The organism is Tolypothrix tenuis PCC 7101, from assembly GCF_963874875.1.
Classification (GTDB): Bacteria; Cyanobacteriota; Cyanobacteriia; order Cyanobacteriales; family Nostocaceae; genus Aulosira; species Aulosira tenue.
Window position 1 is genome coordinate 7,580,669 of the sequence record NZ_CAWNJS010000001.1, and the last position, 57,671, is coordinate 7,638,339.

Below are 57,671 nucleotides of genomic sequence, written 5' to 3' on the forward strand. Positions count from 1 at the left end.
CCATTCCACCCAGTTACCTTGCTTTTGCCGTAACTTTATTAGCAACTCCTGGGCGGTATCTGAATCAGCGTTGTCAGGACTTTGAGCGTTGGGTGGTAGGTCAGTCATACGTTAATAATTAATACCGGCTCGGCAAATCTTATTCTATAGGAAAAAAGCCGGAAAACCCTGTACTCAAATGCAGGTGTAAAAGATGGGGATGAGGAAGATGAGGGAGAACGAACTAAACAATAAATCCCATTACCCATTACCCATTACCCATTACCCATTACCCAATCCCCAATCCCTAGTTCCCTATTATTTAACGACATCCGCAATTCTTCGCAAGGCTGGGTAATGTATTATCAACTAGACTTGGTATGGAATATAACAAGAAAGTAAATATTTTAAGGCATTTATGGATAATCTCAGTTTGGAAACTAATACAGATCGTCGTCAATTAAGAACTTTAGATAGGCCGAAAAAACTCAAAATCCTGGTGGTTGATGATGAACCAGATAATCTAGATCTGCTGTATCGCACCTTCCGCCGGGATTTTCAAGTTCTCAAGGCGGATAGCGGGATGAACGCCTTACAAATGTTGGCAGCAGAGGGAGAGGTGGCGGTAATTATCTCTGACCAACGAATGCCAGAAATGAAGGGAACTGAGTTTCTCAGTAAGACTGTACCTCAGTTCCCAGATACAGTGAGGATTATCCTTACAGGTTTTACTGATATTGAGGATTTGGTTGAGGCAATTAATGCTGGGCAAGTCTACAAATATATTACTAAGCCTTGGGACCCTGGGGAATTGAAGGCGGTAGTCCAACGGGCAGCCGAAACCTACGATTTACTGAAGCAACGCACAGAGGAATTACGCTGTGCTAATGCTCAAATGGCACTGTTGACTGTTTTAGTAGAAGTAACACAAGCTGCTAATAGTTTAGAAGAAATACTGAAACCTATTGCTACTGCATTTAGTCAAAGTTTTGGCTCAGATGCCTGCATTCTGCAACTAATTGAAAATAATAATTTAATTGCAACTCAAGGGTCTTACAGTGAAGGCGGTAGTGTAGAAAACTGGCTAGCTCAAGACCCCTTAACTAGCGAGGCGATCGCTACTGGCAATATTCAAGTTTCACTAAATATACTTAAAGATCCAAAATTGTCTAGTGTTGCTCATTACCAAAATTATGGTGTCCAAGCACACTTAATTATTCCCATTAACTATCGCAACAAAGTTATGGGGGTATTATCGCTACAGTGGAAACAACCACACACTTTGCGAGATGATGAATTAAAGCTAATCAATTTATCAGCACAATTGGTAGCGATCGCTCTCACGAGCAGTTTCTATCATCAGACACAAATTTAGTTAAGTGTCAACAGTCTAGGGTCTAAACTTCAACTCTTGACTTTTGGCCCTTGACTACAGACGCGATGAATCGCGTCTCTCCCACTCTTGACACTTTGACTAATGACTCAGGAAATTCGCGTTATTTTTGATCGTATTGCTCCTATTTATGACCAACTAAATAATTGGTTAAGTTTGGGACAACACCGAATTTGGAAGGAAATGACCATCAAATGGAGCAACCCGCAGCCTGGAGATATTTGTTTAGATTTGTGTTGCGGGAGTGGGGATATCGCTTTTGGTTTAGCCAGGCGTGTAGGCGCTACAGGTCATGTATATGCAGTTGATTTTTCCCATAACCTGTTAGCAATGGCTCAAGAACGCACTCAAAGCCAGTATCCCCAACCTTCGATTACCTGGGTGGAAGCGGATGTCCTAGATTTACCCTTTGAGGACAACAAATTTGATGCCGCCACAATGGGCTATGGTTTAAGAAATGTTAAAGATATTCCCCGCAGCCTTAAAGAGTTGTACCGCGTTCTCAAACCGGGTGCAAAAGCTGCAATTTTAGATTTTCATCGCCCAGATAATCCGCAGCTGCGATCGTTCCAGCAATGGTATTTGGAGAATATTGTTGTCCCTATAGCGACCCAGTTAGGTGTTAAGGAAGAATACGCCTACATCAGTCCCAGCTTAGATCGCTTTCCTATTGGCAAAGAACAGGTAGAATTAGCTTATCAAGTTGGTTTTGCTGAAGTCACACACTACCCCATTGTGAACGGTATGATGGGAGTGCTGGTAGTCAGTAAACTTTAGATTTTATATTGCATATTTTGCCTTGAGGTCTACTGGGAAAAACACAGAGACTCTCAAATGCAAAAGTCAATATTTAATCTAAAAACCAATATCTAATACCCAAAATTGCTAATTCCAAAATCCTGTGGATTGGTCTCATTTGTGGCTTTATGTATCACCACCGATATTAGGTGGAATTATCGGCTATTTCACGAATGATATAGCCATCAAAATGTTATTTCGCCCCTACCGAGCAATTTATATCGGTAAGCAAAGATTGCCATTCACACCTGGCTTGATTCCTCGTAACCAGGAAAGGCTGGCTCTGAAGATTTCTAATACGATCATGGGGTCACTCTTGACACCAGAGGAGTTGCAAAATCTCGCTCGCCGTTTGTTGCAAACAGAACGGGTAGAAGGAGCAATTCTATGGTTGTTAAAACTAGCACTTGACCAAATAAATTCCGAGGATAAAAATCAAAAAAGTGCTAAAATTGTTGGCGGAATTTTGCGTGATTTATTAGGTGAATCCTTGCCACGCCTCCTCAAAGTTTTAGCGCGGCGGGAAGACTTTTTGGAAGTACAAATCAATCAGATTTTTGACCAAATACTGCTGGAATTTCAACTGAGTGAAGAACAGTCAACCAGGCTGGCTGATTGGCTTTTACAAGTAGTTGTGCCGCCAGATGTTTTGCGACAAACAATAGTTGATTTTTTAACCGATCGCACAATTCAAACTATTGACGAAACCTTTCGGGAAAAGACCAGCGGTACCTATTGGGTAGTAGCAAATTTGTTTGGTTTACGCAATACTCTTACTAGACTTAGAGCTTTTTGCTTAGATGAAAAAGAGGCTACTAATGATCGGTTGAAAGAATTAATTCAAGAATTGCAAATCCGCGATCGCATCAAAAAACTCTTGCAAAATTTATCGTTGCAAAACTTACCCATAGGGACAGTACGCCAACTGCGAAAAACTACCAGAGAAAGCGTTCGTCATTACTTGCAAACTAGCGGTAGCGATTTACTTCAAGGTTTAACTGACTCTGTAGATTGGGAGAATATCGCCTCTTTACTGCTCAATCGTCTGAGTACATCACCTGTAGTTAGTAGTTCTCTAGAAGTTGTCAGCCAAGAATTAGCTTTAATTTTGGAGCGCTATTTAGAGAAAGATTTGGAAGCAATTGTGGCGCAAGTAATTCCAATTTTATCTATCGATCAGGTAATTGTTGACCGCGTCAAATCAACTTCTCCTGCTGATTTAGAGGCTGCAATTGAAGGAATTGTTAAAAGTGAATTGCAAGCAATTGTAACTTTAGGTGGAGTCTTAGGTGTGATTGTGGGTTTAGGTCAAACGGTGTTTTTACTGTTTAATCAACAATAGTTGGTAATGGGTAATGGGTAATGGGTAATGGGTAATGGGTAATGGGTTATTTTTCAGGGCTGCTTTGTGCTTCGGGTAATACAACTAGAGTAAGCATCAAAGCTAGCGATTAAAGAAGCGTAACCGATAATCAATGACGCACAAGCCCCTGTTTTTTAAACATGGGGATAAGCGTCTACGCTATTTTAATTGCCGTCATCCAATTTTGGATTTTATACCAATTTAAAAAATTATAGCGACAGATTGTAGAGGCAAGGCACTGCCTTGTCCTCTAGAGTATTTTGAATTGGTATTAGATTTTATACCAATTCAAATAATGTTTGCGACAGATAAATTCCATGTAGGGGCACGGCATCCACAATCTTTCGGTATATTCAAATATCTTACAGGTGCCGTGCCCCCACCCATCTGTCTTTTTTCAAACCGATATTAGATTCTGGATGCGGAATAGCCTTTCTGAGTGATGAATAAATTCTTTATCAGGCTTCACCTGAATTTTTTAGCACTTGAGTGCTGAATACGAACTTGTAAAAATTTTGGTAATTCACCACTAGCCTATTCACTAACAGGAGAGTCGGATGAAAAAAGTAGCAGTGTTTGGCAATGCTGGAGGTGGTAAATCTACTCTCAGCAAGAAATTATCCCAAATCACGGGTTTACCGCTTCATGTCTTGGACAAAATTAAATATCAACCAGGCGGTGTTGAGCTTTCAGATGAAGATTATAAACGCGCCCACGAGCAAATTTTAGTTAGTGATCAATGGATTATTGACGGGTTTGGTTCTATGGAAACCCTTTGGCCGAGATTAGATGAGGCAGATAGCCTGGTTTTTATCGATTTACCTCTGTATCTACATTTCTGGTGGGTAACTAAACGACTAATCACAGGTTACTTTAACCCGCCAGACGGCTGGCCGAAAAATAGTCCCATATTTAAGAGTTCGCTGAATAGCTACCGCGTGCTTTTTTTATGCGACAAATATTTGACTCCTCGATATCGTGAGTATATCAAGCAGGTAAAAAACCAGAAAAATGTTTATCATCTTCAATCGACTCAAGATATTTTCCAATTTTTGGAATCAATTGAAAATGGGCATGGGGCATAGGGCATAGGGCATGGGGCAAATAAATTCTTTGTAGGGGCACGGCACCAGTCATTGGTGTCAACTTAACGTGAAACCCGCTTGGCGACAAGGTTCTGCCCTCACCCCCAGCCCCTCTCCCACCAGGAGAGGGGAGCAAGAGATTTAGTTCCCCTTCTCCTGCGGGAGAAGGGGTTAGGGGATGAGGGCTTGAGGTATTTGTACAACAGTTGCCGTATATAGCTTTTAGCTTAAGTTGACACATATGGGTACAAGTAAGATAATTTCACATACCACAAGATGGTGGATGCCGTGCCCCACCCATCTGTCGCGTTATTTTTGCGAAATGGTATTAACGATTTCAGCGCGAGACTGAAATTGCTTTTAGTGCTGTGTCTGCTAAAATCCGATGACCTGCGGTTGTAGGATGAATGCTATCCCAAAATAGAAACTTATCAGGATTGTTACAGCTAGCCTGGGTTGCTAGACAAGCACTAGTCACATTTGTGAAACCAAATTTTTCTGGATGCGAAATTGCTTCTCGATATAGGTGATTCACGTCGAGTTGAATGATTTTCTTACCAGAACCAGACTTTTGCTGCACCAAATTAATAGATTTAGTCAATTCCGCATTGTGGAGATTGGTTACTGTACTCAAGTTAGCAGCGTTGTAAGTGCTAGAAGTAGCGGGAATTTTACCTAAATCGGGTAAATTAGCCACTAGCAAAGTTTTCGCTCCCACTGTTAACAGCGAATCCAGCGCCGTAGATAAATTGGCGATCGCAGAATTAGTATTACTGCTACCGTAAAGATAATCGTTAGCACCCGCCCAAATTATATACAGCGCATTAGGATTTATTTTAGGCTGAGACTTGGTGTAATTGTTGACTTGTGCCAATACCCCAGGAACCCCATTCAGACTCCCGCTGATGGTAGTAGCACCACCACAAGCAAAATTAATATTTTTGCTATTTTGTAATCCTAATTTAGAACCAAGCTGTTCTACCCACACCGGGCCATTAGAATAACGTCCTTGAAAGTAAGGCGGGCTAGGGGGGTAAAGTCCCTGGGTTGCTTTGAATACATTGCCTGTATCTGAAAGGCTATCACCAAAAACGTAGAGTTCGTTAATTTGTTCGCTATGAAAATTTGGAGAACTCTTGGTAGAATCTGCAAGTATTACCATAATTAAAGTAAAAAGAGCCAAAGCTATTGCAAAAATCTTGTTTCTCACTTTGAAAGTTTCGCCTCACAAAATGGCAAAACCCTCTTCCTCATCAAAGAAAGAGAGATGTTATTTCAAAAGTCAAATTATGAAAATTGAGATGGATCATTTAGCTAAATTTCTCAATCTTCTTTTTTGCAGTTCTGTATGTTAAATACTGTTTTCTGCTCACGTTGTTAATGTAACGTTACATCACGCAACTTTTTGGGATGTTAACCGTACTTACCTTTGGGTAGTTGCACTACTATTTGCAGTTATGCAATTTATCTTTTGCCTATATAGTATTCAAAAACTAAGCTATCATCTAATAGATTTGTAGATAATTTTTATCAGAAAAACCTAACTAATCAGGATATGAGTTCGTGCATAAAAGCTGTAGAGTTTAGTTGAAATAGGACTTATATTCAAAATTCAAAATTAATCATCCAGACAGAACAAAATTTTGAGTCTGTGTATATGTTGCATTTTTTCAAATTATTATTAGATTTTCAGAATTAAAATCGGATTACGAGACAGTGAATAGTTCAGCAATAAAGATTAGAAAAAAAGGAGGTACGCTTGGTTGTACCTCCTTTATTATTAGGAGCTAATGTCTGATTTAAGGTGCGTTGAAGTTAAACCAATTGTTTAGCAGGTTTCACCCCATCTTAATCTGCTGAAAATCAAAAAGTACTCAAGCTAAAGATAGATAACTTTATAAGTTCTTATCTATTTTATTTGTAGTATCTGATACGCTTATTCGTTACATTATCAAGCATTGATCAAAAAAGAGCATTTTTGAGATAAATGAACTATAGAGCAATAGGTTTTGATTACCGAAATTAATTGCGTAGAGAGAGAACAGGGAACGGTGAAGAGGCAGAAGAAATAAAATTTGTATTTCTTAATAAGAGAATCACTTTACGTAGGATGGAATGTCACTTATACCATTTTGAAAAAAGAATTCGACAGATGGGTAGGGGCACGGCACCAATAAGATATTTGATATGCCAAAAGATTGCAGATGCCGTGCCCTTACAAAGATTTTATCTGTCGCAAACATTATTTGAATTGGTATTACTTTAGCGATAGCGTAACGTATCTTTGGCAAGGTTTTTCGTGCGTTAGCCTCCGGTATAACAAACCCTACCTCTACAATTTGTTGCGACAGATCAAAATGCGATCGCAAATTAATTAATAATTCGTAGTACCCTACGGGAAACGCAAAGCGCTACTTAATTAAATCGAGGCTGGGATTAGCATTTATCTGCATTGCAATTTAGGAAACAGGAAAAGTTTGAATTTCCCCTTTTACCTTTCCCCTTTCACCTTTTACCCAAGTTAAACATGAATTTGCGTTGCCTTAAGCATATGGTAAGTAATAATCAACTGAGTCAACGCTAAGGGATAACTTTGTAGTACCTCGCCAGTTGTACCAGCGATTTTGCCAAGTTCTGGGTTACTTTCGCGATCGCAAATATTTTTTAAATGTGGCATATCCGAACAGATAATCTGCTCTAATTTATTCACTTGTTCTAAAGTTGCGTGACCATCAACTTCCAGCACATCTACAGGTTTACTCATATCCCTGTCTAATCCCAAGCGAATTGCTGAGTCGGAACTACTATCAATTAAGTGCAGAAGTGAAGTAAAATCTGGATGCGGAATAGTGGGACGTAGTACCAACCTCACATTCAGATGTCCATTAGTTTCTTCTTTGGCATCTTCAGGAGGGTAGAAGCTAACAACTATATCAGACCATTGTCGTTGCGGACGGATAAATTGTTCTGAATCTGGTTCGCGCTTGTCTAATTCTGCTAGTACTTGTTCGGGAGTATAGCCGCGTTTTTGAGTATCTCGTTTAACTTTCCACTGGGCGCGTATCTCTTCGGGAGGTGCAAGATAAACTTTCACATCATAAGCATCACGGGCACCACGAGTAGAATAACCAAGTAATCCTTCAATAATGACGAATTTATTCGGTTTAATATACTGTGGTGGTTCAAAAGTCCCAGTTTTATGACTATAAACTGGTTTGAGAATTGACTGTCCCGTGCGAAGCAGCGATAAATGCTGCTGCATAATATCTAGATAGTTGCAATCTGGGTGGAGGGCGGTGATCCCAATTTCTGCACGTTGTTTGCGATCGTAACGGTGATAATCATCTGTGCAGATAATCGTGACATTTTCGGGCCCGAGTACCTGAGCAATCCCTCTAGTTAGTGTTGTTTTGCCAGCAGCACTGTCACCGACAATACCAAGAATAATTGGACGGCTCATCATACCCCCCCACAAAGAGTTTAGTAAGTCTGTTAATGATTAATTGATAATATTCCTAATTTTAAAGGGGATTTTGCTCAGTAACTTAAGTTACTGCTTCTATGCAACATCTCTACACAATATAGCAATTCAATTTTTGATTTTTGAATTTCCTGACATGAATAGGAAAAGGGGGAAAAGATGAATTTAGGGATTTCCAAGAAATAAATTATTCCATCTTGTGGGGCGGGCATCTTGCCCGCCATATAAACTGGGCGGACAAGATGTCCACCCCACAATAAATACTGGGATATTTTTTTATTTGGAAGTCCCTTAAACCTTTCCCCCTTCCCCTTTCCCCTTTTCCCTTATTTAAACCAAAGTATAAACTTTTGCTTCCCAGGGGAAGATACCTTCTCTACCCACCCATTCAGCAGGAACTATGCGTTCTTGAGTGATTTCTTTCCACTGCTTACCAGCTGGGGTTGCAGGCCAGTTAGGAACTCTGTACTCAGAACCCCAAGGAGTGCCATAGTCAGAGAAATTTGCTACCACAACTACTAAATTATCAGGTTGATTACCACGCTGCCAAACTAGAACTCGCTTGCCATCATTAAAATCGGTGTGAATAAATTGGGTATCATTCACAGGTAAAGCATCAGAAGTTTTGCGGAATTTGACTAACCGTGCCACATATTGGAAGATGCGTTGTCGCCAATCGTCTTTGACTCGGCTGAAGTTAACTGGGTCAATCTGTTTATGATTACCATGTTCATCGGTAAGCCCTAAATCTTGTTGGTCTGCAAATTCATCACCAGCGAGAATCATGGGAATTCCGACAGCAGTTAGTAAGCAGACAAAGGCTAGCTTAATACGTGGTTCTGTGCGGTTAATGCCATTACTTACTAAGTAATTGAAGAAACGTTCGTTACCATATCCGCCAACATCGTGGGAAGTGAGGTAATTTACCGCTTGAGAACCATCTGTAAAGCCTAAGTTGCGACAATCAATTAACTTGCGGACACTCCACTCAAAGCTAGATTCATCCCAAGCATTCTTACCTAAAATTACCTGGCGGATGATTTGCTTAAACTTTTCGTTCCACAATCCATCGAGACGATTTTGATGCACCAGAGATAAAGGTACACTTAACTCTTCTCCTACCACTAGGAAGCGAGACGCTCCTAACGTCGCTACCGCTTCGCTAACGCCTGTTCCTCCTCTTTTATCCCATAGGGTGCGAGCAAAGTCTTTGAATTCTTGCAAAAAGTCATAGTTGGCAATATTGTTCACGCTATCCAAGCGCAAACCATCAACTCGATAGTATTGTAACCAGTGAGCTATATGGGCTTTCAAATATTCACGGGCTGGAACTAACCATGATTTTTGCCCTGTAATGGGGTGATAGCCTTCTACCCAATAGTTGTATTTAAATAAATCACCACCAAAGCCATCTCTACCACCTTGTTCGGGATCGCCGCTAGCCCATTTGATGTAAAAATCTAGAAAACTCACATTATGGTAAGGATTATTGCGTGAGAATGCCATCACCACATCCACAAAAAATCGCAAACCATTCTGATGGCAAGTTTTAATCAAGTTAGCTAAATCTGTGGAAGCTGTAGGGGCTGATTGATGATCTGGTCGCCCTAAATCAAAATCTGCGGCAAAATAATTTGCTGTACCGTAACCCCACTCTAAATTATCATCGCTATCTTCTGGGGGTAGCAGTTCTAGGGCATTGACTCCCAGTTCTACCAAATGGGCACGATTATTTAAAGTACGTAATCTGGGAAATGTTGGGGGAGTTACATCTGGGCGTAACAGTGCTAGAACATCCCTAAATGTACCATTTCCAGCTTCAATCCCTCCATTTGCACCAATTCTTGTCCAACGTGTAGGTAATTCATAAATTACCAAACGATTATTAGTTGGTAGCTTATCTAAAGATGTATCACCTTCCCAATCGACTGTTTGACCGTCAGGATCGCAAGGAATCAGTGTGCCATTTTGATAAAGCACCACACTTGCAGGGTCAAAACTCGCAACTCCACCAGGTTCTGCTGGCGTAGGTGCAGATTTGCGGCGGTCTACAGTTGTAGCGGTGGGATCGGTGCAATAGAGGATTTGGTTCGCATTGGCGGGATCGTAAGGGTCTGTATTGCGGACTTTAAACCAGTAAAAATATACTTGTCCATCTTTTAGACCACACTCTTGTGGTGAAACTTCCCACAATTCAGGAAAATCAGGCGATTGATGAAGCGGAAATTCCCCGACTTTAATTATTTGACTGGGATTTTGGGGATTATTACTGCCAATGTAGAGAGTGGGCGTTGTTTCTCGATAATTGGCACGCCACAAGACAAAGTGAGTCTGTTTACGGCTCAATAGATCAATAATCATTGCAGAAACCTCTAATTAATAAAAGTTGGCTAAAGGATGAAATGTAAACTATGGGCTTAGAAGTGGCAAACTATTCATCCTTCCACTTTTTTTGGTCAGTTATGTATTGGTTACAACACAGTCTAATGTGATTTCAGATTTCTTTTATTTATTATGGGCATTGGTAATGGGTAATGGGTAATGGGTAATTGGTAATTGGGTATTTGTTATTCCCCTCATCTCCGAGTCCCCAATCCCCATTACCCCTTATCCCCAGAGGGGGCCCCGAGTTCCCCAGTCCCCAATCGCCAATCCCTATTACCCAACACCCAAACGCAAATACTCAATTTTGATACAAGCATCCATAATTACATTCAGCCCAGCATTTAAGGCAGTTTGGGCGGCTGCTTGATTCCAGATACCTTGTTGTGCCCACACAGTTGGGGCATTAATTGCAATTACCTCTTCTATAATTTCTGGCAAATACTCAGCACGCCGAAAGATATTTACTATATCTACACTCGCGGGAATTTCTCTCAGGGAAGGATAGCAAGGCTGTCCATCAATTTCTGTAATTAATGGATTGACGGGATAGACTGTGTAACCTGCACGCTTCAAAAACTGAGCAATTTGATAACTGATACGATTAGGTTTATCAGAATGACCAACGACTGCGATCGCTTTTGCCTGAATTAACACCTCACGCAGAGCATTATCATCATCTTTAAGGTTTGGCATAGTCCGTGAATAGTTAAGTACAAGGTAAATGGTAGAGGGGAATGCGTAATGGGTAGATGAGAAAAAAAATACCAAACACCAAATGACAAATGACCAATGACCAATGACAAATCAAACACAGGGACTCGAACCAAATCTTTATAATTATTTACTCTCTGTTTCTTTGCGAGAACCAGAAATATTAGCTCAGTTACGGCAAGAAACAGCCCAGCATCCAATGGCAAGAATGCAAATTGCACCTGAACAAGGGCAGTTTATGGCATTGTTGGTACAGCTAATAGGTGCCAAAAAAACTTTAGAGTTAGGTGTATTTACGGGATACAGTACGTTAGTAGTAGCTTTAGCATTACCAAGCGACGGAAAAATTGTAGCCTGTGATGTTAGTGAAGAGTTTACAGCGATCGCACGTCGTTATTGGCAGCAAGCTGGGGTGGCGGAGAAAATAGACCTGCACATTGCCCCAGCGTTAGATACTTTAGATAAGTTGTTACAAGCAGGTGAAGCCGAAACTTTTGATTTTGCGTTCATTGACGCAGATAAAAGCAACTATGATGCTTATTATGAGCGATCGCTACAATTAATCCGTCCCAGTGGCGTGATTGCGATCGATAATGTCCTCTGGTCAGGAAGAGTTGCAGATCCCCAAGTGCAGGACAATAGAACCAAAAAAATTCGCGCTTTTAATCAAAAGCTGCATCAAGACCAGCGAATCACTCTCAGTTTATTACCCATTGCCGATGGTTTGACCTTGGTACGGAAGAATGGGGATTAGGGATTGGGGACTGGGGACTGGGGATTAGGGACTGGGGACTGGGAGATGTGGAGACAAGGTGACAAGGGGAAATAACAAACACCAATTACCCATTACCCAATAATGCCCAATGCCCAATGCCCAATGCCCAATGCCCAATGCCCAATGCCCCATTCCCCTAAAAGTTGTCATTATTCATAATTTATGGTTACCCTTTAAAAGAAACTGTCGCCTTTTTTCTTGCTGACGTACTCTTTTTTCTTCGGTGAGGTCATCAAAACAGTAGGGGCAAGTAATACCTTCCTCGTACTTAGGTGAAGCCTTATCTGCTTCAGAAATTGGGCGACCACAACTTTCACACATATCATAAGTGCCTTCTTCCAGCCCGTGACGGACGGCGATGCGTTCGTCAAAGACGAAGCATTCTCCTTGCCATAAGCTTTCTTCGGTAGGAACTTCTTCTAAATATTTGAGAATGCCACCTTTGAGGTGATAGACTTCTGCAAAACCTTGGGACAGCATAAAGGATGAGGCTTTTTCGCAACGAATCCCGCCAGTACAAAACAAAGCCACTTTTTTATGTTTTTCGGGGTCGAGGTTCTGGCGTACATACTCAGGAAACTCTCGGAATATCTGAGTTTGAGGATTTTGCGCCCTGGTGAAAGTCCCAATATTCACCTCGTAATCGTTACGAGTATCAATCACGGTAACTTCCGGATCGGAAATTAGTTGATTCCATTCTTTCGGATCGACATAAATTCCCACCTTTTCATTAGGATCAACTTCTGGTAACCCTAAAGTCACAATTTCGGACTTTAACCGCACCTTCATGCGCTCAAATGGTGGCGTGGTAGCGTAGGATTCTTTATATTCAATGTCTGTTAAGCGCGGATCGGAACGCAGAAATTCTAAAACTGCGTCAATAGCTTGGCGTGAACCTGCAATGGTGCCGTTAATACCTTCTTCTGCTAATAGAATAGTTCCCTTGATACCTTGCTGCTGGCAGTAAGATAACAGAGATTCTCGCTTCTCGGCAAAATCCGGCAAACTCACGAATTTATAAAGTGCTACAACAACTTGAAGATTTTCTTGCTTCATCCCTTTAGAAATGAACCGGTTTCAGGTACAATAACAATGGCAGCTTTAAATAAGCTACCTAATTTAATTTTATGGGGGTTTAGCTCAGTTGGTAGAGCGCCTGCTTTGCAAGCAGGATGTCAGCGGTTCGAGTCCGCTAACCTCCATTCAGTAAATTTAAGCATATTAGTCGCCTAGGTTGCGACAACAGCCATAATTTGTCAAACATGGTCACTTTTGGCTGTAGAATATTCTGGCGTTATGGCTGCCAAGGGTCATGCTTCGTGTAAGAGTGTTTTCGCTTGTTTTAGCTCTACCGAGGCTGTATTTCGTGCCGCTTCATCTGCTTCGGTATGAGCGATCGCACCAAAATTTTAATTGTAATGCTCATAAAACTAATAGTCATGATTATATATGTCTTTAGTACCAGCTATGTAAATTAAAGTTTTACTTTAGATAGACGAGATAGCAAAATATTAAAGCTAACTTTGTAAGGAAATCGCAACAAAAACTTAAGCGATTTTAAAATACTTCTGAATAAAATTCAAGCTCAGAAGTTGAAGAAGTTTCTTTCAGAATTTTAGCCAATTAATTAGTGAAATAAAATCATCTTACAAGGAAGTTAAGGAGTATAAAATGAGCAGAAAAAATAGTTTCTTTTACACAGTTGCTACCCTCATGGGACTTGCCGGAAGCATGGCTTTTCTATCTCTCCCTGCATCTGCAAATGACAACTTATACGCTCAAACGGGAGGTGCTAGCGGTAGTTCTGGTACCGATATGCAAGGATATCCAGGCTATGGTAGGGGAGCGCAAAGTGGTCAAAACATGAATAATAACGGAACCCAAGGATACCCAAGCAACAATACTGGAACACAAAATGGACAATACCTGAACAACAATACAAATCAGGGATATCCTAACAATACTGGAACACAAAATGGCCAATATCTGAACAACACTAATCAGGGATATCCCAACAATACTGGAACACAAAGCGATCAAAATTATAACAATACCGGAACCCAAAACGATCAAAACTTGAACAATGGTTCAGGTGTTAACAATAACACAGGCAGTGGCAGTTCTGGCCAAGGTGTTCAGGCTCTTTGGTAAATTCTGACAATGTTCGGGTTTGAGCAAATTATAGATATAGAAATCAGATTGGATTTCTAAAAATATCTCAGCACGAAAAGCTTTGGCATGGATGCGTTACGCTATCGCTAACGCATCCTACTGGACTGTACTGAGAATGTTCGGATATTAGCAAATATAAATATATAGAAAATCCAGATTAATTAATCTGGATTTTCTATGGTTAGCTTTTTTGTTTTTAAATAATTGCTTGGAAATAGATTAAACAAAAAAATGTCAAATAAAACAAGGATACTAGCACTTTTAGTTTCTAGTTTTGGGCTATTATGTATTAGCCCAAAAGTTGCTTTATCTGCTGATGACAATCTTATCTCTAAACTTAGAGAATATTCAGTAATTCAAAGAGCTAATAATCAAACTCAACCTACTCACTTAGTAATTAGCGTGAGTCGCCGTCAAGTAAGTTTATATCGAGGAAAAGCCAAAATTAAAAGTTATCCCATCGCCGTCGGTCGTCAAGGTTGGGAAACTCCTACTGGCAATTTTCAAGTACGACAAATGTTCAGAGATCCTACTTGGATAAACCCTTTAACAGGTGAATCAATTGCTGGAGGCGATCCGGAAAATCCTCTAGGGCGTTATTGGATTGGATTTTGGACAGATGGGAAAAATTGGGTTGGTTTCCACGGTACTCCCAATCCTGAATCTGTTGGTAAAGCAACCTCACACGGTTGTATTCGGATGTATGGCAATGATGTTCAGCAGTTATTTAGTCAGGTGCGTGTAGGAACACCAGTTACGGTAATTAAATAATTCGTAATTCGTAATTCGTAATTCAATACAAAGAAGTGTTTAATTTACATAATCAGGGTGAGCAAGATGCCCACCCCACAGAATTTTTATGCACTGGAAATATGCAAATTAACTGAAATGTTTTGAATTTTGAATTGTTATTGTTGTTCTTCTTCGTAAAACCAAGCTTCTGCTAAAAGAGAGAAGCCAAGCAACCAAAGGAAGCAGAAAACTGACAATAAAATTATTCCGGTCATGGCTAATATTTCCCCCAACTTGATTCTAGTGGAGAGTTATCTTCAATGTAACGGCATTTTATTTGCTGACAAGGAATTTGCAACAAAGCTTGACAAATTCAGCGCTAGGGGTTATTGGTTATACCATTTCAAAATGCCAAACAGACATCGATTCCGCAATCATCCCCAATCCCTAGTCCCTAATCCCTAATGCTTTGGTGATGCGATCGCTCGTTACTTGCAAATGGGCTAACGTGGAAATATCAATGTTTTCGCCCAAGTCTTTGAGTCTGTTGTCAATTGCAGTTTGCAGTTGACGTAATTCGTACCAAGCTAGTGTGCGTCCGTCTTCTGATGTGTTGGTATTTCGCAACATCATTTCTAGCAATATATTGAGATATTCGCGTTGTAAGGAACGGCGCAGGCTAGAAATGGGTTTTGGTTCTGCGGGAGTGAAAACTTCTGTCCAAATACCTTGTTGTAGGGTTTCAAATAGTTCCGGGATGGAAAGGGCTTTTCCAGGCTGTGTTTTTAATTCTATATCTTGCAGGCGACTGAGGCGATCGCTATTGAGGAGCGATCGCAATACTCGACTTTGGAATTGTAAAATGCGATCGTGTAGGGGATAATCTAGGCGATCGTTCGGGATAGGATTTCCCCAATGTTGCCAGCGTGATGGTGCTAGCTGATTGAGTAATTGCGGTGAGAAGTTAAAAGCATCCTCAGCAAAGACATATTCTTGCAATTTCGCTAAAGCTTGACGTTGTTTTTCTAAAGAAACTGGTACAAACGCCCAGGAAGTTTCATCACCAGCATGAACACGGCGGAATGATTGCCCACCAATATATTGAGAAACTAAGGTGGCGTTACGAAAATAGTAGCCGAGGACGCGATTAAATAAGGCGCGCAGATTACTATAGCTTTCTCCTGGGGCGAGATAACGCTGATCCAGGCGTTCCCACATCACACGGGCGTTATCCATTTGCCATTGGGAATATATTAGTACGTCACTACTCATATCCCAGAGATTTGCTAGGGGGTTAATATCCCAGATATCTTCATCTGTGGCATAGGATAATTCTGGCTGTGGCGATGCTAAAGCAATCTTTTCTAAGAAGCTTTTTTCGGCTTCCGGTAGAATCGCATCAGTTGTGGCTTCTGGGTTGATTTTATAACCATACTCAATTGCCCATTCATCATAAGGGCCAATCACCCCAGGGAAATAATCACCTTGTTCTACACCCTGGGGTGCTATATTCACAGGTAAGTAATCCATCACCGAACCCGCTAAACCTTTGCTGTGGGTGATTTCGGTGTTATTTAATTCTTGGGGCGCTAACATGGTGCTGCCGTGAAAATTATGACGTAACCCCAGAGTATGCCCGACTTCATGGGCAATTAAAGAACGCAAATATTGCTGCACATATTCCTGCATGGCTGCGCTGGTTGGTGTTGTATCAGGTAACAATGACAACGCCAACGCCCCAATAGCGGCTTGATTTGTCGCTTCCCGTCCATAACAGAGTTCCGAATCTCGCTGAAAACCTGCGACATCACAACCATCTAATTTACTTTTGCTATTCCCTGACTCTGCATAGGCGCGATATTCTTGCTGAATAGAACGCACCATATTAGCATCGACAATAATATCTGCGTCCAGTATTTCCCCGGTAAATGGGTTAACACGTGTCGGCCCTTTAGCAAAACCCGCATCTAAAGAATTAAACCAGCGAATAGTGTTGTAACGCACATCTGCGGGATGCCAATCAGCATCATCTGGCATTTGTTGCACTTCAATAGCGTTTTGGAATCCGGCTTTGGCGAATGCTTGATTCCACATGAGAACACCTGCGCGGATTGCGTCACGATATTCTAGGGGTACAGCATTTTCAATCCAAAATACAATCGGCTTTTTCGGTGGCGATAAAGGTGCGTTGGGGTCTGATGGTTCTAGATGCCAACGATTGATATAACGGACAAATGGATCGTGACTATGATTGTGAGAAAAATCTTGGAATGCGGTAATAAAATATCCGACTCTATCATCAGCGATTCGGGGAATATAACCGTTATTTTCTGGTAGCTGGGAAAAACTATAATGTACTTTTAAAGAAAGTGCGCGACTATCAGGTAAAGTAACTAAATTTGCACCTTCTGGTGAGTAAAAACCGTAAATAGAATCAATCTCGAGATTTTCCGGGAAGCTGTTAATATCGCCAAAATAAGACTTGCTGGGTTCTAAGCGGTAATCAGCTTGTAAAGAATATTTCAATATAGGAGTTAAACCGGGGAAATCCTGCATGAGTAAGTCATCCAGGTTAATCAGAATATTTTTACTCCACGGATCAATAGTGTCAATTGGCAATGCATAAAGCACCGAATCGCTAAAAGAACGGGTAAGCGATCGCTGTTCTGGTTCACCTTCTTCTGTACGAAATTTCACATTCCGCACGACGAAGTGCAAATTGTTATTGACTCTTCTGAAATAGAAGAGAAAATCAGTTAGGGGTAATCCACTATAAATCCCACTTTCCCCTAATCCTGATTCTAATGTGACTGTCGCTAAGTAATTTCTATTAAGCTGTTCTGGCTTAATTTCCCAATAAGTTCTGCCGTCTTCATGGCTGCGATAAAGGGTAAACAATCCCTCTAATTTCTCTGTGGCTTTAACTATCTCACGAAATCGCCGCAAATCTTCTCTTCTACTATCACTAAAAATATTGTCCGCACTGGCAATATTTTCCATAGCTGTGATTGCATGGAATGGCGGTACATCATTATTTGCAAGTTGATTGGCGGCTGCGTAATTAGTTCCTAATAACCAGTTATAGAGTAAAAAGATACAGATTACTAATTTCCTAATCCAGTATTTCATCCTTGATTTTTCCAGATGCAGCGGTTCTGATATTGAGGAAAAAATGTGGATTTATGCGTCTTCTGTCAGTCTTGCCAATACTTCCCAAATCATTGCAACTACGTAAATCCACCGTGATTAGACAAACTATTGTTTGTCACAAAGTAAAACAACTCCACGAACCGAAAAGTAGTTTGTCTTTTTAACTTTGTACGAGTTATCCATTTATAAGATGAAACTGCTGAGATAGCAAGTATTTACTTCTTTAGATAGAGAACGATTCCAACCAAAGATATAGGTTTTTTCCAACATTATCTTGTATTTAAAAGCAAAAAATGCCCAAAAATTGTATTTAGAGCTACATTTAAGCGCATCAAAGGTTAGCGATCGCAGATGCAATTAAGCTCTACAAGAGTTATTTATTTAGCAATGCTGGTCTATTTCTCAGTATTTTCACTATTAAGCATCGCCGTCATGTTTCCAATTGATTAATCAAACTGTAGTGCCCAGAACCCCGACTTCTTGAAGAAGTCGGGGTTCTAAATTAAGTAAATGAAATCTAAAAATATTCATCACTTCCATCTCTAAAACTTATTATCTAAAGCTTCAATGATAAACATTGATATTAATCAATGGTAATTACACGCTCATCAACAATAAATGTTTCTGATGGCTTACTTTAGAAATAAACATTTTACTAATTCACTATTTTGTAGCAATTATATAAATAAGCACATTAACTAAAGAAAATATTTTTAGATAAATCACATGAACTTACTCACAAAAGCCCCACAAACACTTGCTTCTCCCGGACTTTTGACAATTGAAACTGTAGAAATTGCACCACAAACAACCGCTATTCGTTGTCTTGACTGGGATAGAGAACGCTTTGATGTTGAATTTGGCTTACGTAATGGTACAACCTATAATTCTTTTTTAATTCAAGATGAAAAAATTGCTTTAGTTGATACTTCTCATCGCAAATTTGAACAGTTATATCTAGAATTACTAACAGGAATCATTGAACCCACAAAAATAGATTACTTAATTGTCAGCCACACCGAACCAGATCATAGTGCTTTAGTTAAAGACATCTTACAACTAGCTCCCGATATCACTATTGTGGCGGCGAAGGTGGCAATTCAATTTTTGGAAAACATGATTCACCAGCCATTTAAATCTATCCAGGTGAAGAGTGGACAGCGTTTAGCATTAGGAAATAATCACGAATTAGAATTTATCTCTGCGCCTAACTTACATTGGCCTGACACAATTTTGACTTACGACCACAAAACAGGCATTCTCTACACCTGCGATGTATTTGGAATGCACTACTGCGACGATCACACTTATGATGAGAATTTTAATGTGATCGAAGATGATTTTAAATATTACTATGATTGTTTAATGGGGCCGAATGCCCGCTCTGTATTAGCAGCTTTAAAGCGGATTGAAAATTTAGCAATTGGTACAGTTGCAACCGGACACGGGCCTTTACTCAAAAACTATATTCCCGAATGGCTGGGACGGTATCAAAACTGGAGTTTAGAACAAGCAAAAACTGAGAAATTAGTGGCGCTATTTTATGCCGAAGATTACGGCTATAGCGAACATTTAGTAAGAACCATCGCGCATGGCTGCACGAGAACAGGTGTCGCAGTAGAATTAGTTGATATCAACAGCGCCGAACCGCAAGAAGTCCGGGAATTAGTAGGACAAGCGGCTGGGTTAATTATTAGTATGCCTGCTCAAAATGCAGTGAATGCTCAAGCGGCAATTAGCACAATTTTAGCGGCGGCTCATAATAAACAAAGCATTGGTTTATTAGAATCTGGTGGCGGCGAAGATGAACCAGTTTATCCCCTACGCAACAAATTTCAGGAATTAGGATTAACAGAAGCCTTCCCGCCAATTTTAGTTAAAGAAAATCCCACCGCTTCCCTAGAACAACTGTGTGATGAAGCAGGTACAGATATAGGGCAATGGTTAACCCGCGATCACACCATCAAACAAATCAAATCCATCAACACAAATTTAGAGAAAGCCTTAGGCAGAATTAGCAACGGACTCTACATTATTACTGCCAAAAAAGGAGAAGTTCAAAGTGCCATGTTGGCTTCTTGGGTAACCCAAGCCAGCTTAAATCCCTTAGGAGTAGCAATCGCAGTCTCCAAAGACCGCGCTATTGAATCATTAATGCACGTAGGCGATCGCTTTGTCTTAAATGTTTTAGAAGAAGGCAATTATCAAGGCTTAATGAAACATTTCCTCAAGCGCTTTCCCCCAGGTGCAGACCGATTTGCCGGAGTCAAAACCTATCCAGCCACCAACGGCTCCCCCATTTTAGCTGAAGCCTTAGCCTACATGGAATGCGAAATCACCAGCCGCATCGATTGTGGCGACCATTGGATTATTTACAGCACAGTCCAAACCGGACGAGTTGCCAAAGTCAACGCCCTCACCGCCGTCCACCACCGCAAAATCGGTAATCATTACTAAATTTGGGCATGGGGCATGGGGCATGATTTATTTTTCCCTGTTCCCTATTCGCAAATTTTTGCAGAAGTTTATGGCAAAAAATGCCACAAAACTTGTGAAGACACCATTTTTCACGATAAAAACGCAGACAAAGCTGTAAAAATTCGACCCAAACTTATAAATGCTCGACTTTTCACGAGAAAAAAGCAGACAAAGCTGTAAAAATTCGACCCAAACTTATAAATGCTCGACTTTTTACTAGAAAAAAGCAGACAAAGCTGTAAAAATTCGACTCAAACTTATAAATGCTCGACTTTTTATATGGAAGAAGGCAGAATTCTCTTCTGCCTTCTGCCCTCTGCCTTCTTCAATTTATCTTGTCCCCAATCCCCAATCCCCCCAATATGTATCAGCCTGTTGAAAAGAACTCAATCCCCGCTTATGAAATCAATCGGGGGCGCATTCTGCGAACCTTGGAATTTATCCAAGACATGATTGTGATTTCCTTGTGCATGGGTTTATTTAGCTTCATGGTGATTCAAGTGAGAGATATGTTTTTCTCCTTGCTCCCTCCATTAGATTTCCATGTAGTCACAGCCGATATTCTGTTTTTACTGATCTTAGTTGAGTTATTCCGGCTGCTCATAATTTACCTCCAAGAACAACGCATTTCGATTGGTGTAGCCGTCGAAGTTTCCATTGTCTCAGCGTTAAGAGAAGTGATTGTCAAAGGCGTACTAGAAATTAGTTCCAGCCAAGTTTTAGCCACTTGTGCATTCTTACTCGTTTTGGGAGTACTACTTTTCTTACGAGTTTGGCTACCCCCAACATTTGAAGGCATCGATCCAGAACAAGAAGTATCTAAACGCTATCAACGCCTCCATAAAACGGAATTAGCGAACAGTAACGGACGTTAAAAAGCAGAGGGAGCAGAGGAAGCAAGGGAGCAGAGGGGGAAAAATGCCCCGAGTTCCCCAATCCCCAATCCCCAATCCCCAATCCCCAGTCCCCAATCCCCAATCCCCAGTCCCCAATCCCCAATCCCCATTATGTCCACCGCCACCCTAACCCCCAACCGTTCTCGAGATGTTCAGTTAGCTGAAATTGGTACAAATACGCTGATATTGCGATCGCGTACTTGGGAACGTCTTAAATTTGAGGTTGAATATTCCCGCCAAAAGGGAACTACAGCAAATTCTTATTTGATTCAAGCTGATAAAAAGGTTTTAATTGACCCTCCTGGTGAGTCTTTTACGGAGATTTTCTTAGCACAACTAGCACAACAATTAGACTTGACCACTCTTGATTATATTGTTCTCGGTCATGTCAACCCTAACCGCCGAGCTACTTTAAAGGTTTTGCTCTCGCTAGCGCCGCAAGTTACGTTAATTTGTTCTCGTGCAGCTGCGAATGCGCTCAAAACCGCTTTTCCGGAATGGGAATCCCGGATTCAAGCTGTGCGTTCAGAAGATACTCTCGATTTAGGACAAGGACATCTTCTATCATTTATTAGTGTTCCTACTCCCCACTGGGTTGATGGACTTTGTACTTACGATTCCGCAACCAAAATTCTCTACACCGACAAGTTTTTTGGCGCTCATATTTGTGAGGATGCGTTATTTGATGAAGATTGGAAAGCTTTAGACGCAGAACGTCGCTACTATTTTGATTGTCTTCATGCTCCCCAAGCTAAACAAGTAGAAACCGCTTTAGATAAACTGGCAATTTTTGCTGCCAAATCTTACGCACCTGCACATGGCCCGGTTGTGCGTTACAGCCTCAGCCGTTTTACCTATGATTATCGTCAATGGTGTCAAGGTCAAAAGTCCCAAGAGTTAAGCGTGGCCTTACTTTACGCCTCTGCTTATGGAAATACAGCGATTTTGGCTCAGGCGATCGCTCAAGGTTTAATTGAAAATGGCATTAATGTCGAATCCATCAACTGTGAACTAGCAGATGCGGCGGAAATCACCCGCGTTGTTGAAGCTTGCGATGGCTTAATTATAGGTTCACCAACTTTAGGTGGTCATGCACCAACGCAAATTCAAACTGCTTTAGGAATAGTCCTAGCTTCGGGTGCGAAAACTAAGTTAGCTGGGGTTTTTGGTTCCTACGGTTGGAGTGGCGAGGCGATTGATTTAATCGAAAGTAAGCTCAAAGATGCCAATTATGGTTTAGGGTTTGAGACAATTCGCGTCCGCTTTAGCCCGACTCCCTATGTTTTACAGCAGTGTCAAGATGCGGGTGCAACCTTTGCCCAAAACTTGAAGAAAACTAAGAAACTGCGGACTTCTCGCCTCGTAGCCACAGAAGCACAAGTAGACCGCACCGAACAAGCAGTAGGCAGAATTATTGGTTCTTTGTGCGTCGTTACAACTCACGATGGAGACAATCACAAAGGTATTTTAACTTCTTGGGTATCCCAGGCAACTTTTAACCCACCAGGAATTATGATTGCGATCGCTCAAGAGCAGAATGCTGATTTAATGCGTCATCCTGGTGACAAATTTGTGCTGAACATCCTCAAAGAAGGTAGAAATGTCCGGCGCTATTTTTCTCGTCACAGCAGTTTAGGCGAAAATCCCTTTGCAAATCTTCCTACCCAAACTGCTGAAAATGGCTGCTTAATTTTGAATGAAGCTTTAGCCTATTTAGAATGTACAGTCCAAAATCAACTTGAATGCGGCGACAGATATTTAATTTATGCCGTAGTGAATAGTGGAGAAGTATTAGAAAACGATGGCTTCACTGCCATTCAACATCGGAAATCCGGCAGTCAATATTAACAGGACTTACGCAACTGGCACATTGATCCTCTGGCCTAGGAGTCAAGAGTCAAGAGTCAAAGGTCAAAAATTTAGACTTTTTGGACTCTTGACATTTGAACGCCAGTTCACTCAACGGAGGGAACCTCCGCACGTGACTGGCTCCCCTGGACAAACCTAAACGAAAAAATATGACACTTGCGTAAGTCCTAATTAAATAGCAGCGTTGCATAAATGTAGGATGAATTATCAATTTCCATAATTAATAATTCATTGCATAATTGGCGCAATCATCCATGATTCAGCAACGCCTCCATCAAGTATGGGAGATGAGGCATTTGGTATTTGGCGCTTGGTGTTTGGTATTTGTCATTTGTCCTCTGTCCTTATATCGGCCTTGTCTCCCTTTTCCTCCTTGTCAGCAAGGGGGAAATTAATTTATATTGATTCAAATCATGTTTATAACCGATAAGTAATTAAACTCTAATTTCTCCATTCTTTGCCCGCGATCGCATCTGTTTTACTACTAGCTTAATCCCACCAGAAATACCAAACTTTTCTGTTGAGCAACATAGCTGCTAAATTATTTAGCGTTTCTACCCCTTGGTCTACAATATCAGCACAATACATATACTGTTCTTGAGCTAGGCGAAATGCATCTTCGCGATTTTGGGGAGGATGATTAACGCACATCTCTACTACATCATGGGTAATGCCAACTACTTCTGCACCATATTTCTGCTGCCAGTATTTCATTAGTCCCATGTGTATTGTTGGTAGAGGGCAATCATTCCAATTACCAAATTTTAGAAAAGCCGGAACTTGCCAACTTAATTTAGTGGGAATCATTGCTAATACTATATTTGGATGTGGTAGACGAGTCAAAATATTATAGGGAATTGTATATCTTTCTGGTTGTTCAGAAATTAAATCGTCCCATTCACCAATTTCTGCTTGGGTCAGTGGATCTAAAGTATTCTGCATTTCTATGCTGTTACTATCATCTGCCCATAAAATTTCTCTTTCTTCCCTTTGATGTTTTGCTTTATTATTCAGCCACTCATCTACATTAAAAGTATCTGCTTGAGTGATGATTTCAGCAACAGTTAAGGATTGATAAATTGAGGAATCTTGGTTGGAGAATTTAAGTGTTTCTAGATGAGATTCAACTTCATCTCGATTTCCTAGCAACAAAGGATAATGTTCTGTCTCATTTACAAGCTGACGAAGTTGTTGCCAATACTTTATCGCTTCAGCACCAGCAAATGTCAAGCCATATATTTGCTGTGAGTCAACATTCCAGAGTAATTCTAGAGTATCGGATTTAATACTATTTTGAGCTAATATTGATTGTAACTGGCTTTGATTGATAACCATATATTGTGTATCAGCACCTTGTTTGATTTATGTAATGCTCAAATTCAAACGTTAGTATTTCAAGACGGAGATTAAAGCCAAAAATACTATCTATCAATTAATACCAGCTTGCAAAAATATTGCAATATACCTCATCATTTATTTGTAGTAAATATTATTTAAGAATTTAGATTATTCGCAATTATTTTTAATAAATTTCTAAAAATAAAAAAAAGAATGTAGCAGATTGTAGGGGCAAGGCACTGCCCACCTGTGTCAACTTAAGCTTAAAGCTATATAGGGCGGGCGTTGTACAAATACCTCGCGCCCTCATCCCCTAACCCCTTCTCCCGCAGGAGAAGGGGAACTAAATCTCTTGCTCCCTTCTCCCTGTGGGAGAGGGGCTGGGGGTGAGGGCGAAACCTTGCACAAGAGCGGGTTTCACGTTAAGTTGACACCAATGGGCACTGCCTTGCCATCTAGAATTGATATGTCGCAACCATTATTTGACTTGGTATTAGATGTGTATTAGCTTAACAATTCAAAGCCCAAAATTAAAAAGGTTTGATGCTAATTGATATCAGGATTGACTATAGCAAATTAGTCTAAACCTCCGGCTTATTATTAATAGCAATAAGGGCACAACAATGTTGTGCCCTACAAAGTGTGGTATCGCCAAGATAACTGCTAATACTTGTCGGTTAAGGGGAAAAGGGGCAAGAAAAAACCTTTAACCCTTACCCTTTCACCTTTTCCCCAAACCAAATTCCGAGTTTAAAATCCTTAACCGAGCAGTATTGAGATAACTGCTATCTTACAATTTTAGGCAGCGAGTTTTTCCTCAAGTGGTTTAAAGGTCTTTTTGGTTGCGCCACAAATTGGACAACGCCAATCATCAGGGATATCTTCAAAAGCTGTACCAGGCGCAATTCCGGAATCTGGATCGCCAGCAACAGGATCGTAAATCATGCTGCATTGTCTGCAAATCCATTTCCGAGTTTTTGGATCTTCACCTGCAACTCTGGTTGCTGCTTGTCCACCATTTAATACTTCTAAAGCTTCCGCGTAGCGATCTGCGTGGTAATTTTCGATGAATTTCAACAAACCAAAACGATGGGCTGCTTCACGAAATGTGGTAGCGTGTTCGCTAGATTCTTTTGCTTGTTTAAGAAATTCTTCTGCTGCAGGATTGTCGCGATCGCGTTGAGCAGCTGAGGCGAATTCTGGATACATTGTAGTGTATTCATAGGTTTCGCCTTCAATTGCTAAAGATAAACAACGAGAGATAATTTCTCGCTTTTGTTCATCAGTTAACACCGCTGGATCTTGAACAACTAGTTCTGGATGTAGCAAAACAAAATGTGCAAACGCGTGTTCTGTTTCTTGATCTGCTGTTTCTTTAAAAAGTTTCGCTATGTCTGTAAACCCAAGTTTACGCGCCACCTCAGCAAAAAACAGATACTTTCTATTTGCCATCGATTCGCCACCGAAGGCAGCTTCTAAGTTTTGAAGTGTAGTAAAGTTGGATAAATCCATAATTGTTAGGATGTTGCGGAATGACATTTCGTGGGTAAAACAGAAGCCAAAAGTCAGTGAATTAACTGATATACATAAGCGTTGTCAACGTTTTCATACAACGTTTTTTAGCTTATATTCACTCACCTATTTGGTTAGCTGCCATAGACATTATATTGGGTGTTTGCTGTTTGGCGTTTGGCATTAGTCATTTGTTAAGAGTCCTCAGGGAAGATGATTTTCTCCTTTCTCTTTAGCTAAGTAAATAATTGTTAGATTATGCAATTCCGCCATTGACGCGAATATTTTGCCCTGTAATCCATCTAGCTTCATCGCTAGCTAAAAAAGCTACTACATCAGCGATTTCTTGCACATCTCCCAATTTTCCTAAAGCGGCCATTTGGGCTAGACGGTTAATTTGTTCGTCACTTTTACCATCGCGGAACAGTTCTGTATCTGTGGGGCCTGGAGAAACGGCGTTGACTGTAATTTTCTTCGTACCGAGTTCTTTAGCTAATACTCGCGTGATTTGTTCTACAGCGCCTTTAGTGGCGACATAAGCGCTATAAGTTGGTAGCATCAGGGCTGTAGTTGAGGAGGAGAAGTTGATAATCCGTCCACCCTCTGTCAGCTTTTGGGCGGCTTGTTGACAAGCAAAAAATGTACCTTTGACGTTGACAGCAAAGATTTTATCAAAATCGGCTTCTGTGATTTCCGTTATGGGCTTGTAAACGATACTGCCAGCATTATTCACCAAAATATCAACCTTACCAAATTTGGCAATAGCTTGATCAAAGAGCCGCTCAATTTCAGCTACTTGGCTAATATCTGCTTGGATAGCGATGGCTTGTCCTCCTTGCTGAGTAATTTCAGCTACAACTTCTTCGGCTTTGGCGGTATTACCTGCATAGTTGACGACAACTGATGCACCGTTATTTGAGAGCTTGAGTGCGATCGCTTTTCCAATACCCCGCGATGCACCAGTGATAATTGCAACTTTTCCTGTTAAAGGTGGCATAATTCAATTCAAAATTAAGTAACTTTGACAGAATCTCAAGACTTTTCGGTTAAGGGGAAAAAGGGGAATGGGAAAAGGGAAAGAAACAACCTTTTACCCTTAACCTTTAACCTTTTTCCCAAAAGCTATTTTGAGTTCAAAACGCTTAACTGAGTAGTATTGGGCAGAATCTAGGTATTACATAGAGAAACTCTTTGCCCCCTGCTCTCCTTGTTTAGCCTCCGTGGTGAGTTGTGTAAGTTACTTTGTCATCCTGGGTAGAGTCTGGCAATTGTGGGTGCTGAGGATGGCGACGGAAGCGATCGCGAATTTTGCCAATGACGATGTATAAAATTGGCACTACGAACAAACTCAACAGAGTAGAAACAATCATCCCACCAGCCACAGCAGTACCAAGTGATTTTCGGCTGGCTGCACCCGCGCCTACAGGGTTGACTAACGGCCAAATCCCTAAAATAAAGGATAAGGAAGTCATCAAAATTGGTCGTAAGCGCTCTTGTGATGCTTGAATAGCTGCTTTGGTGAGCGAAAGACCCTGTTCTCGCAGCTGGTTGGCAAATTCTACAATCAAAATCGCGTTTTTACTGGCTAAACCAATCAGCATCACTAAACCAACTTGGCAGAATACATCGTTGGGTAGACCACGCATCGACTGCGCTAACAGTGCGCCTAAAATAGCTAGGGGTACTGCCAGCATAATAATCAACGGATCAACGTAGTTCTCATACTGAGCAGCCAATACTAGGAAGACAAACACCAAGCCCAAGATAAAAATGATTGGTGCTTGACCGCCAGATTCTTGTTCTTCAGCCGCGATTCCTGACCATTCGTAGCCCATACTCGCTGGTAGAACCTGCTTTGCTAGTTGTTCCATTGCTGTGGTTGCTTGTCCAGAACTATAACCTGGGGCGGCTGAACCGTTAATTTCAATCGAACGGAACAAGTTATAGTGGTTGATTGTTTGCGCGCCAGTAGTGGAAGTGACTTTGACTAAATTGCTCAAAGCAATCATCTGATTATTGTCAGAGCGAACGTACAACTTGCCAATATCTTCAGGATTGGAGCGAAATTGCGCGTCTGCTTGCACATAGACTCGATAAGTTCGTTGGAGTAAATTAAAGTCGTTGACATACCGCGAACCCAAGTAACTTTGCAAGGTATTAAAAACCTCATCTACGGGAACTTGCAAGGCTTTGGCTTTGTTGCGGTTGACTTCAATCAGCATTTGCGGCGTATTGGCGTTAAATGTGCTAAATACGGCTTGTAATCCTGGTGTCTGATTACCACGTTGAAGTAACTGACCCATGACTTCCAAGAGAGTATTTAAACCACTGTTCCCGGCTCTATCTTGTAGCTGGAATTGGAAGCCTCCAAAACTGCCTAAACCTTGAATAGATGGTGGGTTCACTGGAAAGATTCGGGCTTCTGGAATGGCGGATAAAACTCCTGCTAACTTACCAATGATTGCTGCTGCTGACTGTCCTGGTTCGTGACGTTCTTCCCAAGGTTTAAGGGTAGTGAAAATCGCCCCACTATTAGCAGAGTTACCGCTAAAACCAAAACCACCGATCGCAAATGTACCTGTAACTTCTGGTAATTTGAGAATTTCTTTTTCTACCTGAGCCATCACTTTACTTGTGTAGTTCAGGGAAACGCCTTCTGGCCCTTGAATGATGGTGATGAAATAGCCTTGGTCATCGTCGGGGATAAATGCTGTGGGTACGCGGGTGTAAAGCCAAGCTGTCAACCCCAAGGAAATAACAAATAAGAGGACAACGATCGCTTTTAACTTATTCAAACGAAATAGCGATCGCTCATAGCCTCGGCGCATCCAATCAATAAAGCGGTTAATCCGCTCAAAAACCCAACCTAACCAACCACGGGGTCTTTGTCCGCGACGCAGCAACAAAGCCGAAAGCGCAGGAGTTAGAGTTAAGGCTAAAAAGGTAGAAATCGCCATCGAAAAGGCGATTGTCAGCGCAAATTGTTTATATATCTGTCCTGTAGAGCCTGGGAAAAAGGCAACGGGGACAAATACAGCCATTAGCACTAAAGATGTGGCAATTACTGCCCCAAATAGCTCCCTCATGGATTCAGACGCGGCCTGACGAGGTGACATCCCCTCATCTTCGATTAAGCGAGAGATATTCTCCACAACAATGATTGCGTCATCCACCACCAAACCTGTGGCGAGGGTTAAACCAAACATGGTCAGGGTGTTGATAGAAAATCCAAACACTTTGATAAAGGCAAATGTCCCTACCAAAGTCAGAGGAATCACAATCACCGGAATCAAGGTAGTGCGCCAGTCTTGTAAGAACAGGAAAATTACCAAGACCACAAGTGCGATCGCTTCTACCAGTGTCTTAACCACCTCTGCCAAGGAAGCTTCCACAAATGATGTTGTATCAAAAGCTACTTGATATTTCATCCCTGGTGGAAAACTTTGTGCCAGTCGGACAATTTCTGTTTTGACGGCATGAGCCACATCTAGGGCATTACTGCCAGGAGTGGCAAATATCCCTATACCTACACCTTCGTTACCCCTAAATCTCAGAAAGGAGTTATAGTTTTCTGCTCCCAATTCCGCCCGACCCACATCTTTCAGTTTGATCAGCGTCCCATCCGTAGCAGTCTTGATCACGATATCGTCAAATTCCGTGACATCCGTTAATCTACCGATGGCTTGCAAATCAACTTGATACATTTGATCGGGCAATGTGGGCTGCTGACCAATTTGTCCTGCACCCACCTGTACGTTTTGCTCGTTGAGGGCATCAATCACATCTTGGGCGGTGAGGCTGCGACTAGCCAGACGGTTGGGGTCAAGCCACAACCGCATTGCATAACGCCGTTCCCCAAAAATCTGTGCCTCGCCTACACCATTGATTCTTTTGACGGCATCGACGATATACAAGTCAGCGTAATTACTTAAAAAGACATTGTCGAACTCTTGGTTATCCGAGTACAACCCGATCGCTAACAGGATATTGTTCGATTGTTTGGTGACAGTCACTCCAGTTTGCTGCACCACTTCTGGTAAAAATGGTTCCGCGAGCGAAACGCGATTTTGCACATCAACTGCGGCAATATCTTTATTTCGTGATGGATCAAATGTGACTGTAATCGTACTATTACCATTGTTACTACTGCTCGAAGTCATGTACTTCAAGCCTTCAACGCCATTAATTTGACGTTCTAATACCGTCGTCACGGTATTTTCCACAACTTCTGCACTAGCACCAACATAGTTTGCAGTCACAGTAATTTGAGTCGGACTAATTTCTGGATACTGTGCTGTAGGTAGCGTGGGAATGCTGATTGCGCCTACCAAAAGGATGATGATAGAGCAGACACTTGTAAATACAGGTCGCCTGATAAAAAAATCGACAAACATGAAATGGGGAATGGGGAATGGGTAATGGGTAATGGGTAATGGGTAATGGGGCATTGGGCATTGGGCATTGGGCATGGGGGCATTGGGCAATTACCCTGTCTGCGCCCCAGTCCCTAATCCCCAGTCCCTAATCCCCAGTCCCCAATCCCTACTCTGCAATCACAGGCACACCATCTCTCAAATTCAGCAACCCAGAGACGATAATTTGTTCTTCTGGCTGCAATCCTTCGAGAACTTGGTAATTATTACCTTGAATGTTGCCTAGCTTGATCCGCTTTTGCCGCGCGATTAATTGCGGTTTACCTTGGGGATCGTTTTCTGTTTGCGCTACATAAGCAAAGGTTTCTCCAGCTACGCGAGATACTGCTGTTGTGGGAATCAATACTCCTGGCTTTTGATTCCAAATCACTTTTGCCCTGACTAATTGATCTGCCCGCAATTTACCTTGCGAGTTGTTCAATAAAGCTTTAACTTGTATGGCTTGTGTGCCATTACCCACATTGGGAGAAATAAAGAATATTTTGCTGTTACCTATGGGTTGTCCTTGAGCATCCATGACTTCCACAGGTAAGCCTTGACGTAATTGTGCCCCTCGCTCTAGAGGAATGGAAATATTGACTTCTAGTGGTTGATTTTGGGTAATAGTAGCTAATTGCGTGGAATTATTCACGAAATCTCCCACTTTCACAGGAATATTACCAACGGTGCCAGCGAAGGGTGCCGTAATTTTGTAGTATTGCAGCTCAACTACTTGTTGCTTAGTATTAGCCTCAGCTTGCTGTAAAGCTTTTTCTGCCTGGGATATAGTAGCTTGCTGTGCTTGAATTTTAGAATCTATGGCGTTGAGTTGGGCTTTAGAAGTCGCTAGGCGATTGGCGTACTGATCTCTGACTTGTCGGGAGACAGCGCCTTCCGCAGCCAGGGTGACATACCTGTTGTAATCTTGCTGGTTTAATTGGACATCAGCAACATTCGATAGGCGATCGGCTTGTAAGGATTTCAGTGTAGCCAAAGCATTTTGTAATTGCGCTCTCGCTCCTTGAGCCCCTGCATTTAACCCACTAACTGCTGCTTGTTGCTGTCTGGGATCTACCTGGATAATGGGCGTACCTTCAGCTACCCTATCTCCCGATCGCACAAATATCTGAGTAACTTGTCCTTGGATTCTTGGTTGTAGGCTGACTGAACGCCGGGACTCTAGGTTGGCAATAAAATCGGAACTGTCTTGAATTGTGCCTGTTTGTACGGGGGCTAACTTGACTCTTACGCCAGGAGGTTGAGCGTTAGTTTGAGCGGGTTGCTGTTGCGGCGTTACCAAACGCCAAACTATCGCACCACCACCCAGTAATAATAGTGCAGCTAACAATAACCGAAGCCACCTCCTTTGTTTTGGTGGTGGCTCAAATGATGACTCGGGAAGGCTTTCTTCAAAATCAGTAGGTGAATTAGGGGATGTCATGGTATATAAGGAACCTCAAAAAAAGTTAAGAAAAAATTAATTTGAATTTAACCTCATAGAATTTTCCATTTCCTCCTCGTTGCAGTGACTATAAAGGTGCAATGCCAACTAGTCCAAGATTTTTCAATGAGGACTTTTAACCCGTAACCCTTGACTCCTGAAGTTTTACCATTAATTATTTTAAATTTACTGATTTAGCATGAGGATTGCTGGCAAGTTTTCTGACAGTCTTTCTCAAATATACTACTTTTGTAGTTATATATAATCTACCGAAAGGTAAGTGATAAAAATCAGATTATATATACGTAACTTATAAGGTATTCTCAAGACTTGCGGAAAATGTTCTAATCTTGCTGGCTAGTAATTCCAGTCGATGTATTGGCAGAAAAAATGTAATTTATGCTGCAATACTGTGGGAATCAGCTTGTTTTTTTATTCACACTATTCCTAGTTGTTTGTTACCTGTTTTCTTAGGGCATCAAGGAAGTAATTTACTGAACCTTATTGAGTGACAATTTTATTTATTGATTGTGTTAATTTAAATTTTTTACACTTAATTGAGATACGAGAATATACACAAAACCTTTTCAATATAAGCTTTTAAGGGTTTTATGCTGAATAACTGTATTATCTATTCTCGTATATCAAATAACACCAATAAAAAAATGGTAGCCAGCTAAGAGACTTGCCTTTCTAGTGCCAATATTGATGAACTGCGTGATGAATTAGGCAAATGTGATGTTATTAGCATTTCTTCAAAAGCTTTCGAGAGAGCTGTTTGGAAACGCTGTCGATGTTTGAGTTTAAAGAAAGGTCGAATAATCTCTGCACTCACGCTAGAGCTATTTCGATTATCGATAACTTGGATGGCACGTAAAGTCCCCAGTTGGATTTCTTTTTTTACCATTAACTCAGAAATTCCTGTAGCACCAACACCGCTTTCTACTGCGGCTTTTGCCATCTCGCCGCTATTAAAAACTAACATGACATCAAGTTGGCTAAGGTTGATACCCCAGTTTTGCAAAGCTTCCTCAAATCTTTGCTGTGTTCCCGAACCTGGTTCCCGCATCACCCAAGGAGTTTGAGTCAGTTCTGTCAGTTCAATTTCGCCACGTTCAAACCAAGGGTGCGTTTGGCCGACCACAATTTGTAAGCGATCGCTGCCGATAATTTCATAGTCCATCGTTGTTTGCAGTTCTGGCTTGACATCTCCTTCCACCAAACCCAAATCAAATTGTCCCATGACTGTTCCGGCACAAATCGTCTCTGCATTCGCCAGGGTACAGTTAACAGAAATCCCTGGATACTGGCTTTTAAACTCGCTAATCTTACTCGGAAGCCAATAGTTACCGATTGTCAAACTCGAGCCCAATTTTAATTCTCCCCGTTGGAGATTATTGAGTTCCCGTAATCCGCGTTCTGTCAAACTCACCTGATCGAGAATTTTGCGCGCCTCCTCTTGGAGTAATTTACCCGCCTCCGCAATCTCGATGTGACGGCCAATGCGATGGAACAGCTTGACTCGGTATTCCTGCTCTAAGCTTTGGATTGCAGCACTAACAGCCGGTTGAGTAATATATAGCTCTTCCGCTGCACGAGTAAAGTGTAGATGCTCCGCCACAGCGAGAAAGATGCGTAGCTGATCGAGCGTCATCCCTGCCATGTGAACTGTCCCTAATTATGTATGTAAAAATTTTAATTACTTCTTTTTATCATTTTGACAAAAAAAAGCATCTAATTCTATCATTTAGAACCACTAAAGTATAAATAAAAGCTTGTTGTCTATGTCTAAGCAATTGAGAAATTAAATAATTGATTTTCTATAAGTCCCTAACCAAAATTAGATTTAAGACTGGGCAGTGAGCTTGACTAATTGGTCTAACTCATGCTGCATTTGACTGAGAACTAATTCATAACATTGATTAACATACTGGCGATCGCACGCCGCTTCTCGACCATAATGCTCAAATTTAATCGGTGGGCAAACCCTTGTATGAATAGTCAGAGGAAAGGGGATGTTAGGCAATGGCCCAAGCGATAAACCCCAAGGTAAGCCTAAATAAATGGGAAAAACTACCGGATCAATACCAAACAACCAAGGCATTCCCAATTTGTGAAGTTGCGCCACTATGTCATAACATTCAGTCAATACAATCAGCGTCTCATGAGCACCCGCAGAAATCACAGGGACAATCGGTACTCTTTCCCGTAGTGCAACCTTGATAAACCCTTGTCGTCCCGCAAAATAAATTTGGTTTCGTAAAGCGTAAGGTCGAAACACATCTTCCGCGCCGCCAGGATATACAAGTACACTGGCTCCAGAGCGCAAAGCTGCATAGGCCATTTTGGGATGAGCCATAATTGCACCACATTTAGCTACCAGTTGTGCTATTTGCGGCGTAACTTCCCAAACTTTAGGATGCATTAAACCATAGACTGGCCGCTCTACACCAAATTTTCGGAACCAGTCATACATCATCATCAGCATATCTGGAGCAGCGAGTCCCCCATTGTGAGAACCAACAAATAAAACTTGTTCTTGGGGTGGTATATGCTCCCAACCACTAGTTTGAACTCGAAAATAGTGGTCATAGAACCACCCCATGATGGGCATGATTGATTTGATGAATCCTGGATCGCGCTCATCCAAAGACCATCCGAGTTTTTTGTGCAGGTGATGTTGTGTTTCTGACATCCAGGCATATTAACAAACTTGGTAAAGTGCAGACAATGAGTAGTGTATTGATTTCAGGATAATTTTTGGGAATGAGTAATGAGTAATGGGTAATGGGTAATGGGTAATGGGTAATGGGTAATGAGTAATGGGTAATGAGTAATGAGTAATGGGGATTGGGATGAGGGTGATGAGGGGATCAATTACCAATTACCAATTACCAATTACCAATTACCAAATGACAAATAACAAACCTGTGATACGCTATCTGCGAGACAAAGCGTTATTAGGTACTGAAGATGACTAAGCTGCGGGTAGGGTTGCTGTTTGGGGGACGTTCTGGGGAACATGAAGTGTCGATTAGTTCAGCAAGGGCGATCGCTAATGCTTTAAGTGCAGAGCAAAATAGCAGTAAGTACGAAATTCTGCCTTTTTATATCCAAAAAGATGGTTTTTGGCAAGCTGGGGAAGTAGCACAGCAAGTTTTAGCTTCTGGCGCTGCTATCCAAAATCCTGCGGCTAGTCCGAATCTTTGGCAATTCCCACCCGCAGCACAAACGGTAGATGTTTGGTTTCCGATTCTACACGGCCCTAATGGTGAGGATGGCACAATTCAAGGGTTACTTAGCTTGATGCAAGTCCCGTTTGTAGGTTCTGGGGTGTTAGGTTCGGCAACGGGGATGGATAAAATTGGCATGAAAGTGGCTTTTGCTCAAGCTGGATTACCCCAAGTTAAGTATAAAGCCGTAACTAGAGCGCAAGTTTGGTCAAATCCTTGCGTATTTCCTAAATTATGTGACGAAATAGAGTCTGACCTTGGCTATCCTTGTTTTGTTAAGCCTGCAAACTTGGGTTCATCAGTAGGGATTGCCAAAGTGCGATCGCGCCAAGAATTAGAAGCGGCGTTAGATAATGCAGCTAGTTACGATCGCCGGATTATTATCGAAGCTGGAGTTGTCGCCAGAGAAGTAGAATGTGCTGTTTTAGGCAACGATCAACCCCAAGCCTCGGTAATTGGAGAAATTACTTACAAGAGCGATTTTTACGATTACGAAACAAAGTATACCGCAGGTTTAGCAGATCTATTTATCCCTGCGGTGTTACCAGATGCGATCGCACATCAAATTCAAGACATGGCTTTACAAGCTTTTGCTGCTGTTGATGCTGCTGGTTTAGCAAGAGTAGACTTTTTCTATGTAGAATCTACAGGCGAAGTTTTGATCAATGAAATCAATACTTTGCCAGGGTTTACTGCAACTAGTATGTATCCCCAATTATGGGGGTATAGTGGTGTTCCCTTCCCAGAACTAGTAGATAGATTAATTCAACTAGCTTTAGAAAGAGATACTGTGACCGAAAGATAGAGTTAATCCCACCAAAGTAGAGTTTTTTTTCAGAAATCATCAGATTTATTCCCCTCAGCAACTCGCAAAAGTTACTTTGTTGTAAAATTGTGCTACTGATACTTGAATCCTCCAGTATGATCTTGGATCGAGAGGGGTACAAATCTGAAAGTAATCTATGGAAAATAGTCAGAGTGTACAGCAAGAGGTAACCCAATCTACTGGGGTCACTCCAGAGCTGACAAAGAGTAAATCGAGCGTCATCAGTAATTCAAAAGTTCTGATACAAATCCTGGTGCGCCATCCTTGGCTGTTATTGATTGGGTTAACAGCAACATTTTTTGCCAGTGCTGTGCTGGCCTTATATAATCTCGGTTCTGTTGGCTATCTCAATCAGCCACAAGCAGAACCAGAGAACAATCAAGATGTCGCAACTGTAGCTGAAGCAGCCATCACTACGCCCTCTGAGACTAGCAATCCTACACCTTTATGGCTGATTATGGCGATCGCTTTTAGCTGTGCTAGCGGGTGCTTAATCATTTTACGCCTCCTCAACCGTCCAGCAAAGGGGCAAAAAGGGCAAAAGCAAATTAAACGCTATCCCACTCGTTCTGTACCCAGCGATTTACCTCAAGTGAAGCCACAACCTTCGCGAAGTCCACAAGTATTTGTCCCACCCCCATCACTTGCGCCTCTTGCTTCTATGCAATCTCAAACAAAACCTCTGACGACAGTTCTACCACCAGAACCCAAATACGGTATGGAGAAAAGCAAAGAGTCTTTGGCAGATTTATTAGATCTTCGTAAACAAAGTTCTCTCTCTACTATTTTACGCAAGTATTAACATCTCTCCACGGAAAAATAATTTTAATTACAATTTTGTCAATAAGAGGATGTTTGAAAAGTCTGTAGTAGTGTATCAAATATTTTTTACCCCACCCTAGCCCTCCCCTTTCTAAGGGGAGGGAACTGGATTTTCCGGTCTCCCCCCTTGACAAGGGGGGATTAAGGGGGGTAACAGTGCAATTAAAATCACAGGGAAAAACTTTTCAAACAACCTCTAAGGGTATGGGTAACCATGCCCTTATTTACATTTAGGAACTTCCAGCAAAATATACTATCGCTAGCAGGGGAGAAAAAGACAATTTTGTCTCTTGTGAATTAGATAATTTATGTTCTGGAAGGTTCTTATTTAGTAAATTGCCAAAATGGCAACCAATTATAAGTGGTTATAGTTACAGTGTAGAAGATAAACGACTTCAAGGGTGTGGTTATCAGGGTCTACCAAATAATTGGTAATTGGTAATTGGTAATTGGTAATTGGTAATTGGTAATTGGTAATTGGTAATTGGTAATTGGTAATTAGTAATTGGTAATTGGTAATTGGTAATTGGTAATTCGTAGTTAATCAAGTTTTATATTATTGAAATTATTGATTTATATTGGTTGCATATTATAGGAATTATATTTAATTTTTAAAGCTAATGTATGAGAGCCAGTGCGTTGCAGAACCAGTCGCGTGGGCGGTGAGTGCAGCCACACATCCGGTGTTCGCGTAGCGTATCCGCAGGATTCACCCATGCCCCACCTGTGTCAACTTAACGTGAAACCCTCTTGGTTGCAAGGTTTCGCCCTCACCCCCAGCCCCTCTCCCTGTGGGAGAGGGGAGCAAGAGATTTAGTTCCCCTTCTCCCTGAGGGAGAAGGGGTTAGGAGATGAGGGCGAGGGTATTTGTACAACGCCCGCCCTATATAGCGTTTAACTTAAGTTGACACCAATGCCCATGCCCCATTCCCAATGCCCTATGCCCAAAAACTCCATCCCCAAGGGGATGGAGTTTTTATGCAGATTTGGAGCGCATAGGACAACCGATAGGACTTGCTGATAGCATGATTGCAGCTATTGCGATACAACAAGATTTGATATTAGTCACTGGTAATTTAGCGCACTATCAGCGCATTCAAGTACTGGGTTACAGCCTTAAGCTAGATAATTGGCAAATCTGAATACCCTTGTGGCGATCGCAGGGCAAAATAAATACAATAAGAGCGATTTTTAGCGCCACTATGAGCTACTGCCTTAACCCCCGTTGTCCCAAACCGGAAAATGCTGATGATGTTAAGTTTTGCCTAAGTTGTGGTCATAAGCTACTGCTTAAAGAACGCTACCGTGCAATTAAACCCATAGGACAAGGGGGTTTTGGGCGTACTTTCTTAGCCGTGGATGAAGATAAACCATCAAAACCACGCTGTGTCATTAAGCAATTTTACCCCCAAGCCCAAGGCACTAATACTGTGCAAAAGGCTGTGGAGTTATTTAATCAAGAAGCCGTACAGTTAGATGAATTAGGGCAACATCCGCAGATTCCAGAATTACTGGCATATTTTACCCAAGAAGACAGGCAGTATCTTGTCCAAGAATTTATTGATGGGAAAAATTTAGCTCAGGAATCAGTAGAACAAGGTGCTTTTAACGAAGAGCAAATTCGGCAGTTACTCAATGATTTATTGCCAGTACTGCAATTTTGCCATGCTAGGCACGTAATTCACCGCGATATTAAACCCGAAAATATTATTTTACGGGCAAGCGATCGCAAACTAGTTTTAGTAGATTTCGGTGCTTCTAAATCTGCCACTAGTACTTCCCTCAACCGCACTGGTACAAGTATCGGTAGTCCAGAATATGTGGCACCAGAACAAATCAGAGGACGAGCAATTTTCGCCAGCGATATCTACAGCTTGGGTGCTACTTGTATTCGCCTACTTACCGAGCGATCGCCTTTTGATTCCTATGATATTAATGATGATAGTTGGGTTTGGCAGCAATATTTAACAACTCCTATAAGTAAAGAGTTAACTGACATTCTCAACAAAATGTTAGAAAGTATCCCAAAGCGGCGTTATCAAACAGTCGATGAAGTTTTAAATGACCTGAATAAAAATGTGCCGATAGTTGCCACACCAGCCACATCAGCAAAGCCTGTTAATGTTGCACCATCTAACCCGAAACCTGCTGTATCCCCCAAATCGCAAAGCCAAATTGACCTGGAATTAGAGGAAATGAAAACTCTATTTTTAGGTGGAAATAAACCGCAAAAGCAGCAAAGTCAACCACAACCACAAACTCCTCCACCTACTATTAAAAGCATCATAGATGATGAGTTGGAAGAATTGAAAAGTAAATATTTGGGGAATAATAATTCGTAATTCGTAGTTCGTAATACCCTGCGGGAAGCGCAAAGCGCAATGGTGAAGGGTTGCGCTTGGGTGCGGGATTATTTGCAGAATAACCCGAATGGGAAGGGGGAGAGGGGGGTGTGTGAATGAGGGGGAAGGGGGAAAGGGGAAGGGGGAAAGGGTGGCGCATTTTCTGGTTTCAAGCATTTGTGTAATGTAAGCTGCTTGCTGGCGGAGTTACCAAAATTTGGCTGTTGGTGACCAATGTCGTGATGTTGGTGACCAAGGTCGTCATGTTGGTGACCAAGGTCGTCATGTTGGTGACCAAGGTCGTCATGTTGGTGACCAAGGTCGTCGTGTTGGTGACCAATGTCGTCATGTTGGTGACCAATGTCGTCATGTTGGTGACCAAGGTCGTCGTGTTGGTGACCAAGGTCGTCGTGTTGGTGACCAAGGTCGTCATGTTGGTGACCAAGGTGGTTTTTTTCGTTACAAAAGTTATGATTTTACTGCATACAGCTTGTGAATTTGCTCGATGTGATGAATTGTGCGATCGCTTATCTTAATTCATCATCGCCAAAGGTGTGTGGTGTATCGGCGCAGGTATCGCATTTGCTGATTTTGATGATGGGGGGAATGCGTTCCCCGCAGGGGTTGCCTAAGGCATCAAGATTTTGGTTGCAGAGAATAGCACAATATAAATTATCGCTGTGGTTGGGCACGGCACCGAAAGGTTTTTGGTGAGGCAGGATAGATTGTGGATGCCCATTGGTGTCAACTTAAGCTAAAAGCTATATAGGGCGGGCGTTGTACAAATACCTCTCGCCCTCATCCCCTAACCCCTTCTCCCCCAGGGAGAAGGGGAATTGAATCTCTTGCTCCCCTCTCCTCGTGGGAGAGGGGCACAGGGTGAGGGCGAAACCTTGCAACCAAGCGGGTTTCACGTTAATGGGAAAATATCTGTAAAACCTTTCCCCTTCCCCATTCCCCTTTCCCTCCCACTATTTCGGCGAAATTGGCAAACTAATTGTAAATATACTGCCTTCACCTAAGCGCGATCGCACGGTGACGCTACCACCCATACCTTCTATTAAGGTTTTAACTATTGATAAGCCTAAGCCAGAACCGCCTGTGGAACGGGCGCGGGTTTCGTCTACGCGGTAAAATCGCTCGAAGATGCGGGATTGGTGTTGCAAAGGTATACCATAACCTTTATCGTCAACTTGAATTATCGCTGCTTTGTCTTGCTGTTGTAAGCTGACAATCACGGAAGTGTCAGCTTCGGAATACTTGACGGCGTTATCAATTAAGTTCAACAATACCTGCTTGAGGCGATTATAGTCGGCTTTCACCTCAATGGGATGATTGGGTGATTCTATTAGGATAGTGCGATCGCTATATTTCTGCGCCATCCCCACTACTTCGGCAACTAAGTCATTCAGCACGCAGGGATTCATGCGAAAATGCAAATTACCGCTATCAGCCCGAGCTAAATCTAGTAAGTCTTGCAGCAGCCTGATAGTATGTTCGGCTTCTACAGCCGCAGTTTCTAAAGCTTCAACTTGGGTTGGTGTTAAATTACTGGGTCGCCGGAGTACGCTTTGTAAGTAACCATGCACAATGGTTAATGGCGTGCGTAATTCGTGAGAAACGTTACTGACAAACTGTCGTTCTTGCTCCCAAGATTCCGCCAGGCGGGATAATAGCATATTAAAGGTTTGCGCTAACTCTTTCACCTCGCTGGGTGCTTGCTGAAGGGATAACTGCGCCTCTGGTAAATCAGCCGCAGAAATCACCGCCGCCATTTGACTTAGCTGACGCAGAGGTTGGAGAGAACGGCGTATATAAAGTGCGATCGCCAAGGAAATTACAATAATTATTAACAGACTCGCAATCCCTAAACTACGCACCAGCGCCAAAAACATTGTTTGTTCGCGGGTAATATCCTTAACTACAAATAGCTTACCCAGTTGTTGCTTCTGGACTTGCAAAGCCGCACCACATAAAACATAGTAGCGCTGCTGCACTTGAGTAACTTCTGGTTTCACCGACATCTCGGTTAAAGACATTAACTGTGATGTCGTTGGATTTGGTAGCTGATTCCAATTAGTAGATTTGGCAATAATTTGATTTTCCGGGTTTTTAATCCAGATAAAAGTATCGTTATCAATTAAATTATTTATCGACTTATCTAAACCACTAGCTTGTGGCATCATTTGAATATAAAGTTGCACATCCCGCGGTAGGCGATCGGCAATTTTCTCAACATGGCGTTTATGATTATCTATTAAAATATCCTGCATTTTCAAGCTAGTCCACACAGAGAGGCTACCCAACCCCAAAGCCGAAAATGCCGCAATCCCAGCCGTTAGCCGTAACCGTAATGAACCTGGATCTACTTTTCGCAAGATGTTGCTGATTTTTTCCACTTTTAATAATACTCATATCCGCATTTTTAACTCAACTTTTATCTAGGCTAAAGCTAAATATTTCTCTTCCCCTTTCCCCTTTCCCCCTTCCCCTTTCCCCCATTATTTCATTCCCCTACGGCTTTATCGTCCCACAAACTTTATTCACATAATCACACTGATAAATGTATGGTTCTTGCCAACTGAGGGGAATTTGCAGTAAATCTCTTGTACCTGTTAAACCTTGCCCGATAAACAATAATAAAGCCACGCAATTTAAAATTGTATGCACCAGCCGCCAGCGATTGGATCTATCTTGATAAATATCTTGCACAATCGCCAAAGAAAAAATCATCAGCAAGGCTGCGGTGATGCCAATATAATAATGTGACCAATACCATTCTTTAGTCAGGCGATAAACTCCATCTTGGCAACCAAGAATCACTAACCCCGCACCAGTTAAACTGGCAAATACTCCCCGCCATAACTTCTGCTTGGCTTGATAAAGTAAAACTAAAGAAATAATCGTCGCTGCAAACATCAAGATGATAAAAATGAATTTAAAAGTTGCAGTACTCCACAGTTGATGTTTGACGATATCTTTACCAATTGCATAAGCTAAACCGATTAAAGTTAAGCCAACAACTGCACTAGTTAACCACTCGCCTAACTTTTTATGTTCTGAACCAACCACCGGGGGTATTTTGCTTTTACCTCCCACTAAACTTTGTAACCTGCGTTGTCTTGTTTGCCAAGCAAAATTTACCACATTCCCAATTAAAGGGAAGACAAAAATTACTGCGATCGCGGGATGTATTAGGCTAAGAAAATCGGCTATTTCCATAGGAAAAATTGGTAATGGGTAATTGGTAATTGATAAGTCCGTAGGGTGTGTTACGCCGGAGGCTAACGCACCTGTAATTTTTGATGGTAATTTGGTGCGTTGCGCTACGCGACAACACACCCTACATTTCTATTTCCATATAAAGAATTGGTAATAGGGAATTGGTAAGATTTATTGTTAGCTATTTGCTAAAGGTGCATAGCCAAAAGTAGCATTGAATTTACGACACCACACAGCTACAGATTTATATTCTCCTAGCTTGACATTTTCTGGTAAAGCATAGCGTTGAGTACCGCTAGTTTTTTGTAATGGTGCAATGCTGAGATAATCTTTTTCTTTAATGCCAGATATCGGTGGCTTATCAGTACGATATAAAATTACATATAAATCTGGGCCTTGGTCGGTTTTAAAATCTCCATCAAACTCGAGAAAGCGCTTTCCTTGTTCGCTAACAACTTTCACTTTCCCTTGAGTAGGATGTTCCCCAGCTTTAAATGCACCCAATCCTGCACCTGAACTTGCTACATTTTCCGTCGCTGCTTTTGGTGTATCTGTTTTATTAGAGGCGCTTTCGTTGGCACAACCTACAGCTATTAGCGCCACGATACTGACAATAGCTAAATGCTTAAACTTCATAGCGTTTATCTCCCTCAAATGCCTTTATACAAACAATTTAAGGGTTTTAGCTGTTGAGAAAATTAATAGAAGCTGAGAATTTGTTAAAAATTAAGGTTATTGATGTTTATATATTGCAGTCTATTTGTTTTTGCAATTATTTATAAAGTTAATAAAATTATGTAGGATGTGTTAGGCGAAGCCGTAACACATCAAAATTGTTGGCGAAGAAAGATGCGTTACGCTGGCGCTAACGCATCCTACGTACTTTCGTCGGTGGTTAATTTTTGGTTTTTGCAATTAGCGATCGCAATTTAAAATTCCAATGCAAAACACAACACTCGAGTCTTAGCCCAATAAGCTTGACCTAGAAAAACTCCTGGTGCAACCTCTCTAATTTCATCTCTAATTTTTTGAGCAATAAATGAGGTTTGAGAGTAGTCTAAAATTATCGCTTCACCTTGACTAAACAAACTTTCACCCCGATAGACTTTGGCTTTTACTAACTTTAAACCTAAGATAGTAATGCTATTCAGCAAGAAACTTTGATCGCGGTAAAATATCTTTCCTTGCCAAGCAAGTAATCTCACCAAGGAAGCTAAAAGATTACGTTCTGGAAATCCTGTGACAAAAACAACTGTACCCTTACCTTGACCGCTGGGTATTTCACCCACGGGACTGTTTTGATAAAGTTCATCTAATTCAGCAGGTGACATTTTCATCATATCTGCTGTTGTAATCGCCATTTTTATTACCTATTATGAACTATGAATTAACATTTCATCTGTGCGCCCTCATCCCCTAACCCCTTCTCCCTCAGGGAGAAGGGGAACTAAATCTCTTGCTCCCCTCTCCTGGTGGGAGAGGGGCTGGGGGTGAGGGCTAAACCTTGCAACCAAGAGGGTTTCACGTTAAGTTGACACCACTGACAAGATGTCCACCCCATAAGAAAAATTATTGCAACATTTTAGCCTCACCACCCTACTACGAATTACGAACTACGAATTATGAATTAACCTTTAATTCTTGTTGTAAATCAGCCATAAATTGCAAGAAAAAATCTTTAAACACACATTCTCTTTCCGAACTACCAGTACCAAAAGTAAAAGCTATATCACGAGTTTTGGCGGCTGCTTTGGCAATCATAAATAACAATACAGTTTTCCCGGCATTTGTTGGCGATGACAACATCCCATCAAATGTTGATGACTTCACCGCAATTCTTGGTACTTGGCGAGTTGGTGCATAGGTAGTAAATATTTGTTCGATTGGCTGATCGAGGTTATCTTTTAACTGTCTCAATGATACAGAAGTTGATTGTACAACTTCACCGATATTATGCCCTACATCGAGAATATGAACGTTTTGAGGTAAGCTATGTTCGCAGTAATCCATAACTTTTTGCTGCGATTTCTGTCCCTTAATGTATTTCCAAGGCAATATAGCTTCCTTTAAGTCTTGAACTGTATATTTTGCTGTGTGGCTAATTTCCGCAGGAATATCTTGATCAAAAAATCTGCGGTTGACAATTTGCACCATTGTATCTGCTAGTACTTCATCACTAGCATTGCTTTTTAACAAGTCAGCAATTTTTTTGACATCTTCTTGCTGATAACTAATAGCAACCTTCTCTTCTAAATATGCTCGTCTGGGATGATAAGTAGGATTATTACTTGATTCAAAAGGACAAAACCACAAGTCACGTTGTTGATCGTGAAACTTGGTTGATGAGAAATACAACTTCACCCACCAAGGTAAAGAAGCTGTATCGTAAGTATGCAAGCGATCAACATCCCCTGATGTTTCAATTAGTTTAATTTGCTCTGGGTCAGAAACAATGATTACATCCAGTAACAATGGGATTTTAATCCGCAAAGGTTTGACTGAAGATTGATTTAGCATCTGTATAGCCCAAGTAGCTTGGTAAATGAGTTAATGCTGCCGTACATTAGTGATGGCAAGTGCAAACTAATACTGCAAACTTTATCTCTTATCTATTCTCAATTCTCGTGAATAATATAACAGTACCCTCAAGGGTACTATTCTTTGCTGAAGCAGTAAATTACATTTGATAGGTATTATAAATTGTCTGACATAGAGCGATAAGCAACTTATTATTTGTTTACATCTGCTGCAATCATTTAATTTTTTTATATGCTGGTTTTGACTATTTGGTAGCAAAATAAAGATTTTGCAAATCACATAAAATCTCTCAAATGCTTATTATGGATAAGTTTAGACAAAGATTAATACTAATGAAAAACTCCACCCACAAGGGGATGGAGTTTTAGGGCATGGGGAATGGGGAATTGGGCATGGGTAAGAGTTCCCAATGCCCAATGCCCAATGCCCCAAGTCGGCGGGCGGCTATCCCTCTCCACCCACAAGGGGATGGAGTTTCCCGCCGACTTCCAATGAACTAGAAAAAGCAAGTGGGCGATCGCGCATAAGTTTTGTAAGTTAGATTGATAGATAGAAAATGTCTCTTTGATTATTGAACAAATAAGTACGGCACTCCCGCCTGTACTAGATAAGATGCGTTGGTAACTCATCCTACGACTACAAAATCATTAGCGATTTTCGGTTCGTTAGCCTAAGGCATGACACACCATTGTTTTGGTTATTTATATTGCTTATGTGGAGTATAGACACTCCCAATAATGCAATATTATCTCTGTGAATGTTGCAGGTTAATTTGATTAGCTGAGAGGTATTGGCAACTTTTATTGTTATCAATACCAACGCCATGCTAACTGACAATCGATATCTAAAAAAATACTTACACCTTCAGCAATTTCCGAAAATCAGGTGTAAGTAATATAAGCGGAAAAAACTGAGTCATTGTCTTAAAAAACATTAGAGGAATTGGTCAAATGTTTGGAATTCCTTGGCATCGCCTACCTACACCATTAGCATTGTTAAAACTAGTTGGGTTTCGCAACAAATTAAGAAAAGAAAACCTCCACGATACTTCTCAATTACCTGATATAGATAAGCTTCCTCATCCTCAACCAAGTCCTGATGGCCGTCATTTGGTAGCGCGTACCCCAGATGGTAGTTTTAATGACCTGAAAAATCCGGCAATGGGAATGGTGGAGACTCGTTTAGGGCGAAATGTTCCCCTGACAAAGGCTAATGTAGATCAGAAAAATATTCTCAATCCCAATCCCCGCATTGTTAGCCAGAGATTGATGACGCGAGATAAATTTATCCCAGCGGAATCTTTGAATATTTTGGCGGCTGCTTGGATTCAGTTCCAAAACCATGACTGGTTTTCTCATGGAAATAATCAGCCAGATAGAAAAATAGTCATTCCCCTTGCAGAGGATGATACCTGGCCGCAAGAACATCGGCCGATGGCGATTAAAGAAACCTTAGTTGATCAAAGTCGCCCAGAAGGGAATAAAGCAGAACCCCCAACTTTTATTAACAAGGTGACTCATTGGTGGGATGGTTCACAAATTTACGGGAATAATGCCGAACAGGTGCATCAATTGCGTTCTCATGTGGATGGCAAACTGATTATTGGTGATGATGGGCTATTACCTGTAGATCCTGCAATTGGAGTTGATCGCACTGGCTTTAATGACAACTGGTGGATTGGGTTGAGTTTAATGCATACTTTGTTTGTCAAAGAGCATAACGCCATCTGCGATCGCCTCAAACAACTATACCCAGATTGGCGAGATGACGACCTCTACGACCATGCGCGATTGATTAACGCCGCATTAATGGCGAAAATTCATACAGTCGAATGGACTCCCGGTATCCTCGCCCATCCTGCTTTGCAAATTGCTATGAGTGCTAACTGGTGGGGGTTACTAGGTCAACACGTGAAAAATCTCTGGGGACGTGTTGGCGAAGGTGAGACACTGAGTGGAATTATTGGTTCGCCAACGGATCACCATACAGCACCCTACTACATTACCGAAGAATTTGTGAGCGTATATCGCTTGCATCCCCTAATTCCCGATGAATTTGAATTTTATTCCCATAAAGACGGTCAATTGCGCCGTACAGGCGACTTCTTTGAAGTAGCAGGTAAACGCGCTAGGGGAGTAGTAGAAGAAATTGGCATTCCAGATTTATTTTATTCCTTAGGAATCGCTCATCCTGGGGCAATTACCTTACACAATTACCCCAAAGCCTTACAAAAACTCATTCGCGACAACGGCGAAACCTTAGATTTAGCAGCTATTGATATTTTGCGCGATCGCGAACGTGGTGTACCCCGCTATAACGAATTCCGCGAAATCATCGGTCGCGGTCGAGTCAAATCCTTTGAAGAGATTACCAGCAATCCCGTCTGGGCGAAAGAACTACGCGAAGTCTACAACAACGATATCAACAGCGTTGATTTAGTTGTGGGGATGTTTGCCGAAGACTTACCAGCTGGCTTTGGCTTTAGCGATACAGCCTTTAGAGTATTTATCTTAATGGCTTCCCGCCGCCTAAAAAGCGATCGCTTCTTCACCAAAGACTACCGCGCCGAAATCTACACCCAATTCGGTCTCGACTGGATCGACAGCAATGGACTACTATCCGTCCTCCGCCGCCACTATCCCACCCTCGCACCCGCCTTATTTGGCGTTAACAACGGCTTCGCCCCTTGGCGACGGGTTGGAATAGCGGGATATTAGGGAATGGGCATGGGGCATGGGGCATTGGGCATGGAGAATTGGTAATGGGTAATTGGTAATTGGCATAATTCTTTCCCCTTGTCCCCTTGTCTCTCATCTCCCTCATCCCCAGGAGTTCTTTAATTTTGAATTTTGAATTTTGAATTTTGAATTGATTTGTCCCCATGCCTACCATCAGAACCCTACAACCAGGTGATGAAATGTTGCTAGAGAATTTTCTGTTGCAACATATCGATACTTCGATGTTTTTGCGTTCTAATTGGCGAGAAGCGGGGTTGGTGGATGGGGGTGAAATGTTTCAGGGAACTTATATTGCGGCGTTATTAGATAACAATATAGTTGCAGTCGCTGCTCATTATTGGAATGGTATGGTGGTTGTACAAGCGCCAGTGTATTTGCCAGAAGTTGTGCAAACAGCAGTAACCCAGTCTCATCGCGCTATTTCTGGAATTGCTGGCCCAGCTGCACAAGTGGAAGTTACCAAGCAAGTTTTAGGGCTGGCTAATCATCCCACTAATATAGATGAGCGCGAATTATTATTTTCCTTAGCGCTATCAGATTTACAAATTCCTCCTGCCTTAGCATCCGGTGAAGTAAAGTGTCGATTGCCACACCAGGAAGAATTTGATTTACTTGCTGAGTGGTATGTTGCCTATGATTTGGAAACTCTCAAAAAATCTGAAACACCTGATTTATATACAACTGCTCGCCAGGAAATAGCAGCCCATCAAGCTAACGCTACGCATTGGGTACTGATTGTAGAAGATAAACCAGTCGCATATAGCACCTTTAACGCCCGCTTACCTGATATTGTCCAAATCGGTGGAGTATGGACACCGCCAGCTTTACGGGGTAAAGGCTATGCCAGAAGCGTAGTTGCAGGCTCATTATTAGAAGCGCGATCGCAAGGTGTAGAACGCGCTATTTTATTTACACAGCAAACTAACTTAGCAGCACAAGCTGCTTATCGCAGTATTGGTTTTCGGACGACTGGTGAGGAATTTGGTTTAGTTTTATTTGAAATGCCATAAATCTGGAATCAATTTTGTATTATGTGTAGTATGTAAAAGTGAATTGATGCCAGATTTTATTTATGAGCTGCGATCGCTTCCAAAAATCCTTCTCTGCCGATTCTACGTTAAGCAGTAAGCTGTTTGACTTAGTTGAAGACACCTTTCCGGGACTTACCAGCCTAGCCGAACGCGCGCGAGAACTAGGTGCATCATGGGAAGACGCTTCAACTCCCTTTATTCTCTTTGATGATGATGTCGCCATTACTCATATCGGAGTTTTAGAAATTCCCATGTATATCATGGGAGAAAAGGTAATTGTTGGTGGAGTTCATGGCGTATGCACCCGCGAGGGATTTCGCAGAAAAGGCTATTATCGCCAAGTCATGAATGAAGTAATGGAATATTGCGACCAACGTTATGAAACTCTAGTATTGACGACATTAGAACCCGAGTATTATTTACCCTTTGGCTTTCGCGCTGTTCCAGAACACAGCTTCAAACTCAAGTGTCATTCCACAGGTAGCATCAACGGCTTGAGAACGCTGGATTTTGCAGATGTCAAAGATATCGCATTGTTGCACAGACTTTTAGAAACCCGTGTACCTGTCTCTAATATCGTTGGGGTAGTCAACGAAAAAGCTGTATTCTGCGTTGACGAAGGTAGCCGCCCCTTACATTATTTCCCAGATTTAGATGCGATCGCTTGCATGGAGATAGAAGATACTACACTTCATCTTTACGATTTAGTGACCACGCAAATGTATCCTTTGCCAAAAATCTTGGATAGGATACCTCAACTAATTGAAGAAGTCGTGATTTACTTCAGTCCCGACCTACTCAATGTAGAAGATGTACAAGCATTTATCTATGAAATTGAAGAAACTAAATTGATGGTGCGTGGTAAATTTGCCGCAGAAAAGGAAAAATTTACCCTACCCCGTTCTGCACGTTGTTGAGACTAATTATTGGAGAAACAACAAAGTCTAAGTAAGTCAGTGCAATAAAACCAAACTATATGAATAAAAGTAAATAAGGCTCAAACTATTTCTCCCCCTGCTCCCCGCCCCCTGCCCCCTGCCTTATTCCAACAATAATTATTTACGCCGACTTACTTATTCTGCCTCACCAATAATAGTGAAAGCCGCCCAATTTTTAGGATGAGGGTGTTGTTGCATCGTTACCAACATTGCCTGACGCAGTGCAGCAGCTTTATCTGGTTGCTGTTGCCAACTGCGATAAAATTCAGTCATTAACGATGCTGTCGGCGCATCCGGTACAGCCCAGAGAGAAACCAAGACGCTAGCAACACCAGCAGAAATGAACGAGCGAGATAACCCAATTACCCCATCACCTGTAATCTTACCCATGCCAGTGTCGCAAGCACTGAGAACGACTAATTCAGCATTTAGCTGTAAATTGAGAATTTCGTCAGCAGTCAGCAAACCGTTACCCTCCTGCTTTTCGACATCAGGCGCTAGAGCAATACTACTTCCTAACCCACGTCTATCATCCAGTAACCCGTGAGTAGCTAGATGAATAATGTTGACTTTTGGTAACTGTGAGATCACAGTTGCTTTAGTAGGTTGATTGCCAATCAAAGCCTTAGTACCTAGCATCTGAGCAATTGTCTGGGCTTCTGTTTCTGCTTCTGGTAAAGGTGATAATTGTTCTGGAGATTGCCCCGGCACAAAAGATACTTTTGGCATCGTAGGATTACCTACTACCAAGGCGCTTTTATCTCTACGATTCAGCTTGCGCCTTTGATAGGTTAAGTCAAGAATTTGAATGGCTGGGGCGGTCAGTATAGTATGTTTTTCTATTAAGAATTTGCTTTGTGCATCTTGCAACGCAGGAAAAGGCACAAGAAAAAGTTCATCTTGAGGAATAAAAATTACATGGGAATTAGGATCATTTGGTAGTAAGTCAGCAATAGGTGCAATGAGTAGTTGATGGAGTTGCTGTAAGCTGCGGTGATTAATAGGCAAAGACTCAACTTGAGAAACCACATCTTTGATTGGTGCTTCATGATTATCTAGTCGTTTGATTGTCAGATTATTTTTGTTACTACCTCTACCTTGGTTAATGAGTTGACGAGTTTGGCGAATCAAATCTTTAAGAGGAGTTTTTAGAGATTTAAGGTCAACTTGCCGAAAGATAATTTCTCCTGTAGGTTTGACGACCCAAATATATAATTCTGATTGTTGTGGATTCCAAGTATCTGACCAATATCTCCTAATAATTGAATATTCAACTATTGTGGCTTTTTGCTGTTGAGCAACTCGCTGAATTTGAGAGATATTTAGAGGCTGGATATTTACTGGAGTAGCTTGCTTAGAAAATAGCCGCTTGGCTAATAAATCTACAAACACGCGGCTACGTCCCTGTTCGGCAATTTCTAAAGCTGATTGTGGCTGATTCTGGGCAATGAGTACTTTTTGTAAAGTCCGGTAAGAATCAATGATATCCTCAAAAGAAGATACTTTATATGTATCATTATAGGTTTGATTATTATTCAGCTTTTTTCTGCGAGATTCATACTGTTGAATACTAGCACGTAGTTTTTTCTCTGCTGCTGTGAAATGACCAGATTCAGCTAGAGAAATTCCTATATCTTTTAAAGATTGCCACTGATCAACAGTAGTTAATTTTTCTGTGATATTTTCAATTTCTAAAAGTTTTTGAGCATATTTAAGGGATTGGCTGTAGTTACCCTGTTCGTAGTAGATAGTTCCTAAGAGAATTAAGCTGCTAGATACTACATCCTCACTATATATTTTAGTGATTTTCTGCGCGACTTCTAAACTTTGTTGGGCATAGCTAATTGCCTTAGTATAGTCTCCCAATTCAAGATAAGCATAACCTAGCGTTTCGAGGGCAGACTGTTCATCAAGTCCTTTGGATTCTTTATCTAGTCGCGCTACCTCTAAAGCTTGTTGAAAGTAGCTAATTGCTTGAACAGAGTCATTTCTAGCTAAATAAAAATCACCTATCTCTTTTAATTGAGCTACTTCTAATCTCTTAGACTTATCTTGTCGCGCCAATATTAAACTTTGCTGAAAATATTCCAGTGCTTTGGTATAGTTTTTTAATGAAAAATATCCAGATGCTATATCTGCAACCAACATTCTTTCATCTTCACTATTTTTCAGTTGTCGTGCTAAAGCTAAACTTTGCTGATAGTAGTTGATTGCTTGATTATAATCTTCAAAATTGCTGTAAATACTACCTAGAGACCTCAGCGATTCCAATTCTATTTTCCGGTCTCGGGACTTCTTACCTACAGTTAAAATTTGCTGTTCATAATCAATTGCTTTGACATAATCTCCTAAAATCAAATAAGCATTAGTGAGAGATTTTAAAGTCTCCAACTCTATTTCCTGATTTTGTGTATTTCGGGCGATTTTTAGCCTTTGGTGATAGTAGTAAATAACTTTGGCATAGTCTTCTAAAGAATCAGAAAATTTACCTAAATCATTAAGCGCTTCTAATTCTTGTTTCTGATTTTGTGACTGTTGTGCTAGAGCAAGCATTTGCTGAAGATATTCCAGCCCTTTGTGATAATTTCCTCCAGAATGGTAAGCCCAGGCTAGTTCATTTAAAACCTCTAAAATCTGATTTGTTTGTGATTTTTTTTGTGCTAAGATGAGTGCATCTCGTGCATATATATCTGCTTGCTTTTGGTTTTCAATCTTTACAAATAGCTGTACTAATTTTAGTAAAGCTCGACTCTCTATAAGTTCTTCATTTAGTTGTTTTGCTAAAGCTAAAGTTTGCTTATAGTAATCAATAGCTTTAGGATAATTTTTCATTATTTGGTAGGCAAAAGCTACGTCTTTAAGAACTTCTAATTCCCGCTCTTTATTTGGTAGTTGCCTTGCTAAGGCTAGACTTTGCTGTGCGTAATTACTGACTTTCACTTCATCGCCAATATAACCATGAATATCAACTAGCCTTGTGAGAACTTTCAACTCTATATCTGGTTTTTGCAATTTTTTTGCTAGCACTAAAACTTGCTGATAGTAAGCCATTGCTTGAGAATAGTTGTTCTGACCGTAAGCCGCAGCTAATTCCTGGAGAACTGTTAACTCTTTATCCTGATTATTAATGCGACGCGCTAACACCAACATTTGCTGAAGAGATTCAATTGATTTAGCATCATCTTTGAGTAAACTGTAAGCACGGCTAATCCGATCTAAGTAATTAAACTCTCTTTCGGGGTTGTTAATTTGGCGTGCTAATACTAACATTTGCTGAAAATATTCAATAGTTTTTGCATAGTTATCTTGTCTTCTATAATAATTAGCGATCGCTTCCAAAACTTCCAATTCTTTTTCCGGTTGTTGCAGTTGCTTTACTATCACTAAAGCTTGTTGCAAATAGGCAATTTCTTTTACATATTCCTTTTGGTATTGATGCCTCTTGGCTAGCATCTGTAGTGCCGCAACTATACCTTCTTGGTTTCTAATTTCTTGATAAATAGTTAAAGCTGCTTGCAAAGATTCTATATCTCTTTTTTGTAGCAAAGTATCAGCTTGTCTTTTCCTTTCTTGTGCAGTTTGTGCTACTGCTTTAGGTGCATTGAAAAAAGGAGATAAATTGGCTACAACAGGATGAATTACAGTTGTAATAATAATTACAACTGCATGAATATAGATATTTTTATATAGCATATAATTTTTGATACCCTTGGGTTCAAGTTGATTGTTCAATATTTGACTAAAGTTGACATACTGGTCAACTTGAGAAAAAAGGTAATTTTGTAATATCTGAAGTGCATCTAGCTGATGCCGTCATCAAATTTGTATAGGTTATTCGCTATTTTATAAGTTTTTATAATACATAAAAAATTGACCATATAGCCACCAATAGCAAAATAACTACAGAAGGAGACTTCAGTAGTTCACAAAAAAATTAATACCACAATATAGCAGTAGTATGTATGTAAAGTTACATTAACTTTATACTGATTTGCTACCAAAATCTCTGTTTAAGAATTTGATTACTAAAACACCGATGCAGTATTCGGTAAACCTGAGTAAACCGTAGGGTAAGCACTAGATATCATCAGTATTTAAACTAATGATCTCAAAGTGCCCACCCCAGCAAAATCTCCAAAAATCGTTCATTTTTGATTAATGAATCGATATTCTAGGGAGGTTATTTGCAAACTATGCCGACAAATTGCAACTAATAAATCTAAAAAGTGCAATTATTTCTGCTTTCCTCAGTACACAAAAATTAGCCTATTAATGATTTGACATTTCTCATGAAAACAAAGAGTACCAGCATAATTTTCTTGACTTTTATCAGCATCAATTTAATTCTGTCTAGTTGTAGTAATCCTAAAGAAGCTAGCGAGGCTAATTTTAAACAAGCTCTCAACACAATCCTCACTAAACACAGAGTCGGATGTGTTCCTGTTTTGGGAAATATGGAGTCATTTCCGATTACAATACCCAAGGTAGCAACTGAACAAATAAACCAACTCAATTCTTTGGTAAAAGTTGGCTTTTTATCAAGCAAAGAAGGGGAAAAAAAAGATTACTCAGGAAAAAGTATTCCGGGAATCGAATATTCTGTTACAGCAGAGGGAGAAAAGTTTTACACATCTAATGTTTATCCCCGAGCCCCACAATCAAAACCTACAGGAGGTTTTTGTATTGGGGAAGCAGAAGTTGACAAAATTCTCAACTTCACTGAACCACAGAGTTATCCTGGATCTCCCCAAGTGTCTAATGTGAAATTCACCTACAAATTTAAAAACTTGGGTAAATGGTTTGAAGATCCAGAAGTGCAAGCAACAGTTGGTACTATGTGGAAAACAGGAATATTTGCAAATCAACCTTTAAATGATGGCAATGGTGCACTGCATAAAATACTAGAAAGTAAAGATAATCCACCTGAGATCCAAATGAATTTGTATCTGACTAACAACGGTTGGGTAGATAAGTTATAGGACAAAGGGAGGGAACAGGGAATTCTTAACAGCGAACAGAAAAAATATGCTGTAATTCTTCGGCAAAATTCAAGATAACTGGCTGAGGCAGTCATTAGTCATTAGTCATTGGTAAGGATTTTAAACCTATTTACGTTTATTAATACCAAATCAAATAATGTTTGCGACACATCAATATATTCTAGAGGGCAGGGCATTGCCCATGCCCCTACAATCTGTCGCATTCTTTTTTCAAATTGGTATAACATAGTTGGGTTGATTTACACTGACTTACTTACCTACAAATCTGAAGCTGTTTATTTAGAGCATAATCAAACCCAGCCTGACACCAACGCTAACAGCCTCGGTGCGGGTGGAGACACCCAGCTTTTGAAAAATTGATGAGATATGAAACTTTACAGTATGCTCAGAAATATGCAGATGTTTAGCGATCGCTCGATTACCTAAACCGGAACCCAGCATTCCTAATACCTCAATTTCTCTGGGTGTCAGGGTTTGTACGGGAGTAGTAGTGACTTTTTCCCGCAGGGGTAGTAACTCTAAAAAATCCGGATGTAGCACGACTAAATTATCTGCGATCGCAATTGTCGCCGCGATAATTTCTGATTCTGTACTGGTACTGGGTAATAAGCCTCGAACGCCAGCATGGATGGCGGCTTCTAAATCTATGCTTTCTAGTTCCTCTACAATTACCAAAAATCCTAGGGGATATTGCTGCTGTTGAATTAAAAGCAATTTTTCCCAGATTGTTGCTTGCAGATTCGCACCTAAATCTAGTAGCACTACATCAGGTTCTAGTTGTTCTACTTCCCTAGTTAACACATCCAAATCAGATGCACTCCCCACCACAGTTAGCTGGGAATTGCTAGTTACAACCGCCGCTAAACCCGCCCGCACCACAGGGGAAGTTGCAACTACCATCACCCGAATCATCTCGACTCCACCGCAGTTTTGCCACTCTGCAATACTACATAAACTACAAATTGCTGACCGCCACGCCAAATTTGTAGGGGTAAGGCTTCGCCATCTTTGCTTTGTTGCAGATATTTACTTAAATCATCATATCTAGTGAGCGATCGCCCCGACAGGCCAATCAGCACATCGCCAACTTGTACGCCAGCTGTGGCGGCTGCACTATCAGGAAGCACAGATAAGACTAATAACCCCAGGTTGCGGTTACCTATCAGCACAGGTTGCAAAGTTACCCCTAGTTGCGGACGGCTGGCACCTAACAAAAAGCGATTGACTGCTAAACTGGGGACGGCGACAGCTAAACCATTGACAACCATTGTATTAATTCCGACAACGCGACCGAGACAATCAGCTAAAGGCCCGCCAGAGTTACCAGGATACAATCGAATATCTGCCATCACTGCTCGTTGATGCTGTCCGTGAATAATTCCTGTAGTCACAGCACCGCTATCAGCAAAAGGATTCCCCACCGCTATAACTAATTCCCCGACTCGCAACCCATCCGAATCACCGATAGTTGCAGTCTGTAAGTTAGTAGCATTAATTTTCAGTGCAGCTAAATCTTGTTGTGGGTCAAATTTGGTACGTACAGCCTCAAATATCCGTCCGTCTGCTAATTCTACTGTGGCTCTGCGGCTAGTGGCGACATGGGCATTGGTAATAATTAAGCCATCGGCTTGCCAAATCACACCAGAACCAACTCCTTGAGAACCGCTTCTGACTTTAACGGTGCTGTGGCGTAACTTCGCAGCTAAGGCCGCCAATTCATCAGCAATGTTGGGAAAGCTTGTGTTAGTCATAGTTTTGCGAATATGAATTGTGAATTTTGCATTACTCAGCTGGACGTTCGCCAATTGCGATCGCTAACTCGACTAACACCCCACCCCGGACAACTTGTAATGGCACAGTTTTACCGACGCGATCGCTACTATTAAGTAACGCCATCACATCACCGGTATCACTCACGGTTGTACTATCCAATTTCACCAACACATCCCCCAGCAGTACCCCGGCTTGATCTGCAGGCCCGGCTGGCTCAACATTGACAACAATTACACCAGTAGCCGTAGGTAAATTTAAGGCTGTTGTCAGGTTATTGGGTAAGCGTACAGGTTGCATTCCTACACCTAAATAACCCCGGGCAATGTGTCCTTTGGCTAACAATTGCTCAACTACACGATTAACCGTAGCCACAGGGATAGTTAATGCTGTACCACGCCTGCCTGATGTATTCATGCCTACTACATTACCAGCTGCATCTACCAACGGCCCGCCAGCAAAGCCTGGATAAAGGGTGATATCTGGGCGGATATATTGATCAATATTTCCACCGTTCATACTCCGCCACGCACCACTCACGACACTTACCGCACCTAAAGCTGCGCGCAATTCACCTTCGTTACTTCTGGCTATTCCTAATACCAAATTGCCTACTTTAAGTGTTGTAGTATCGCCAATTGTCGCCACAGGTATGGCTGCATCGGAAATTTTAAACACAGCGACATCTGTACTAGAATCATGTCCTAAATGTGTAGCAGCAACAGTCCGACCATCTGCAAGAGTAACAGTAATTTCCTCATAACGTTGCAGCGATTCATCGGAGGTGACAACGATCCCATTGCGCCAGTGAATTCCACTTGAAGCCACGCGTCTACCAGCGTTAACTGCAACTACAGAACTCCCGGTTTGTTCTACGGTATCAGCTAAACTATTGGACAAAGCTAGTAATGAAGACATCTAATTTCTCCACAAACATTCTGATATACTCAATATCCTGTACTGCTTTACCTTTGGGCGACATCAGAAAATTGGGGAGAATTCATCCTAGACAAATGGCTAGTGTTGTTAGCCGTACTTTAGGCAGCAAAGCGCTGATAGGTTTTGATGTTGAGTTTTTAATTAGGCAAATATACAGGCTTGTAGTTGCTATTTAGCGCCGCTAGGTACCACTCAAAGATATTGTTTTCTACTCCTAGTTGTTGATGAGACGTTACCTTTGAAGCAACGAATAAGTTCATGCATCAAATAGCTGCTAGGAAACTGATATTTAATTTGGAAAA

Annotated in this window: 43 protein-coding genes, 1 tRNA gene and 1 pseudogene (1 of these 45 cut by a window edge); 19 read left to right on the top strand and 26 right to left on the bottom strand. The window is 41.3% G+C overall.

What is annotated here, in order from left to right:
• A protein-coding gene (locus AACU25_RS29955; RefSeq protein ID WP_096581901.1) for a RuBisCO accumulation factor 1 crosses the window boundary here: on the bottom strand, window positions 1–108 show its 5' portion. It extends 978 nt beyond the left edge of the window; the window shows 108 of its 1,086 coding nt (coding positions 1–108); it begins with the start codon at window positions 106–108; the stop codon falls past the left edge of the window.
• Between the two features lie 289 nt (window positions 109–397).
• Between AACU25_RS29955 and AACU25_RS29960 the strand changes: the two genes are divergently transcribed.
• The 4 genes from AACU25_RS29960 to AACU25_RS29975 all read left to right on the top strand — a co-directional run bounded on the left by AACU25_RS29960 (window position 398) and on the right by AACU25_RS29975 (window position 4,618).
• Window positions 398–1,354, top strand: a complete 957-nt coding sequence (locus tag AACU25_RS29960) for a response regulator (RefSeq protein ID WP_096581903.1) — start codon at window positions 398–400, stop codon at window positions 1,352–1,354.
• A 102-nt stretch (window positions 1,355–1,456) separates the two neighbouring features.
• Window positions 1,457–2,149 carry a bifunctional demethylmenaquinone methyltransferase/2-methoxy-6-polyprenyl-1,4-benzoquinol methylase UbiE gene (gene ubiE / locus AACU25_RS29965; protein ID WP_096581905.1) on the top strand — a complete coding sequence of 231 codons (693 nt, stop codon included), beginning with the start codon at window positions 1,457–1,459 and terminating at the stop codon, window positions 2,147–2,149.
• A gap of 124 nt (window positions 2,150–2,273) precedes the next feature.
• A complete protein-coding gene (locus AACU25_RS29970) occupies window positions 2,274–3,512 on the top strand; it encodes a DUF445 domain-containing protein (protein ID WP_096581907.1) in 1,239 nt (412 codons plus the stop codon).
• A gap of 578 nt (window positions 3,513–4,090) precedes the next feature.
• Window positions 4,091–4,618 (top strand): P-loop NTPase family protein, encoded by a 528-nt coding sequence (locus AACU25_RS29975; RefSeq protein WP_096581909.1) that lies wholly within the window; start codon window positions 4,091–4,093, stop codon window positions 4,616–4,618.
• 337 nt (window positions 4,619–4,955) lie between these two features.
• Here AACU25_RS29975 and AACU25_RS29980 read toward each other — a convergent pair whose 3' ends face one another.
• The 4 genes from AACU25_RS29980 to AACU25_RS29995 all read right to left on the bottom strand — a co-directional run bounded on the left by AACU25_RS29980 (window position 4,956) and on the right by AACU25_RS29995 (window position 11,177).
• Complete coding sequence (locus AACU25_RS29980) at window positions 4,956–5,828, bottom strand: SGNH/GDSL hydrolase family protein (RefSeq protein WP_190445895.1); 873 nt, start codon at window positions 5,826–5,828, stop codon at window positions 4,956–4,958.
• 1,311 nt (window positions 5,829–7,139) lie between these two features.
• Complete coding sequence (locus AACU25_RS29985; RefSeq protein WP_096581911.1) at window positions 7,140–8,078, bottom strand: phosphoribulokinase; 939 nt, start codon at window positions 8,076–8,078, stop codon at window positions 7,140–7,142.
• A 351-nt stretch (window positions 8,079–8,429) separates the two neighbouring features.
• Window positions 8,430–10,460: an alpha-amylase family glycosyl hydrolase gene (locus AACU25_RS29990; protein WP_096581913.1), complete on the bottom strand. Its 2,031-nt coding sequence runs from the start codon at window positions 10,458–10,460 to the stop codon at window positions 8,430–8,432.
• 297 nt (window positions 10,461–10,757) lie between these two features.
• Window positions 10,758–11,177 carry a CoA-binding protein gene (locus AACU25_RS29995; protein ID WP_096581915.1) on the bottom strand — a complete coding sequence of 140 codons (420 nt, stop codon included), beginning with the start codon at window positions 11,175–11,177 and terminating at the stop codon, window positions 10,758–10,760.
• Window positions 11,178–11,280: 103 nt separating this feature from the next.
• On the opposite strand from AACU25_RS29995, the gene AACU25_RS30000 reads away from it, so the two are divergent.
• Window positions 11,281–11,949: a class I SAM-dependent methyltransferase gene (locus tag AACU25_RS30000; RefSeq protein ID WP_096581917.1), complete on the top strand. Its 669-nt coding sequence runs from the start codon at window positions 11,281–11,283 to the stop codon at window positions 11,947–11,949.
• A 174-nt stretch (window positions 11,950–12,123) separates the two neighbouring features.
• Here the strand turns inward: AACU25_RS30000 and trhO are convergent, their stop codons facing one another.
• Window positions 12,124–13,026, bottom strand: coding sequence for an oxygen-dependent tRNA uridine(34) hydroxylase TrhO (gene trhO, locus AACU25_RS30005; RefSeq protein ID WP_096581919.1), 903 nt, complete (start codon window positions 13,024–13,026; stop codon window positions 12,124–12,126).
• Between the two features lie 73 nt (window positions 13,027–13,099).
• Here trhO and AACU25_RS30010 point away from each other — a divergent pair.
• The 3 genes from AACU25_RS30010 (at window position 13,100) to AACU25_RS30020 (ending at window position 14,913) form a co-directional block, all read left to right on the top strand.
• Window positions 13,100–13,172 (top strand) — tRNA-Ala (locus tag AACU25_RS30010).
• Window positions 13,173–13,641: 469 nt separating this feature from the next.
• A complete protein-coding gene (locus AACU25_RS30015) occupies window positions 13,642–14,121 on the top strand; it encodes a hypothetical protein (RefSeq protein WP_096581920.1) in 480 nt (159 codons plus the stop codon).
• A gap of 252 nt (window positions 14,122–14,373) precedes the next feature.
• Window positions 14,374–14,913, top strand: coding sequence for a L,D-transpeptidase (locus AACU25_RS30020; RefSeq protein ID WP_096581922.1), 540 nt, complete (start codon window positions 14,374–14,376; stop codon window positions 14,911–14,913).
• Between the two features lie 408 nt (window positions 14,914–15,321).
• Here AACU25_RS30020 and AACU25_RS30025 read toward each other — a convergent pair whose 3' ends face one another.
• Entirely contained in the window at window positions 15,322–18,003 is a 2,682-nt protein-coding gene (locus tag AACU25_RS30025) for a zinc-dependent metalloprotease (protein WP_096581926.1), read from the bottom strand.
• A 747-nt stretch (window positions 18,004–18,750) separates the two neighbouring features.
• On the opposite strand from AACU25_RS30025, the gene AACU25_RS30030 reads away from it, so the two are divergent.
• The 3 genes from AACU25_RS30030 (at window position 18,751) to AACU25_RS30040 (ending at window position 23,246) form a co-directional block, all read left to right on the top strand.
• Window positions 18,751–20,481 (top strand): diflavin flavoprotein, encoded by a 1,731-nt coding sequence (locus AACU25_RS30030; protein WP_096581928.1) that lies wholly within the window; start codon window positions 18,751–18,753, stop codon window positions 20,479–20,481.
• 383 nt (window positions 20,482–20,864) lie between these two features.
• The gene (locus AACU25_RS30035) at window positions 20,865–21,377 is read left to right on the top strand and encodes a phosphate-starvation-inducible PsiE family protein (protein ID WP_045867663.1); all 513 of its coding nucleotides are present in this window, start codon (window positions 20,865–20,867) and stop codon (window positions 21,375–21,377) included.
• A gap of 132 nt (window positions 21,378–21,509) precedes the next feature.
• The gene (locus AACU25_RS30040) at window positions 21,510–23,246 is read left to right on the top strand and encodes a diflavin flavoprotein (RefSeq protein ID WP_096581934.1); all 1,737 of its coding nucleotides are present in this window, start codon (window positions 21,510–21,512) and stop codon (window positions 23,244–23,246) included.
• A gap of 510 nt (window positions 23,247–23,756) precedes the next feature.
• On the opposite strand, the gene AACU25_RS30045 is transcribed toward AACU25_RS30040, so the two are convergent.
• The 7 genes from AACU25_RS30045 to AACU25_RS30075 form a co-directional block, all read right to left on the bottom strand.
• Window positions 23,757–24,602 carry a DUF4253 domain-containing protein gene (locus AACU25_RS30045; RefSeq protein WP_096581936.1) on the bottom strand — a complete coding sequence of 282 codons (846 nt, stop codon included), beginning with the start codon at window positions 24,600–24,602 and terminating at the stop codon, window positions 23,757–23,759.
• An 801-nt stretch (window positions 24,603–25,403) separates the two neighbouring features.
• Window positions 25,404–26,117 carry a rubredoxin gene (rd, locus tag AACU25_RS30050; RefSeq protein ID WP_096581938.1) on the bottom strand — a complete coding sequence of 238 codons (714 nt, stop codon included), beginning with the start codon at window positions 26,115–26,117 and terminating at the stop codon, window positions 25,404–25,406.
• A gap of 256 nt (window positions 26,118–26,373) precedes the next feature.
• Complete coding sequence (locus AACU25_RS30055; protein WP_096581940.1) at window positions 26,374–27,114, bottom strand: SDR family oxidoreductase; 741 nt, start codon at window positions 27,112–27,114, stop codon at window positions 26,374–26,376.
• Window positions 27,115–27,328: 214 nt separating this feature from the next.
• Complete coding sequence (locus AACU25_RS30060) at window positions 27,329–30,511, bottom strand: efflux RND transporter permease subunit (protein ID WP_096584277.1); 3,183 nt, start codon at window positions 30,509–30,511, stop codon at window positions 27,329–27,331.
• A 148-nt stretch (window positions 30,512–30,659) separates the two neighbouring features.
• Window positions 30,660–31,970, bottom strand: a complete 1,311-nt coding sequence (locus AACU25_RS30065) for an efflux RND transporter periplasmic adaptor subunit (RefSeq protein WP_096581942.1) — start codon at window positions 31,968–31,970, stop codon at window positions 30,660–30,662.
• A 676-nt stretch (window positions 31,971–32,646) separates the two neighbouring features.
• Window positions 32,647–33,633, bottom strand: coding sequence for a LysR substrate-binding domain-containing protein (locus AACU25_RS30070; protein WP_096581944.1), 987 nt, complete (start codon window positions 33,631–33,633; stop codon window positions 32,647–32,649).
• A gap of 183 nt (window positions 33,634–33,816) precedes the next feature.
• Window positions 33,817–34,665: a lysophospholipid acyltransferase family protein gene (locus AACU25_RS30075; protein WP_096581946.1), complete on the bottom strand. Its 849-nt coding sequence runs from the start codon at window positions 34,663–34,665 to the stop codon at window positions 33,817–33,819.
• A gap of 278 nt (window positions 34,666–34,943) precedes the next feature.
• On the opposite strand from AACU25_RS30075, the gene AACU25_RS30080 reads away from it, so the two are divergent.
• Both AACU25_RS30080 and AACU25_RS30085 read left to right on the top strand, forming a co-directional pair.
• Entirely contained in the window at window positions 34,944–36,008 is a 1,065-nt protein-coding gene (locus tag AACU25_RS30080) for a D-alanine--D-alanine ligase family protein (protein WP_096581950.1), read from the top strand.
• Window positions 36,009–36,165: 157 nt separating this feature from the next.
• The gene (locus tag AACU25_RS30085; protein WP_096581952.1) at window positions 36,166–36,831 is read left to right on the top strand and encodes a hypothetical protein; all 666 of its coding nucleotides are present in this window, start codon (window positions 36,166–36,168) and stop codon (window positions 36,829–36,831) included.
• A gap of 375 nt (window positions 36,832–37,206) precedes the next feature.
• Here AACU25_RS30085 and AACU25_RS30090 read toward each other — a convergent pair.
• Window positions 37,207–37,377 (bottom strand): annotated as a pseudogene (locus tag AACU25_RS30090) (hypothetical protein); the annotation flags it as partial.
• 676 nt (window positions 37,378–38,053) lie between these two features.
• On the opposite strand from AACU25_RS30090, the gene AACU25_RS30095 reads away from it, so the two are divergent.
• Both AACU25_RS30095 and AACU25_RS30100 read left to right on the top strand, forming a co-directional pair.
• The gene (locus AACU25_RS30095; protein WP_096581956.1) at window positions 38,054–39,193 is read left to right on the top strand and encodes a serine/threonine-protein kinase; all 1,140 of its coding nucleotides are present in this window, start codon (window positions 38,054–38,056) and stop codon (window positions 39,191–39,193) included.
• Window positions 39,194–39,410: 217 nt separating this feature from the next.
• Window positions 39,411–39,689, top strand: a complete 279-nt coding sequence (locus AACU25_RS30100; protein WP_096581958.1) for a hypothetical protein — start codon at window positions 39,411–39,413, stop codon at window positions 39,687–39,689.
• Window positions 39,690–39,720: 31 nt separating this feature from the next.
• On the opposite strand, the gene AACU25_RS30105 is transcribed toward AACU25_RS30100, so the two are convergent.
• The 7 genes from AACU25_RS30105 to AACU25_RS30135 all read right to left on the bottom strand — a co-directional run bounded on the left by AACU25_RS30105 (window position 39,721) and on the right by AACU25_RS30135 (window position 45,582).
• Entirely contained in the window at window positions 39,721–39,885 is a 165-nt protein-coding gene (locus AACU25_RS30105; RefSeq protein WP_190445896.1) for a hypothetical protein, read from the bottom strand.
• A gap of 279 nt (window positions 39,886–40,164) precedes the next feature.
• Window positions 40,165–41,592 (bottom strand): sensor histidine kinase, encoded by a 1,428-nt coding sequence (locus AACU25_RS30110; RefSeq protein ID WP_190445897.1) that lies wholly within the window; start codon window positions 41,590–41,592, stop codon window positions 40,165–40,167.
• A gap of 115 nt (window positions 41,593–41,707) precedes the next feature.
• Window positions 41,708–42,415 (bottom strand): DUF4079 domain-containing protein, encoded by a 708-nt coding sequence (locus AACU25_RS30115; protein ID WP_096584283.1) that lies wholly within the window; start codon window positions 42,413–42,415, stop codon window positions 41,708–41,710.
• 177 nt (window positions 42,416–42,592) lie between these two features.
• Window positions 42,593–43,051, bottom strand: a complete 459-nt coding sequence (locus tag AACU25_RS30120) for a DM13 domain-containing protein (RefSeq protein ID WP_096581960.1) — start codon at window positions 43,049–43,051, stop codon at window positions 42,593–42,595.
• A gap of 293 nt (window positions 43,052–43,344) precedes the next feature.
• Window positions 43,345–43,776 (bottom strand): hypothetical protein, encoded by a 432-nt coding sequence (locus AACU25_RS30125; protein WP_096581962.1) that lies wholly within the window; start codon window positions 43,774–43,776, stop codon window positions 43,345–43,347.
• Window positions 43,777–44,035: 259 nt separating this feature from the next.
• Complete coding sequence (locus AACU25_RS30130) at window positions 44,036–44,932, bottom strand: hypothetical protein (protein WP_096581964.1); 897 nt, start codon at window positions 44,930–44,932, stop codon at window positions 44,036–44,038.
• Between the two features lie 350 nt (window positions 44,933–45,282).
• Complete coding sequence (locus AACU25_RS30135) at window positions 45,283–45,582, bottom strand: hypothetical protein (protein WP_190445898.1); 300 nt, start codon at window positions 45,580–45,582, stop codon at window positions 45,283–45,285.
• A gap of 321 nt (window positions 45,583–45,903) precedes the next feature.
• Here AACU25_RS30135 and AACU25_RS30140 point away from each other — a divergent pair, with 321 nt between their 5' ends.
• The 3 genes from AACU25_RS30140 to AACU25_RS30150 all read left to right on the top strand — a co-directional run bounded on the left by AACU25_RS30140 (window position 45,904) and on the right by AACU25_RS30150 (window position 49,639).
• Window positions 45,904–47,670, top strand: coding sequence for a peroxidase family protein (locus AACU25_RS30140; protein ID WP_096581966.1), 1,767 nt, complete (start codon window positions 45,904–45,906; stop codon window positions 47,668–47,670).
• Window positions 47,671–47,834: 164 nt separating this feature from the next.
• Window positions 47,835–48,701, top strand: a complete 867-nt coding sequence (locus AACU25_RS30145) for a GNAT family N-acetyltransferase (protein WP_096581968.1) — start codon at window positions 47,835–47,837, stop codon at window positions 48,699–48,701.
• A gap of 62 nt (window positions 48,702–48,763) precedes the next feature.
• Entirely contained in the window at window positions 48,764–49,639 is an 876-nt protein-coding gene (locus AACU25_RS30150) for a GNAT family N-acetyltransferase (protein WP_096581970.1), read from the top strand.
• Between the two features lie 156 nt (window positions 49,640–49,795).
• Here AACU25_RS30150 and AACU25_RS30155 read toward each other — a convergent pair whose 3' ends face one another.
• Window positions 49,796–53,353: a CHAT domain-containing protein gene (locus AACU25_RS30155; RefSeq protein ID WP_096581972.1), complete on the bottom strand. Its 3,558-nt coding sequence runs from the start codon at window positions 53,351–53,353 to the stop codon at window positions 49,796–49,798.
• 824 nt (window positions 53,354–54,177) lie between these two features.
• On the opposite strand from AACU25_RS30155, the gene AACU25_RS30160 reads away from it, so the two are divergent.
• Window positions 54,178–54,639, top strand: a complete 462-nt coding sequence (locus tag AACU25_RS30160; protein WP_339382079.1) for a hypothetical protein — start codon at window positions 54,178–54,180, stop codon at window positions 54,637–54,639.
• A 300-nt stretch (window positions 54,640–54,939) separates the two neighbouring features.
• On the opposite strand, the gene AACU25_RS30165 is transcribed toward AACU25_RS30160, so the two are convergent.
• The 3 genes from AACU25_RS30165 to AACU25_RS30175 are packed head-to-tail and all read right to left on the bottom strand — an operon-like array spanning window position 54,940 to window position 57,348.
• Complete coding sequence (locus AACU25_RS30165) at window positions 54,940–55,572, bottom strand: response regulator transcription factor (protein WP_096581977.1); 633 nt, start codon at window positions 55,570–55,572, stop codon at window positions 54,940–54,942.
• Window positions 55,569–56,411 carry a S1C family serine protease gene (locus AACU25_RS30170; protein WP_096581979.1) on the bottom strand — a complete coding sequence of 281 codons (843 nt, stop codon included), beginning with the start codon at window positions 56,409–56,411 and terminating at the stop codon, window positions 55,569–55,571. Before AACU25_RS30170 ends, AACU25_RS30165 begins: the two co-directional genes overlap by 4 nt.
• 31 nt (window positions 56,412–56,442) lie before the next feature.
• Window positions 56,443–57,348: a S1C family serine protease gene (locus AACU25_RS30175; RefSeq protein WP_096581981.1), complete on the bottom strand. Its 906-nt coding sequence runs from the start codon at window positions 57,346–57,348 to the stop codon at window positions 56,443–56,445.
• Between the last annotated feature and the right edge of the window lie 323 nt (window positions 57,349–57,671).

What these genes read in the sequence shown, in the direction of transcription:
- ubiE (WP_096581905.1), top strand. Translation starts at nt 1,457, where the DNA reads ATGACTCAGGAAATTCGCGTTATTTTTGATCGTATTGCTCCTATTTAT.
- AACU25_RS30115 (WP_096584283.1), bottom strand. Translation starts at nt 42,415, where the DNA reads ATGGAAATAGCCGATTTTCTTAGCCTAATACATCCCGCGATCGCAGTA.
- AACU25_RS30150 (WP_096581970.1), top strand. Translation starts at nt 48,764, where the DNA reads ATGAGCTGCGATCGCTTCCAAAAATCCTTCTCTGCCGATTCTACGTTA.
- AACU25_RS29985 (WP_096581911.1), bottom strand. Translation starts at nt 8,078, where the DNA reads ATGAGCCGTCCAATTATTCTTGGTATTGTCGGTGACAGTGCTGCTGGC.
- AACU25_RS30085 (WP_096581952.1), top strand. Translation starts at nt 36,166, where the DNA reads ATGGAAAATAGTCAGAGTGTACAGCAAGAGGTAACCCAATCTACTGGG.
- AACU25_RS30060 (WP_096584277.1), bottom strand. Translation starts at nt 30,511, where the DNA reads ATGTTTGTCGATTTTTTTATCAGGCGACCTGTATTTACAAGTGTCTGC.
- AACU25_RS30170 (WP_096581979.1), bottom strand. Translation starts at nt 56,411, where the DNA reads ATGACTAACACAAGCTTTCCCAACATTGCTGATGAATTGGCGGCCTTA.
- AACU25_RS30015 (WP_096581920.1), top strand. Translation starts at nt 13,642, where the DNA reads ATGAGCAGAAAAAATAGTTTCTTTTACACAGTTGCTACCCTCATGGGA.
- AACU25_RS30140 (WP_096581966.1), top strand. Translation starts at nt 45,904, where the DNA reads ATGTTTGGAATTCCTTGGCATCGCCTACCTACACCATTAGCATTGTTA.
- rd (WP_096581938.1), bottom strand. Translation starts at nt 26,117, where the DNA reads ATGGATTTATCCAACTTTACTACACTTCAAAACTTAGAAGCTGCCTTC.
- AACU25_RS30055 (WP_096581940.1), bottom strand. Translation starts at nt 27,114, where the DNA reads ATGCCACCTTTAACAGGAAAAGTTGCAATTATCACTGGTGCATCGCGG.
- AACU25_RS30075 (WP_096581946.1), bottom strand. Translation starts at nt 34,665, where the DNA reads ATGTCAGAAACACAACATCACCTGCACAAAAAACTCGGATGGTCTTTG.
- AACU25_RS30130 (WP_096581964.1), bottom strand. Translation starts at nt 44,932, where the DNA reads ATGCTAAATCAATCTTCAGTCAAACCTTTGCGGATTAAAATCCCATTG.
- AACU25_RS30000 (WP_096581917.1), top strand. Translation starts at nt 11,281, where the DNA reads ATGACAAATCAAACACAGGGACTCGAACCAAATCTTTATAATTATTTA.
- AACU25_RS30045 (WP_096581936.1), bottom strand. Translation starts at nt 24,602, where the DNA reads ATGGTTATCAATCAAAGCCAGTTACAATCAATATTAGCTCAAAATAGT.
- AACU25_RS29975 (WP_096581909.1), top strand. Translation starts at nt 4,091, where the DNA reads ATGAAAAAAGTAGCAGTGTTTGGCAATGCTGGAGGTGGTAAATCTACT.
- AACU25_RS29990 (WP_096581913.1), bottom strand. Translation starts at nt 10,460, where the DNA reads ATGATTATTGATCTATTGAGCCGTAAACAGACTCACTTTGTCTTGTGG.
- AACU25_RS29995 (WP_096581915.1), bottom strand. Translation starts at nt 11,177, where the DNA reads ATGCCAAACCTTAAAGATGATGATAATGCTCTGCGTGAGGTGTTAATT.
- AACU25_RS30125 (WP_096581962.1), bottom strand. Translation starts at nt 43,776, where the DNA reads ATGGCGATTACAACAGCAGATATGATGAAAATGTCACCTGCTGAATTA.
- AACU25_RS30175 (WP_096581981.1), bottom strand. Translation starts at nt 57,348, where the DNA reads ATGTCTTCATTACTAGCTTTGTCCAATAGTTTAGCTGATACCGTAGAA.
- AACU25_RS30080 (WP_096581950.1), top strand. Translation starts at nt 34,944, where the DNA reads ATGACTAAGCTGCGGGTAGGGTTGCTGTTTGGGGGACGTTCTGGGGAA.
- AACU25_RS30030 (WP_096581928.1), top strand. Translation starts at nt 18,751, where the DNA reads ATGAACTTACTCACAAAAGCCCCACAAACACTTGCTTCTCCCGGACTT.
- AACU25_RS29960 (WP_096581903.1), top strand. Translation starts at nt 398, where the DNA reads ATGGATAATCTCAGTTTGGAAACTAATACAGATCGTCGTCAATTAAGA.
- trhO (WP_096581919.1), bottom strand. Translation starts at nt 13,026, where the DNA reads ATGAAGCAAGAAAATCTTCAAGTTGTTGTAGCACTTTATAAATTCGTG.
- AACU25_RS30070 (WP_096581944.1), bottom strand. Translation starts at nt 33,633, where the DNA reads ATGGCAGGGATGACGCTCGATCAGCTACGCATCTTTCTCGCTGTGGCG.
- AACU25_RS30025 (WP_096581926.1), bottom strand. Translation starts at nt 18,003, where the DNA reads ATGAAATACTGGATTAGGAAATTAGTAATCTGTATCTTTTTACTCTAT.
- AACU25_RS30035 (WP_045867663.1), top strand. Translation starts at nt 20,865, where the DNA reads ATGTATCAGCCTGTTGAAAAGAACTCAATCCCCGCTTATGAAATCAAT.
- AACU25_RS30120 (WP_096581960.1), bottom strand. Translation starts at nt 43,051, where the DNA reads ATGAAGTTTAAGCATTTAGCTATTGTCAGTATCGTGGCGCTAATAGCT.
- AACU25_RS30165 (WP_096581977.1), bottom strand. Translation starts at nt 55,572, where the DNA reads ATGATTCGGGTGATGGTAGTTGCAACTTCCCCTGTGGTGCGGGCGGGT.
- AACU25_RS30065 (WP_096581942.1), bottom strand. Translation starts at nt 31,970, where the DNA reads ATGACATCCCCTAATTCACCTACTGATTTTGAAGAAAGCCTTCCCGAG.
- AACU25_RS30145 (WP_096581968.1), top strand. Translation starts at nt 47,835, where the DNA reads ATGCCTACCATCAGAACCCTACAACCAGGTGATGAAATGTTGCTAGAG.
- AACU25_RS30020 (WP_096581922.1), top strand. Translation starts at nt 14,374, where the DNA reads ATGTCAAATAAAACAAGGATACTAGCACTTTTAGTTTCTAGTTTTGGG.
- AACU25_RS30040 (WP_096581934.1), top strand. Translation starts at nt 21,510, where the DNA reads ATGTCCACCGCCACCCTAACCCCCAACCGTTCTCGAGATGTTCAGTTA.
- AACU25_RS30135 (WP_190445898.1), bottom strand. Translation starts at nt 45,582, where the DNA reads ATGAGTTACCAACGCATCTTATCTAGTACAGGCGGGAGTGCCGTACTT.
- AACU25_RS30155 (WP_096581972.1), bottom strand. Translation starts at nt 53,353, where the DNA reads ATGCTATATAAAAATATCTATATTCATGCAGTTGTAATTATTATTACA.
- AACU25_RS30095 (WP_096581956.1), top strand. Translation starts at nt 38,054, where the DNA reads ATGAGCTACTGCCTTAACCCCCGTTGTCCCAAACCGGAAAATGCTGAT.